This is a genomic window from Hymenobacter translucens, from assembly GCF_020685205.1.
GTDB lineage: Bacteria > Bacteroidota > Bacteroidia > Cytophagales > Hymenobacteraceae > Hymenobacter > Hymenobacter translucens.
In genome coordinates this window covers 278,623-332,789 of record NZ_JAJERB010000006.1, presented here as the reverse complement: position 1 = coordinate 332,789, position 54,167 = coordinate 278,623, and the positions used below count along the sequence as shown (strand labels likewise).

General features: G+C 64.1%; 44 protein-coding genes and 1 riboswitch (1 of these 45 running past the window's edge). Of the genes, 24 read left to right on the top strand and 20 right to left on the bottom strand.

What is annotated here, in order from left to right; genetic code table 11:
- From LJY25_RS15250 to LJY25_RS15200, 11 genes are all read right to left on the bottom strand, one after another.
- The coding region (locus tag LJY25_RS15250) for a coproporphyrinogen III oxidase (RefSeq protein WP_394799972.1) at positions 1–167 on the bottom strand (167 nt) is incomplete at its 3' end.
- A 107-nt stretch (positions 168–274) separates the two neighbouring features.
- Positions 275–1,168: a universal stress protein gene (locus LJY25_RS15245; RefSeq protein WP_227609212.1), complete on the bottom strand. Its 894-nt coding sequence runs from the start codon at positions 1,166–1,168 to the stop codon at positions 275–277.
- 47 nt (positions 1,169–1,215) lie between these two features.
- Complete coding sequence (locus LJY25_RS15240) at positions 1,216–1,974, bottom strand: sulfite exporter TauE/SafE family protein (protein WP_227609211.1); 759 nt, start codon at positions 1,972–1,974, stop codon at positions 1,216–1,218.
- 70 nt (positions 1,975–2,044) lie between these two features.
- Complete coding sequence (locus tag LJY25_RS15235) at positions 2,045–2,509, bottom strand: FixH family protein (protein ID WP_227609210.1); 465 nt, start codon at positions 2,507–2,509, stop codon at positions 2,045–2,047.
- Positions 2,510–2,559: 50 nt separating this feature from the next.
- Entirely contained in the window at positions 2,560–3,969 is a 1,410-nt protein-coding gene (gene ccoG, locus LJY25_RS15230; protein WP_227609209.1) for a cytochrome c oxidase accessory protein CcoG, read from the bottom strand.
- A gap of 76 nt (positions 3,970–4,045) precedes the next feature.
- On the bottom strand, positions 4,046–4,930 hold the full coding sequence (locus LJY25_RS15225) for a cbb3-type cytochrome c oxidase N-terminal domain-containing protein (protein ID WP_227609208.1): 885 nt from the start codon (positions 4,928–4,930) through the stop codon (positions 4,046–4,048).
- Positions 4,924–5,175 (bottom strand): hypothetical protein, encoded by a 252-nt coding sequence (locus LJY25_RS15220; RefSeq protein WP_227609207.1) that lies wholly within the window; start codon positions 5,173–5,175, stop codon positions 4,924–4,926. The genes LJY25_RS15225 and LJY25_RS15220 overlap by 7 nt, the downstream gene beginning before the upstream one ends.
- Positions 5,169–5,369 (bottom strand): hypothetical protein, encoded by a 201-nt coding sequence (locus LJY25_RS15215; protein ID WP_227609206.1) that lies wholly within the window; start codon positions 5,367–5,369, stop codon positions 5,169–5,171. Before LJY25_RS15215 ends, LJY25_RS15220 begins: the two co-directional genes overlap by 7 nt.
- A gap of 113 nt (positions 5,370–5,482) precedes the next feature.
- Positions 5,483–7,666: a cytochrome-c oxidase, cbb3-type subunit I gene (gene ccoN, locus LJY25_RS15210; RefSeq protein ID WP_227609205.1), complete on the bottom strand. Its 2,184-nt coding sequence runs from the start codon at positions 7,664–7,666 to the stop codon at positions 5,483–5,485.
- A 126-nt stretch (positions 7,667–7,792) separates the two neighbouring features.
- Positions 7,793–7,942 (bottom strand): cbb3-type cytochrome oxidase assembly protein CcoS, encoded by a 150-nt coding sequence (gene ccoS / locus LJY25_RS15205; protein WP_227609204.1) that lies wholly within the window; start codon positions 7,940–7,942, stop codon positions 7,793–7,795.
- An 11-nt stretch (positions 7,943–7,953) separates the two neighbouring features.
- The gene (locus LJY25_RS15200) at positions 7,954–10,437 is read right to left on the bottom strand and encodes a heavy metal translocating P-type ATPase (protein ID WP_227609203.1); all 2,484 of its coding nucleotides are present in this window, start codon (positions 10,435–10,437) and stop codon (positions 7,954–7,956) included.
- A 177-nt stretch (positions 10,438–10,614) separates the two neighbouring features.
- Between LJY25_RS15200 and LJY25_RS15195 the strand changes: the two genes are divergently transcribed.
- The 4 genes from LJY25_RS15195 to LJY25_RS15180 all read left to right on the top strand — a co-directional run bounded on the left by LJY25_RS15195 (position 10,615) and on the right by LJY25_RS15180 (position 12,813).
- Positions 10,615–11,088, top strand: coding sequence for a hypothetical protein (locus tag LJY25_RS15195; protein WP_227609202.1), 474 nt, complete (start codon positions 10,615–10,617; stop codon positions 11,086–11,088).
- 42 nt (positions 11,089–11,130) lie between these two features.
- Complete coding sequence (locus tag LJY25_RS15190) at positions 11,131–11,505, top strand: group III truncated hemoglobin (RefSeq protein ID WP_227609201.1); 375 nt, start codon at positions 11,131–11,133, stop codon at positions 11,503–11,505.
- Between the two features lie 11 nt (positions 11,506–11,516).
- Positions 11,517–11,816, top strand: a complete 300-nt coding sequence (locus LJY25_RS15185; protein ID WP_227609200.1) for a cupin domain-containing protein — start codon at positions 11,517–11,519, stop codon at positions 11,814–11,816.
- A 184-nt stretch (positions 11,817–12,000) separates the two neighbouring features.
- Entirely contained in the window at positions 12,001–12,813 is an 813-nt protein-coding gene (locus tag LJY25_RS15180) for a universal stress protein (protein WP_227609199.1), read from the top strand.
- A 125-nt stretch (positions 12,814–12,938) separates the two neighbouring features.
- Here the strand turns inward: LJY25_RS15180 and LJY25_RS15175 are convergent, their stop codons facing one another.
- A complete protein-coding gene (locus LJY25_RS15175) occupies positions 12,939–13,277 on the bottom strand; it encodes a YbbN family protein (protein ID WP_227609198.1) in 339 nt (112 codons plus the stop codon).
- A 200-nt stretch (positions 13,278–13,477) separates the two neighbouring features.
- Between LJY25_RS15175 and LJY25_RS15170 the strand changes: the two genes are divergently transcribed.
- The 5 genes from LJY25_RS15170 to LJY25_RS15150 all read left to right on the top strand — a co-directional run bounded on the left by LJY25_RS15170 (position 13,478) and on the right by LJY25_RS15150 (position 18,810).
- Positions 13,478–15,091, top strand: a complete 1,614-nt coding sequence (locus LJY25_RS15170; RefSeq protein ID WP_227609197.1) for a sensor histidine kinase — start codon at positions 13,478–13,480, stop codon at positions 15,089–15,091.
- A complete protein-coding gene (locus LJY25_RS15165) occupies positions 15,069–16,127 on the top strand; it encodes a response regulator (protein WP_227609196.1) in 1,059 nt (352 codons plus the stop codon). The genes LJY25_RS15170 and LJY25_RS15165 overlap by 23 nt, the downstream gene beginning before the upstream one ends.
- Positions 16,128–16,279: 152 nt before the next feature.
- Positions 16,280–17,068 carry a protease inhibitor I42 family protein gene (locus LJY25_RS15160; RefSeq protein WP_227609195.1) on the top strand — a complete coding sequence of 263 codons (789 nt, stop codon included), beginning with the start codon at positions 16,280–16,282 and terminating at the stop codon, positions 17,066–17,068.
- A 261-nt stretch (positions 17,069–17,329) separates the two neighbouring features.
- On the top strand, positions 17,330–17,764 hold the full coding sequence (locus LJY25_RS15155) for a hypothetical protein (RefSeq protein ID WP_227609194.1): 435 nt from the start codon (positions 17,330–17,332) through the stop codon (positions 17,762–17,764).
- A 167-nt stretch (positions 17,765–17,931) separates the two neighbouring features.
- Positions 17,932–18,810 (top strand): hypothetical protein, encoded by an 879-nt coding sequence (locus LJY25_RS15150; RefSeq protein WP_227609193.1) that lies wholly within the window; start codon positions 17,932–17,934, stop codon positions 18,808–18,810.
- Between the two features lie 87 nt (positions 18,811–18,897).
- On the opposite strand, the gene LJY25_RS15145 is transcribed toward LJY25_RS15150, so the two are convergent.
- On the bottom strand, positions 18,898–21,630 hold the full coding sequence (locus tag LJY25_RS15145; RefSeq protein ID WP_227609192.1) for a S8/S53 family peptidase: 2,733 nt from the start codon (positions 21,628–21,630) through the stop codon (positions 18,898–18,900).
- A 464-nt stretch (positions 21,631–22,094) separates the two neighbouring features.
- Here LJY25_RS15145 and pbpC point away from each other — a divergent pair, with 464 nt between their 5' ends.
- From pbpC to LJY25_RS21395, 7 genes are all read left to right on the top strand, one after another.
- The gene (gene pbpC, locus LJY25_RS15140; RefSeq protein WP_227609191.1) at positions 22,095–24,491 is read left to right on the top strand and encodes a penicillin-binding protein 1C; all 2,397 of its coding nucleotides are present in this window, start codon (positions 22,095–22,097) and stop codon (positions 24,489–24,491) included.
- A 222-nt stretch (positions 24,492–24,713) separates the two neighbouring features.
- The gene (locus LJY25_RS15135; protein WP_227609190.1) at positions 24,714–26,750 is read left to right on the top strand and encodes an alpha/beta fold hydrolase; all 2,037 of its coding nucleotides are present in this window, start codon (positions 24,714–24,716) and stop codon (positions 26,748–26,750) included.
- Between the two features lie 331 nt (positions 26,751–27,081).
- Positions 27,082–27,193: riboswitch (SAM riboswitch) on the top strand.
- A 285-nt stretch (positions 27,194–27,478) separates the two neighbouring features.
- Positions 27,479–28,234 (top strand): phosphoadenylyl-sulfate reductase, encoded by a 756-nt coding sequence (locus LJY25_RS15130; protein WP_227609189.1) that lies wholly within the window; start codon positions 27,479–27,481, stop codon positions 28,232–28,234.
- Between the two features lie 143 nt (positions 28,235–28,377).
- Positions 28,378–29,289 carry a sulfate adenylyltransferase subunit CysD gene (gene cysD / locus LJY25_RS15125; RefSeq protein WP_227609188.1) on the top strand — a complete coding sequence of 304 codons (912 nt, stop codon included), beginning with the start codon at positions 28,378–28,380 and terminating at the stop codon, positions 29,287–29,289.
- 87 nt (positions 29,290–29,376) lie between these two features.
- Complete coding sequence (locus LJY25_RS15120) at positions 29,377–30,654, top strand: sulfate adenylyltransferase subunit 1 (protein ID WP_227609187.1); 1,278 nt, start codon at positions 29,377–29,379, stop codon at positions 30,652–30,654.
- Positions 30,655–30,674: 20 nt separating this feature from the next.
- Positions 30,675–31,256 carry an assimilatory sulfite reductase (NADPH) hemoprotein subunit gene (locus tag LJY25_RS15115; RefSeq protein ID WP_227609186.1) on the top strand — a complete coding sequence of 194 codons (582 nt, stop codon included), beginning with the start codon at positions 30,675–30,677 and terminating at the stop codon, positions 31,254–31,256.
- Between the two features lie 9 nt (positions 31,257–31,265).
- Positions 31,266–32,786, top strand: a complete 1,521-nt coding sequence (locus LJY25_RS21395) for a TSUP family transporter (RefSeq protein ID WP_317206603.1) — start codon at positions 31,266–31,268, stop codon at positions 32,784–32,786.
- Between the two features lie 9 nt (positions 32,787–32,795).
- On the opposite strand, the gene LJY25_RS15100 is transcribed toward LJY25_RS21395, so the two are convergent.
- Complete coding sequence (locus LJY25_RS15100; protein WP_227609185.1) at positions 32,796–33,155, bottom strand: hypothetical protein; 360 nt, start codon at positions 33,153–33,155, stop codon at positions 32,796–32,798.
- A 228-nt stretch (positions 33,156–33,383) separates the two neighbouring features.
- On the bottom strand, positions 33,384–33,836 hold the full coding sequence (locus tag LJY25_RS15095) for a hypothetical protein (protein ID WP_227609184.1): 453 nt from the start codon (positions 33,834–33,836) through the stop codon (positions 33,384–33,386).
- A gap of 236 nt (positions 33,837–34,072) precedes the next feature.
- Between LJY25_RS15095 and LJY25_RS15090 the strand changes: the two genes are divergently transcribed.
- A complete protein-coding gene (locus LJY25_RS15090) occupies positions 34,073–35,278 on the top strand; it encodes an MFS transporter (protein ID WP_227609183.1) in 1,206 nt (401 codons plus the stop codon).
- Between the two features lie 31 nt (positions 35,279–35,309).
- Here LJY25_RS15090 and rfbD read toward each other — a convergent pair whose 3' ends face one another.
- The 5 genes from rfbD to LJY25_RS15065 all read right to left on the bottom strand — a co-directional run bounded on the left by rfbD (position 35,310) and on the right by LJY25_RS15065 (position 39,685).
- Positions 35,310–36,167: a dTDP-4-dehydrorhamnose reductase gene (gene rfbD, locus LJY25_RS15085; protein WP_227609182.1), complete on the bottom strand. Its 858-nt coding sequence runs from the start codon at positions 36,165–36,167 to the stop codon at positions 35,310–35,312.
- 67 nt (positions 36,168–36,234) lie between these two features.
- The gene (locus LJY25_RS15080; protein WP_227609181.1) at positions 36,235–37,170 is read right to left on the bottom strand and encodes a TIGR03915 family putative DNA repair protein; all 936 of its coding nucleotides are present in this window, start codon (positions 37,168–37,170) and stop codon (positions 36,235–36,237) included.
- Positions 37,171–37,188: 18 nt separating this feature from the next.
- Positions 37,189–38,055: an alpha/beta fold hydrolase gene (locus LJY25_RS15075; RefSeq protein ID WP_227609180.1), complete on the bottom strand. Its 867-nt coding sequence runs from the start codon at positions 38,053–38,055 to the stop codon at positions 37,189–37,191.
- 83 nt (positions 38,056–38,138) lie between these two features.
- On the bottom strand, positions 38,139–38,312 hold the full coding sequence (locus LJY25_RS15070; protein WP_227609179.1) for a hypothetical protein: 174 nt from the start codon (positions 38,310–38,312) through the stop codon (positions 38,139–38,141).
- Positions 38,313–38,419: 107 nt separating this feature from the next.
- Positions 38,420–39,685: a putative DNA modification/repair radical SAM protein gene (locus LJY25_RS15065; RefSeq protein WP_227609178.1), complete on the bottom strand. Its 1,266-nt coding sequence runs from the start codon at positions 39,683–39,685 to the stop codon at positions 38,420–38,422.
- A 532-nt stretch (positions 39,686–40,217) separates the two neighbouring features.
- Here LJY25_RS15065 and LJY25_RS15060 point away from each other — a divergent pair.
- The 7 genes from LJY25_RS15060 to LJY25_RS15030 all read left to right on the top strand — a co-directional run.
- Positions 40,218–42,137 (top strand): BamA/TamA family outer membrane protein, encoded by a 1,920-nt coding sequence (locus LJY25_RS15060; RefSeq protein WP_227609177.1) that lies wholly within the window; start codon positions 40,218–40,220, stop codon positions 42,135–42,137.
- 85 nt (positions 42,138–42,222) lie between these two features.
- Entirely contained in the window at positions 42,223–43,059 is an 837-nt protein-coding gene (locus LJY25_RS15055; RefSeq protein ID WP_227609176.1) for a CvfB family protein, read from the top strand.
- Positions 43,060–43,182: 123 nt separating this feature from the next.
- The gene (locus LJY25_RS15050; protein ID WP_227609175.1) at positions 43,183–43,893 is read left to right on the top strand and encodes an NAD-dependent epimerase/dehydratase family protein; all 711 of its coding nucleotides are present in this window, start codon (positions 43,183–43,185) and stop codon (positions 43,891–43,893) included.
- Positions 43,894–43,937: 44 nt separating this feature from the next.
- Positions 43,938–44,537, top strand: a complete 600-nt coding sequence (locus tag LJY25_RS15045; RefSeq protein ID WP_227609174.1) for a hypothetical protein — start codon at positions 43,938–43,940, stop codon at positions 44,535–44,537.
- 287 nt (positions 44,538–44,824) lie between these two features.
- Positions 44,825–45,031, top strand: coding sequence for a PID-CTERM protein-sorting domain-containing protein (locus tag LJY25_RS15040; RefSeq protein ID WP_227609173.1), 207 nt, complete (start codon positions 44,825–44,827; stop codon positions 45,029–45,031).
- Between the two features lie 67 nt (positions 45,032–45,098).
- Positions 45,099–46,112 (top strand): right-handed parallel beta-helix repeat-containing protein, encoded by a 1,014-nt coding sequence (locus LJY25_RS15035; protein ID WP_227609172.1) that lies wholly within the window; start codon positions 45,099–45,101, stop codon positions 46,110–46,112.
- A gap of 26 nt (positions 46,113–46,138) precedes the next feature.
- A protein-coding gene (locus LJY25_RS15030; protein WP_227609171.1) for a T9SS type A sorting domain-containing protein crosses the window boundary here: on the top strand, positions 46,139–54,167 show its 5' portion. Its footprint extends 3,098 nt past the window's final position; only the first 8,029 of its 11,127 coding nucleotides appear in the window; it begins with the start codon at positions 46,139–46,141; the stop codon falls past the right edge of the window.

The following is a 54,167-nucleotide window of genomic DNA, read 5'->3' as shown; positions in this document are numbered from 1 at the left end:
GCCACGGCCGAGAAGTTCACCCCGCCTTTTTCGATGATCTGCCCGCCGGTCAGCACCCGGCTCCGGCCCCCGCCGCCACTCTCGTAGGTCCAGCGGTCTTCGTGGAAAGTACCGGCCCCGTCGGCGGCTTCAAGCTGTCGGCACAGCCAGTTCTGAAACTGCCGCATCCAGGCTTCTACAGTAGCGCGGGCAGCATACGCGGGAGTTGCTTCGGTAAGCATAGGTAACTCAGATGATATGTTGAAAATCAGTTCGCGTTCCGATGATGTTTCTGCTAGTGCCGGCCCGCCGTCGATAGGCGGGCGTGGAAGCGGGCTTCGGCGGCCTGGCGCAGTCCGCACTGGGCGCAACAGGCCGTGGTCGGCAGGGTGCTGGTGGGCAGGAGCAGCACCGGAATGCGCAGGTGGTAAGCGTTGGTCTGGGTATAGTGCGGGTGGAAGAAGCGGCGGGTCAGGCAGCCGTCGGTGGTAGCCACGACCAGCAGCTGGGCCTCCTGCCCGGCGCAGAACTCGCTCAGGTCTTCGAGGATGTCTTCCTCAGCCCGCAGGTGCACGTCGGCGGAACGCAGGCTGGCGCGGGCCCGCAGCAGAGCCTTTTTCACCGCCGCCAGGCCGGTGCGGGCGGGCGCATGGAACTGCACCAGGTCGAAGTGAGCGGCGGGCGTCCGGCCCAGGTCGGTGAGGCGGGCCAGCTGCCGGGTGTCGAATGAAGTAAAATCAGCCGACACAACGACTTGGCTGGGCAGCTCGTGGTGGCCGGGCGGCACAATCAGTACCGGGCAGCTCACCTTCTCGGGCAGCAGGGTGAAGGGAGTGCCCGCGGCCGTAGCCGTTGCGCAGTCGGCCAGCGTCATGCCCATCACGACCAGCTCGGCCCGGTAGCCGGCTACCAGCACTTCCAGCCCGGCGGGCAGCGTTTCGCCGGCCAGGTGGTAGTGGTAGGCAATGCGCCGCCCGCTCTGCCGGGTCAGCTGCTGATACCGCAGGCGCTCGGCCAGGGCCCGGAGGCGGGCCAGCAGGCCGTTGCGCTCCTCCTGGGTCAGGGCCGCGCCGGCGTTGCCATGCACCAGCACGATTTCGGCGGGCAGGCGCACGGCCAGCTTATTGGCGTAGATCAGCGCATTTTCCGACGCCGCGGTGAAGTCGATGGGAACAAGAATGGTTTGCATGACGGTGGGCGCCGAAGCGCGAAGAAGTAGAAGAAAAGGAAAGAAGCTTAGCGCGACGGGGCCGGGGCCGCCGGCCCGTCGTGGCAGTAGTGCATGGTGGCCGGCTGACCGTTGGCCCCGACCATAATGGTAGCCGCCGGGCTGAGCTGGGGGCTCAGGTACGGAATGCCCAGGCCCAGCCCGCGCAGAATGAACAGCCCGGCCAGCACCGCCGCCATTACCGGCACGGCCCGGCGCATCCGCAGGCGCCACGCGGTCGGCACGAGCTGCCCGGTCAGGGAGAAGACCAGCATCAGCGGCAGCGTACCCAGGCCGAACAGGGCCATGTAGGCCGCCGCGCCCGCTACGCCCGTGGCGCTTAGCGCTCCGGCCAGGGCCAGGTACACCAGCCCGCAGGGCAGCAGACCGTTGAGCAGACCAGTAGCGTAGAGGGCACCCAGGGAAGGCTGCTGGTAGAAATACAGCAGCCGGCGCTTCACCCGGGCCAGCACCACGTCGAGGACGAAGAAGGCGGCGGCGCGGCCCAGCCAGTGCTCCGGCGTCACGACCAGCACCAGAATCAGCGCGCCCGACAGCAGGGACAAACTTTGCTGCCAGCCGGCCAGGCGCAGTCCCTGCCCCAGCACCCCGGTGGCTGCGCCGAGCAGGGAGTAGGTCGTGACGCGGCCCAGGTTGTAGAGTACCCGGCCGGCCACGTAGCGCCAACTCGCCCCTCCCGCACCGGGCAAAGCCAGGGCAATGGCCCCGCACATGCCCACGCAGTGAAAGCCGCCGACCAACCCGAAAAGGAAACCTGCCCAGAGCATTGAGGAAGTGGTGAGACTGCGTTGCGGTGAAGTCGTGAGGGGCATTTGGCTACCACGCTCACAAACTCCTTTATTTTATCGTCAGCTCTTTTTCGACGAAGTACTGCCGGGTGCCGGCGCTGAAATCAAGACGGAGGCGCCAGTAGCCGGGCCGGAGCTTGCGGGTACTCAGGTGCTGCTGCGCCGGCTGCCCGGTGGGCGCGAACGGCAGGCTGAAGTCCAGCTTCTGGTCGGAGGGGCGGAAAAAGCGCAGGGTGCCCTGCACGGTCTGGCCCGCCAGGGAAGCGGGCAGCTCCAGACTCAGCTGCTCATCGGCGGGTACGTACTGCACCTGCACCGGAGCCGGCAGGGCTGCCGTGCGAGCTACCGACTCCATTCGCTGCTGGTAAGCCAGCTCCTGCTGGTAGTAGTCGGGGCTGACCAGGTCCACGCTGATGCGCATGGCCTGCTGCACCATAAAGCCGATGTAGCCGGCAAACAGCACAAAGGCGGCAATGATGGCGTAGGGCCAGATAGTGCGTGGGGAAGTTGTCATGGGAGCAGGAAATGGAGCGGGCGTAGCGGGCACGGACGACAGCGTCCGCGCTACCGGGGTGGGCCCAGGAACTTGGTTTTGGTTTCCGTAATCAGCCGGCCGCGGCTGAACACGCCGATGCGGATCTGCTGATTGGTGGTGCGCAGCGCCGGCTTGGGCAGCTCGGCGAAGAACACGCCCTCGGCCATGCCCTGGGCGGGCAGCCTCAGCGCGTCTTTGCCAACCAGGGAGATGGTGGCGCCGGCCGGCTCCAGCACCCGCAGGGTGATGGGGTACGGGTGGTTGGTTTTGTTGATGACCGACACGTTGTAGAGGTTGGTGATGGTGCCCCGGTCGGTTTTCTGGAACAGCTGCCCGGGCGTGCGCAGCACCGTGGCCTGGACGTTGGAGCGGGAGGCCAGCAGGAACGTGAGGCCCACCAGCAACAGCAGCAGCACGCCGGACAGGGCCTTCACCCGGCCCGTGAGGCGGAAGCGGGTGCCTTCGGCAATGTTGTTTTCCGAGGCGTGGCGGATCAGGCCCCGGGGCTTGCCGATTAGGTCCATGATGTTGTTGCAGACGTCGATGCAGGCGGTGCAGTTGATGCACTCCAGCTGCTGGGGCCCGTTGCGGATGTCGATGCCGGTGGGGCACACCTGCACGCACTGGTGGCAGTCGATACAGTCGCCGGCGGTGCGCGCCTGGTTTTTGCGCAGCTTTTCCCGGGGCTCCCCGCGCGGGTAGTCGTAGGCCACCACGAGGCTGTCCTTGTCGAGCATCACGCCCTGCAGGCGGCCGTAGGGGCAGGCAATGGTGCAGACCTGCTCCCGGAACCGGGCAAACACGGCGTAGAACACGCCCGTGAATACCACCATGCTGGCCAGCCCGCCCAGGTGCTCCCGGGGCGGGGCGGTGACGAGCTCCACCAGGCCGTCGGAGCCGATGATGTAGGCCAGGAAGGTGTTGGCAATCAGAAACGAAATCAGCAGAAACAGCGCGTGCTTGGCCGTTTTCCGCCAGAGCTTGTTCCAGCTCATTTCGGCCCGGTCCAGGGCCTTCTGCTGGGCGGCGTCGCCCTCAAGCCAGTACTCGATGCGGCGGAACACCATTTCCAGAAAGATGGTCTGGGGGCATACCCAGCCGCAGAAAACCCGCCCGTACACCACCGTAAACAGAATCACGAACAGCACGAAGGCCAGGGCCGCGACCAGCAGAATAAAGAAGTCCTGGGGCCAGAAGATCTGGCCGAAGATGATAAACTTCCGGGCCGGCAGGTTCAGCATCAGCACCGGCAGCTCGTTGAGGCGCAGCCAGGGGCCGGCAAACAGCAGCGCCAGCAGGCCGTAGCTGATCCACTTCCGGGCGCGGTACAGCGGTCCGCTGGGCTTTTTCGGATACAGCCACACGCGCTTGCCCGCCGCATCCACCGTGGCGATGGAGTCGCGAAACGCGTCGTCGGGATGATAGGTGGTTACGGGCATCGGGAGAGGTAGCGCAGACGTTGTCGCCAGCGCCGGAATGGTTAGCTGATAGTGTGGGGCAGACTAGACGTCCGCGCTACTTCGCGGCCAGGGGCTTGCTGCCGGCCTCCTTTTCGCCCTGGGGCTCTTTGGCTCCGGCCGGGTTTGAGCCCCGCAGGGACTCGATGTAGGAGGCGACCTGCAGAATCTGCTTGCCGGCGAGCTTGCCCTTCCAGGCCACCATGCCCTTGCTGGTGACGCCGAACTTGATGGTTTTGTAGACGTGGTTGATTTCCCCGCCGTGCAGCCAGTAGTCGTCGGTGAGGTTGGGTCCCACTTTGCCCTCGGCGCTGGCCCCGTGGCAGGGCGCGCAGTTGGTGGCGTAGATGGACTTGCCCGCGCTCAGGTCGGCCGGGCCGGTGAGGGCCGCATAGGTGGTCAGCTTGTTGGGGTCGTCGGCGTCGGCCGAAACCAGCAGGGCCGCCTGCTGCATCTCGGTTTCGTACTCGGCCGTCTGCAGCTGTCCGTTGCCGCCCAGGTGGTAGTAGCCCATATAGGCGAAGGCAAACACGATGGTGGCGTAGAAGCCGTACTTCCACCACGGGGGCAGGTCGTTGTCAAACTCCGAGATGCCGTCGTACTCGTGGCCCAACAGCTCGTCTTTATACTCCCCGGTTACCAGGCGGGCGTCGCCGATAAGCAGCCCGATTACTTTGCCGCTCCACGTTTCCTGCACGGTGGGCATCTCGTAGAGGCGGCGCAGCAGGGGCTTGAGCTTGACCACAATCAGCACGAATACCAGCACGTACACCATCAGCACCAGGGCCAGCGTACTCAGCAGAAACCAGAACAGCAGCATCTGGGCGTCGGGGCCAGCGGGCTTGGCCGGGGCCGCTGGCGTTTGAGCCAGAACCGGACCGGCCGAGAGCAACAACGCCAGCAGGCCGGCGGCTGGGGGGGCTTTTCGAAACCAGGCTAGCATACGGCAGCTTTTTCCTCGGTTGGGGTGGTTGATTGACGGGGGGCCGGCGCTGAGACCGGTCGGCGGGGCCCGCTCAGAGCCATAGAGGCGCCGGTCAGGGCTACCATCAGCAGCACCAGACCCAACAGCGCGCCCAGTAGCCAGAAGATGAAATCCGAACCGGTGGGGCCGGGCTTGGACGTTTGTGCGAAGGCCAGGGTGCTCAGCAGCAGGGCCGGGGCAATTAGCATGAGGCGGGTTAGCATAGCGCGTCGGATTCGAGGTAGGGCTGGGTTTCGTCGTTGCTGAGCAGGGGCAGCTGGCTCATCGCGTGCAGGTGCTGGCGGTTGGCCACCACCACGTAGAGCAGCAAACCCAGGAAGAAGAGAAAGAAGATGGCCAGGGAGATGAGCGGATAGATCTCGATGCCGGCAATGGATTGCAAGACGTTCTTGTGCATGGCGTAGGGTCGCTTGGGGTCTTGGTTATTGGGGTCTTGGTTTTTGGCCAGAGGAGCGAGTCAGGTTTCGGTTGTCCTTCATCCAAGACCCCAGGCCCCTAACCCCCCAGAATCTATTTCACTTTGATGTCGGTGCCCAGGCGCTGGAGGTAGGCAATCAGGGCCACGATTTCCTTGTCGGACTTCACCTCGATTTCCTCTTTCCGCAGCTCCCGCACGATGCCGTCGGCCTGGCGGCGGGCGTCCGCCACGGCCTGCTGGTCGTAGCCTGCGGGGTAGGGCGTGCCCAACTGCTGCAGCACCCGGATCTTCTCGGGCAGCGTGGAGTAGTCGATGTCGTTCTCGAACAGCCAGGGGTAGGGCGGCATGATGGAGCCGGGCGACATGCTGGTGGGGTCAAGCATGTGGTTGTAGTGCCAGGAGTGCGGGTACTTGCTGCCCAACCGGTGCAGGTCGGGGCCGGTGCGCTTGGAGCCCCACAGGAAGGGCCGGTCATACACAAACTCCCCGGCCTTGGAGTACTCGCCGTACCGCTCGGTTTCGGAGCGAAAGGGGCGCACCATCTGGGTGTGGCAGTTCGAGCAGCCTTCCTTGATATAGAGGTCCCGGCCCTGCAGCTCCAGCGAGGTATAGGGCTTGACGGCGGCAATGGTGGGCACGTTCGACTTCACCAGAAAGGTCGGAATCATCTCCACCGCGCCCCCGATCAGGATGGCAACGGTAGCGCCCACAGCCAGCTGCAGGGGGCGGCGCTCCAGCCAGCGGTGCCAGTGTCCGCCCAGGTGCTCTTCCACCAGCTCGGCCGGTACCAGAGCCGGGGCGTGGGCCTTCTCGGCGGCCAGCAGCGTGCCGGCTTTGGCAGTTTTGATGAGGTTGAACATCATCAGAAACACCCCGCTCAGGTAGAGCACCCCGCCGATGCCGCGCAGGTAGTACATGGGCACCAGCTGGAGCACGGTTTCGAGGAAGTTGGCGTACTGCAGCATGCCTTCGCCGTTGAACTGCTTCCACATCAGGCCCTGGGTGAAGCCAGCCCAGTACATGGGCAGGGCGTAGAACAGGATGCCGATGGTGCCCAGCCAGAAGTGGGCGTTGGCCAGCTTGCGCGAGTACAGCCCGGTGCGGTACAGGCGGGGCCACAGCCAGTACAGCATGGCAAAAGTGAGGTAACCGTTCCAGCCCAGGGCGCCGACGTGCACGTGGGCCACAATCCAGTCGGTGAAGTGGGCAATGGCGTTGACGTTCTTCAGGCTCAGCATCGGCCCTTCGAAGGTGGCCATGCCGTAGGCCGTAATGGCCACCACCAGAAACTTGAGCACCGGCTCCTCGCGCACCCGGTCCCAGGCCCCGCGCAGCGTCAGCAGCCCGTTGATCATGCCGCCCCAGCTCGGGGCAATCAGCATCACGGAGAAGGCCACGCCCAGGCTCTGGGCCCAGTCGGGCAGGGCAGTGTACAGCAGGTGGTGGGGGCCGGCCCAGATGTAGATGAAGATCAGGGACCAGAAGTGAATAATGCTCAGGCGGTAGGAATACACCGGCCGGCCGGCGGCCTTGGGCAGGAAGTAGTACATCAGCCCCAGGTAGGGCGTAGTCAGGAAGAAGGCCACAGCATTGTGCCCGTACCACCACTGCACCAGCGCGTCCTGCACCCCGGCGTACAGCGAGTAGCTTTTCATAAAGCTCACCGGCACCGCCATCGAGTTCACGATGTGCAGCACGGCCACCGTGAGGAAGGTGGCAATGTAAAACCAGATGCCCACGTACAGGTGTCGCTCCCGCCGCCGGGCAATGGTGCCGAACATGTTCCAGCCAAACACCACCCACACCAGCGTGATGGCAATGTCGATGGGCCACTCCAGTTCGGCGTACTCCTTGCTGGTGGTGTAGCCCAGGGGCAGGGAAATCAGGGCGCTGAGGATGATGAGCTGCCATCCCCAGAAGTGGATCCGGCTGAGAACCTTGGAGTACATGGCCGCTTTGCACAGGCGCTGCAGCGAGTAGTACACGCCCATGAAGATGCCGTTACCGACGAAGGCGAAAATCACCGCGTTGGTGTGCAGGGGCCGGATGCGGCCGAACGTGGTGACGGCCGTGTTCATGTTGGCTTCCGGCACGGCCAGCTGGAACGCCGCCAGAATGCCGACCAGCATGCCGGCAATGCCCCAGAACACGGTGGCAATGCCGAAGTCGCGGACAATCCGGTTATCGTAGAAAAACTCGTCGACGGCCCGGGAAACACGGCTCTTGACCTGGGGCGGCTCGGGAGCGGCGAGGGGCGGAATGGGGGCGACCTGCATGAGCGAAGAAGTAAGTGTTTTACTGCTTCAAAGGTCCTCCGGCCCGGTTCCGGAACGTATGACCTGCGTCAAGCCCGGACATGATTGATGTCATCCCGCCCCGTGGCGCGGACGACTAAGTCCGCGTTACGGGGCTTCCTCCTCGTCGAACAGCATCCGTACCGAGGGCGTGTACTCGTCGTCGTACTGCCCGCTGCGCACGGCCCAGAGGAAAGCGCCCAGAAACAGCAGGGCCACGAGCAGGCTGATGCAGATCAGCAAAAAGATGATGGTCATAACGGAAGAGGTTAAAGCTGATGCCGGCGCGCCGCCCGTCGCACCAGAACCGTCGCTACCAGCATCACGCTGAGCGAGCTGATGGGCATCAGGATGGCCGACAGGATGGGCGTGAACTGGCCCTGCACGGCCAGGGCCAGCCCGAAGCCGTTGTAGCAGAACGACAGCACGAACGTCGCCAGCACGGCCCGCAGGCAGGACCGGGAAAACGCCAGGAACGTAGCCAGGCGCCCGAACTGTTCGGCGTCCAGGATGGCGTCGCAGGCGGGTGAGAAGTTGGTGAGCGTGTCGGTGAGGGCAATGCCGGCGTCGGCGGCACGCAGGGCCCCGGCATCGTTCAGCCCGTCGCCGACCATGACCACGGTGCGGCCCCGGGCCCGCTCGGCAGCAATGTAGGTCAGCTTGTCAGCCGGCGACTGGTGGAAGCGCAGTTCGGCATCCTCCCCCAACAGCAGCTGCAAACGGGTTTGCTCGGCGTCTGTATCGCCCGACAGCACGGCCAGGCGGTAGCGGCGACCCAGCGCCGCCAGCACCGCGGGCAGGGCCGGGCGGTACACGTTGGCAAAGGTGAAGTAGCCCGCCGGCTCGTCGTTGAATGCTACGTACACCCGGGTTTCGGGGGCTTCGCAGCGCGGACTTTGGAGGCCGCGCGGCTGCGAACCGTTTGACACGCGGGCTACAACCGCAGGGTCGGCAAAGCCAAAGTCCGCGCTACTGCCCGCAAACGCCGCGCCCCCGAGCCGGACGGTGCTGCCATCGGCTGCCGTGGCGCTGATGCCCTGGCCAGGCTGCTCTTCACACTGCATCAGCGTCAGCCTACCAGCCCCCAGCTCGCGGCCCAGGCGCTGGCTGAGCGGATGGGTCGACTGCGCGGCGACGGTGGCAACGAGCTGCTTTTCGGCGGCCGTCAGCGGCCGGCCCTGGTACCGCACGTCCGCCTGCCCGGCATCGGTGAGCGTACCGGTTTTGTCGAAGACGATGGTGTCGGCGCGGCCGAGCGTTTCGACTACGGCGGCGTTTTTCAGGTAGAGCTTGTGGCGGCCCAGCACCCGCAGGGCGGCGCCCAAGGCAAAGGGCGTCGCCAGGGACAGCGCGCAGGGGCAGGCAATGACGAGCACCGAGGTAAAGGCCCGCCACATCATGGCCGGGTCGCGCGGGCCCCAATACACGAGCGTGCCGGCCGCCAGCACCAGTGTCACGGCCACGAAATAGCGGCCCACGCGGTTGGCGTAAGTTTCAAGGCTGCGGTGGCTTTCCTCCTTGGCAAAGGCCGGGTTGTTCCAGAGCTGAGTGAGGTAGCCCTGGCTGACTTCGCGCACCACTTCCAGCTCTACGGCCTCGCCCAGCTGCCGCCCGCCGGCGTACACCAGCTCGCCCGAAGCGCGGGCCACCGGCGTGCTTTCCCCCGACACGAACGAGTAGTCAATCTGCCCGGCCCCGCGCAGCAGCACCGCATCGGCGGGCACCACCTCCTGGTTCCGCACCCGGATGCGGTGGCCTTTCCGCAGCTCCTTCACCGAAATCGACTGCTCGCCTTCGGCTGTGAGGCGGGTTACGGCTACCGGAAAGTAGGACGTGAAGTCGCGGTCGAAGCGCAGCGCGTCGTAGGTGTGCTGCTGCACCCACTTGCCGATCAGCATAAAGAACACCAGCCCGGTGAACGAGTCGAAGTAGCCCGCGCCGCGCCCGGTCAGCACTTCGTAGGAGCTCACGGCAAACAGAGAGGCTAGGCCGAGGCTGATGGGAAAGTCGAGGTTGATGTAGCGCTGCCGCAAACCCTGGCCGGCCGAGCGGAAAAAGCCCCGGGCGCTGAACAGCAGCACCGGCAGAGCCAGCCCGAGGCTCACGTAGCCGAAAAACCGCCCGAACTCCGCTTGCAGATCCTCCACGAACGAGAAGTAGTCGGGCAAGGCCAGCAGCATCACGTTGCCGAACGCAAACGCGGCCAGCCCGAGCTGGTAGTAGAGCGTGCGGGCGGCGCGGTGGGGCTGGGCGCCCAGCTCGGCCAGGGTAATCCGGGGCTCGTAGCCCACCGAGGCCAGCAGCTGCACCACGGCGCGCAGGCTGGTTTCAGTTTGCAGGTAGGTGATAGTGATTTCCTTGCGCAGAAACTGTACCCGGGCCTCCACGATGCCGGGGTTGAGCCGGGGTAGATTTTCCAGCAGCCAGATGCAGGACGTGCAGTGCATCTGGGGCACCATCAGCGTCAGCCGGGCCCGCTCCTCCGACTTAAATGCCAGCAGCTGGTCCTGCACGGTTTCGGAGTTGAGGTAGTCGAAGCGGCCCGGCAGCTCCACGTCCTTGATCTTCAGGCCGGGCTTCTCGTCGAGCTGGTAGTAGGTGCACAGGTTGTTGGCGTCGAGCAGCTCGTACACGGTGCGGCAGCCGGCGCAGCAGAACGGCTTGACATCCAGTAGCAATGGCTTCGGCGGACAATCGTCGCCGCAGTGGGCGCAGGCAACGCGGGTGGCGGGAGAGTCGAGAAAGGCGGGCACGGCAGGCGCGGTATGTTCAGCGGCAAAGCTCCGGCGCCGACGCGCCCGGTCCGATGACCAGAATCAAGGCCGGGGATGATTTATGTTAGCGCGTTTTCCGGCCCGGAGCCCGGACCTTTGTGCCGCACCCCGCGGTAAGCCCGCCGCAACGGCCTCGCTCCCCCGTCTTTATCCGTCATGCGTCAGCTTCTGTCTCTTCTGCTCGTGGCCTCCCTGTTCGTGTGGGCGGGCATGGTGGCGGGCATCTCTTTTCTGGAGGCCCCGCTCAAGTTCACGGCCCCCCACATCACCGTAGCGCTGGGCGTGGGCATCGGCCGCATCGTGTTTCATGCCCTGAACAAAGTGGAAATCGGGCTCTGCGCCCTGGCCATTATCAGCGCCGGCTACCTGCGCGTGCCGCGGCGCGTGGCCCTCGGGCTGGGGCTACTCGGGCTGATTCTGCTTTTGCAGACGTTCTGGCTGTTGCCCGCCCTCGACGTGCGCGCCGAGGCCCTGCTCAGTGGCAATGCCCCGCCGCCGAACTACCAGCACCTGCTTTACATCGTAGCCGATGCCCTGAAGCTGCTTTTGCTGCTTGGCACTGCCACGCTGGCTTACTTCGCCCTTACCCCGTACGCGGAGCCAACCCCGCAAATCAGGCAGGTCGCCTAACCTCTCCTGACTCCTGCGCAGCAACTCCTAGCTCCCCGAACCATGTCCGATATTCAAACCGAAGCCGATATCAAGCTATTAGTCGATACGTTTTACGACAAGGTGAATGCCGATGCCCTGCTGGCGCCGGTGTTTAATGACGTGGCCCACGTCGACTGGCCCGCCCACCTGCCGCGGATGTACGACTTCTGGAGCGGCCTGCTGCTGCACACCACGCGCTACCAGGGCCGGCCGTTTCTCAAGCACATTCCCCTGCCCATCGGCGGCACCCACTTTCAGCGCTGGCTGAGTTTGTTTCTGGCTACGGTAGACGACCTGTTTGCCGGGCCGGTGGCCGAGCTGGCCAAGCTGCGGGCCGGCAGCATCGCCCAGATTTTCGAGGCCCGCCTGCGGCCCAATCCCCTTTCCATTCTTTAACCCCGTTTCCCATGGAAATTGCCCACGGCAGCCTGCTGGCTGGCCCCCACACCCGACCCGAGCAACCCAACCACGTCTTGCTCAAGCGCGAAAACCACCGCGTGCTGCGCAAAAGCTTCGAGCCCGGCCAGGGCATGGCGCCCCACCATGCCCCCCACGACGTGCTCGTGGTGGTTTTGTCCGGCAAGCTGAAAATCACCGTGGCCGGCGACGCCCGGCTATTTCAGGCCGGCGACTACGTAGTGTTCCCGGCCGGTGCCGAGCACGCCCTCTACTGCGAGGAAGCCGCCCAGGCGCTGATTTACCTGTAAGCAGTTGCCCCGGCACCGCCTGCCGGGGGTGTAGGCCAGGTTGTGCCGGACGGGTGAAGATCATCCACCAGCATGAGCTTGCTCATGGCAGCAGCCCGGCGGGAAGGCGAATTTTGCTTCTGCAATCCGAGTCGGCTACGCTGCCGCTCACTGGTTTTTTGCTCACTCTCTTTTCAGCTACCCCGTGAAAGCCCCCACCCTGCTTGTGCTTACCGACTTCTTCCCGGCCGCCGGCCGCGCCCTCGACTACGCTGCCGGCCTGGCCGCGCCCCTGGGTGCCCAGCTGGTGCTGCTGCACGTCCGCCGCGACTCCCTGCTGGACCCCGACGCCCTCACCGGAAAGCTTGCCAATCTGAGTCCGCCCGCCGTGAAGCTGGCCCTCACCCGCCTGACGGAGGATCTGCCCGTGCCGGCAGTGGCGGAAGTAAGCCACGGCCGGGTGCTGCCCGCCGTGCTGGATGCGGTAAGCAGGCTCCAGCCCGCCCTCGTCGTGCTGGGCCGGCCCGACCGCGAAGAGCTGCCCGATGAGCTGACGTCTACCACCGCCCTGGATCTGCTGCAGAACGCGCCCTCGCCCCTGCTGGTCGTACCGCCCTCCCGGTCCGGCAGCTCTGTTCCGCGCCGCCTGCTGCTGGCCGTGGACGGGGAGCCGTTCACCCTGGGCGAGTTTGCCGGCCCGGCCCGCCAGCTGCTCAGCGGTCTGCAGGCCGAGCTGACCGTGCTGCACTGCGCTCCGGAGGCCCGGGATTCCGCGGCCGCCTTGGACGCAGCAACCCAAACAGGGCTGACGGCGGAAATGACAAAAATTCACGTGCTCCAGGTCGTCACCGACAATCCCGCCGACGGCATTCTGACCACCGCCCAAAGCAGCGACTATGATGCCGTGGTGATGCTGGCCCGGCGGCGCAGCGTGCTGGGCCGCCTGTTTCACCGCAGCGTTACGGCCCAGGTACTGCTTCACTGCTCCCTCCCGGTACTGGTGCTGCCGGTGGAATAGCAACTGGGGTGCATTTCTGCCCAAGCAAACAGCTCCCCCAAGGCCGAATCATGGGGGAGCTGTTTGTACTTGTTGGATCAGAGGTTTGGGCGGCCCCGGCGAGGACCATTCGGATAGCTGCACCATTACCCGTGGGCAGGCTGCCACGTGCGAGCGGCCTCGAGCAGCTCGCAGACGGCCGACTCATCGTCGGGCAGGCCCTGCTGCCGCCACAGCTCTACGCCCTGGCGTACCAGCACGCAGGCCGGCAGCCCGGGGGTGCCGAAGCTGCGGACCACGTCGGGGTAGTTGGCTTCGTCGATTTTCAGCACTCGGATAGCCGGTCCAAGCCGTCCCTGCAGGGCACGAATCGAAGCTTGGCTCAGCGTCCCGGGCGAGACTTCGTCCGGGGGCAGCAACGGCACCAGCACCAGCAGCACGGCCGCTTCCGGGGGCATCAGGGTGGAAGATGAAGAAGGGGGCATCAGCGGATAAGTTGAAGAACAGCGTAAAATTACCGTCCCGCCCCGGGCGCCTCCATGAGCATCCTCAAGCCTATCCTTGACATTTGTCAACCACCGCTAACGTGGCTTTTTTGCGGACCTTTGGCCGCCTCCGCACCGCCCAAAGCGGGTCAAGGCCGTAAAATCAGTCCCATCACCACCTGCTTCGCCGGAGCCGCCGCATGTCTCTTAGCCCGTTTACCACCGCCCTCACCGACGTACTCATCACCCAGGCCGCCGAGTTCGTGGGCGTGTATGACGCCACCCGGGGCTGGTTTACGCAGGTGAATCCCGCCGGCGTCCGGCTGCTGGGCTACCCCTCGGAGCAGGCCTTCCTCGACGAGCCGAGCCGCACGCTGCCCACTCCCTCCTTCTCAGCCGACGACTGGGCCGCGCTACGGGAAAGAGCCCGCCGCAGCGGCCGTCAGGAAGTGGAAACCACCATCAGCCGGCCCGAGGCCGAGCCAATTCAAGCCCGCATCGAGCTCATCTACTTTGAAGTTGAGGGCAGACCGTTTTACTTGGTGCGGCTCAGTGAGCAGACCCGCCTGCAGCAGGCCGAGCGGGAGCTGGCCCAGAGTGTGCGCAGGTTCGAGGCTGTGTTTGCCAACGCCACCATCGGCATCATCGTCTGCAACCGGACCGGCGCCATCGTCACGGCCAACCAGATGGCACACCAGCAGTTTGGCTACGCCGAGGGCGAGTTGACCGGGCAGCAGATCGAGGTGCTGGTGCCCATGGGCGGCGGGCCCCACCACGAGAAGCTGCGCGAGTCGTTCAACGAGCGGCCTTCAGTCCGGGCTATGGGCGCCCACCGCGGCGACCTGGAAGCCCGGCGCAAAGACAACTCGGTGTTTCCGGTGGAAGTCAGCCTGAGCTACTTCTACCTCGACCAGGAGTTGTTCGTGGTGTCCTACGTGCTCGACATCACCTACAAGCGCAACGCTGACCTAGCTTTGATTGCCGAGCGGCAGCGGGTAGAGCGCCTCAACGCCGAGCTGGAGCAGAAAGTGGCTGACCGCACCCATGCCCTGCTCAGCACCCTGGAGCAGCTCGAGCAGCGCAAGGATGAGCTGGCCAAGGCGCTGGCCGCCGAGCAGGAGCTGGGCGAGCTGAAGTCGCGCTTCGTGAGCATGGCTTCGCACGAATTCCGCACCCCGCTTACCGCCGTGCTCACCTCCGCCTCGCTCATTGAGAAATACCCCGCCACCGAGCAACAGGACAAGCGCCTGCGCCACCTGGACCGGATCCGGCAATCCGTAAACCACCTGAACGACATCCTGGAAGAGTTTCTGTCGGTGGGCCGCATCGAGGAAGGCAAGGTGGAAGCCCGCCCCGCCCGCCTGAGTTTGCCCGACCTCGTACAGGACACCATTGCCGACGTGCAGGGCCTGCTTAAGCCCGGGCAGACCATTGCCCCCGAAGTCAGCTGCCCCCGGGACCTGTGGCTGGATTCGTCGCTGCTGCGCAAGATTCTGGTAAACCTGCTTTCCAACGCCATCAAGTATTCGGGCGAAAACTCGGTGGTGACGGTGCAGGCCGCCTGCGCCGACGGGCAGCTTCGCCTGCGGGTGCAGGACCAGGGCGTGGGCATTTCCCAGGAAGACCAGGAGCGGCTGTTCGAGCGGTTTTTCCGGGCCCGCAACGTCACCAACGTGCCCGGTACCGGCCTGGGCCTCTACATCATTGCCAAGTACCTGGAGCTGATGCACGGCACCATCGACCTGCAGAGCACGCTGGACGTGGGCACCACCGTCACCTTAACCATTCCCTATGAAGACCATTCTGCTGATTGAGGATAACGACCTGATTCGCGAGAATACCGCCGAAATTCTTGAGCTATCGGGCTACAATGTCATCACCGCCGAAAACGGAAAGATTGGGGTGGAAAAGGCGCTGACCACCCGGCCTGACCTGGTGGTGTGCGACATTATGATGCCGGTGCTCGACGGCTACGGAGTGCTGCACATCTTCAACCAGAACCCGCAGCTGGCCGGGGTGCCGTTTATCTTTCTGACCGCCAAAACCGAGCGCACCGACCTGCGCCGGGGCATGGAGCTGGGCGCCGACGACTACCTCACCAAGCCCTTCGACAGCTCGGAGCTGCTCAGCGCCATTGCCGGTCGCCTCTCCCGCTTCCAGCACCTCAAGCCCGAGTACGACCTGCAGGCCGGGGGGCTGGAGGAATTTCTGACCGATGCCCGCGCCGTGGGCAGCCTCGACAGCCTGACAACTGACCGCAGGCCCCACTCCGTGCCGCGCAGGCAGATTGTCTACGCCGAGGGCGACGAGGCCACCCGCCTGTACTTCGTGCAGGCCGGGCGGGTGAAAACCAGCAAAGCCACCGCCGCGGGCAAGGAGCTGATTACCGGCCTTTACCAAACCGGCGACTTTTTCGGCTACAAGTCCCTGCTCGAAGGCACGCCCCACCACGACACCGCCGTGGCCGTCGAGGATGCCACCCTGCTTTACATTCCGGCCGATGACTTCACCCAGCTGTTGCTGCGCAATCCCGAGGTGAGCCGGCAGTTTGTGCGGCTGCTGGCCGGACGGGTGCGGGAGCAGGAGGAGCTGCTGCTCGATATGGCCTACAATTCCCTGCGCAAGCGCGTGGCCGACACCCTGCTGCGCCTGCACGAGCAGTACCGCCGCCTCTCCCCCGCCGACCCCGGCATCCCGCTTTCCCGTGACGACATGGCCGCCCTGATTGGCACGGCGCCGGAGTCGCTGAGCCGGACCCTGAGCGAGTTCCGGCAGGACGGCATCATCGAGCTCACCCCCAAGCTGATCCGGGTCCTGCAGCCCGAAAAGCTGCGGCGCAGCAACTGGTAGCGACTTACTCGGCGGTAGTGACCTGGGCCGGATAATGGCGGGGAAGGATACCGCCCGCCCAAGCTCGACTGAAGCCTTTTCGGCGGGGCACCGTACCCCTTCCGGTAACCTGACAGCGGCTGACCACCGCTGTCCAGCCAGCCGGAATGATTATGAAAGTCCCGAAAAGCCTATTCTGCCGACTCCGTACCGGCTTCTTCACACCCCGTTTTCTGCTCAGCTTCCTGCTGGCGGCATTTTTCGCGCTGCCGGCCCGGGCCGACATCGTGACTCTTACCGCCGCCGACAACGGCAAGCAGGTGCAGCTCAGGGTCGGCGACCAGCTCGTCGTGCGCCTGCCCACCTCGACGCGGTACGGCTGGCGGGCGGCGCAGGTCTACCCCGGGCAGCTGACGTTCGTGAGCAGCTCTGCCCTGCCCGGCGTGAGCAGCGGCGTACCGGGCGCTCCGGCTACGCACCAGATGCGCTTCCAGGCCATTGGCACCGGCGGCCTGGACCTCACGCTCATTGCCGCCGTGCCCGGGGGCGGGTACTCCCCACTGGGCAGCTACTTCCACGTCTACGTCACCATCGACCAGCCCGGAGTTGCCAAAAACGTGAACATCACCGAGTACGGCAACCACAGCCGGGTTAAGGTAAATCAGGGCGACCAGCTACAGATCAGGCTCAGCACCACCGCCGGCTCGCCCAACGCCTGGGAGGTGATGCCGCTGGAAGACGACATTGTAAAGCTCGTCAGCGGCGCTCCGGCCGCACCAAGCAAAAAGGCCCGGAAGAAAAAAGCCAAAGCTGGCTCGCCCGAGGAAGTCACATTTCAGTTTCAGGCTCTGAAGCCCGGCCAGACCACCGTCCGCTTCCTTTACCGCAGCATAACCGACAACGATGCCCCGCCCGTGCGCGACTTCGAGCTCCAGGTCGAAGTGCCCGAGCCGCCCAAGTAGGGCCGTAGGCAGAGCCCGGGCTTCTCTGCGGCCCGGGTTTCGTGCGCTTCAAATGTCGAGGGTTTCGATCTGGCCTGGAGCCCTCTCTCACGGTATATCCTTCATCCGGCTACCCGTACCAGCTTAGACCCGAGTCGCCGCTACGCCCGCTGTGTTCAGCCAGGCAGTCTGAATACTCAAACCACCATATTTAGTGTTGTATCTTCAGCAAGTGCCTTCTTAGAATACTTTTTTTCGTATCCACATCTTAACCGCCGGTTTATGTACCCCCTCCTGCTACTCGCCCTCCTGGCCTCTACGGCTGCCGTTGCCCAGTCCGCCTGCCCACCGGTGGTGAAGGCCTGGAGCAACAACCAGCCGGTGCCGGCGAAGGGCGCGCCCTTCGCGGGGAAGCTTCGCCTGCGCGTCAGTTCGGCCCCCGGTTGCCCGGCCAACGTGCGCTACTATTTCAAGGAAGCCCAGGTAACGCCGATGCGGGGCCCGCTCCCTCTGACGCCCACCCGTATCATGACCGACTCCACAGGCGACGTGACCTGGATGGGCCAGCATACCAAGCCTGGCGACCGGCTGTATGTTTTTATTCCGTACGATCAGCTGATGATGGTTGCCGCCGATGGCAAGCGGACGCCTTACCCGGTACCGGCGGGCGAAGCCGGCAAGGGCATCAGCTTCGACTGGGTGCTGCTGAAACCGTAGCCAGAGTCAGCAGCTTACGAATCAGGCCAGGGGCAGAAGCCGGCTGCCCTGGCGCGCACAAACCAGTCAGGGGAACGGTGCTTTCCGCGTCCCACCGGCGCGGCGGTTATCATCCCGCCAGTACCTTTACCGGGCCGGGCGGCAGCTAAAGCCCCTGGCCGCCGCGCATGCACCTGATCTACCTCGTTTTCGGCACCAACGTCCGCAACCACTTCCAGGCCAACTTCTCGATGCTCACGTTTCTGCGGGAGCCGGCAGCGCTGGACGGTATCACGGTGGTGACGGACGCGCCCGATTTCTACCGCCACCTGAGCGGGCAGGTCACGATTCTGCCGGTCGCCGAAGCCACGCTGCGGGACTGGAAGGGCGAGTTCGACTTTTTCTGGCGGGTCAAGATCAAAGCCCTGGAAACCGTAGCCCGGCAGCACCCCGGCGTACCCCTGCTCTATCTCGACTCCGACACCTTTCTGCACGGCTCGGCCGCCGAGCTAAAGGCTCGTCTGACCAACGGCGAGGCGTTTATGCACGAGCGGGAAGGAGCTTTGTCGGAGCTGGGCAGCAAGACCGAGCAGCGCATGTGGACCCAGGTCCGGCAGCAGACGTTTGGTGGGGTGCAGCTGCACGAGCGGCACGCCATGTGGAACGCGGGCGTGGTGGGTATTCCGGCCGCCAAAGCCTCCGAGGCCATTGCCCTGGCCCTGGCCGTCTGCGACGACTTCAGCCGCTGCCAGGTCACGCCCCGCCTGATCGAGCAGTTTGCTTTGTCGGTAGCCCTGGACAAAACGTATCCGCTGCACCCGGCCCGTCCCTTCATCGGGCACTACTGGAGCACCAAGGACGAGTGGAATGAGCACATTGCCGCCTTTCTGCTCGAGTCTCATCTGCAGCAGCGCACCGTGGCCGAAGAGCTGGCCGCCCTCGCGCAGTTCGACTTCCGGCTGGCCCCGGTCAAGCAGCGGCAGAAAAGCACCCGCTGGCGCCTCGTGCGCCTGGTTGACCGGCTGTTTCCACCCCGCGAAACGCTGTACGCTGGTTCCGAAGAGTAACCAGACGACAGTTTGCCCGGCCAGGCACCGGCAAATAAAGAGGCCTGCTCCGGGGAGCAGGCCGCTTTCTGAATGGCTTCGTTTGGCTTATTGCAGCACCAGGCGCTGCGTGGAAACCGACTGCCCGGTTTTCACCGTGAACAGGTACGTGCCGCGGGCCAGCTTGCTGCCATCGAACTGCACTTGGTGCAGACCGGCGGCTTCGGCCCCGGCGACCAGGGTCTGCACCTTGCGGCCCATCGTATTATACACCTCCACGCTCACCGGCCCGTCCACATCCAGGAAATAGCTGATGGTGGTGGCACCCGTAAAGGGGTTGGGATAGGCTACGGCCTCGGTCGTCACGAAGGCCGGCGTGGTAGCCGTGGTGCTGGCCGTGGAGCGGGCCGCGGGCTGCGTCAGAGCATTGTACTGCGGGAACGTGCGGGTCACGATCACGGCGAAGTCGGCACGGGTCACGTTCTGCGTGGGCTTGAAGCTGGCGTGCAGCGTGGGCTGCAGATCGTAGGGGCCCTGCGTAACCGAGTAGAAGGCATTGATGAGGTTCAGTTCCAGCGCAACGCTGACGTAGCCGCGCAGGCCGGCCGGGATGCTGCCGGCATCGTCAACGGGAATCGTCTGGCCGTTTACCGTAACCGTAAGCGGGCGGCTGTTGCGGTCGAGGGCCTGCTGCTGGAAGCCCAGGCTCTGCACCAGCGAGTATGCCAGGCTGGCCCGGCTTACGGCCCCGGCGGGCGAGAAGGTACCGGCCGCCGTGGGCAGCATCACCCCGTTGAACTGGTGGAACCGGTCGCGCTGGGCCGCCCCACGGGCCGTAACTGATTCCGTCAGCAGAATGTCATTCACGTTCGAGATGTCGGTAAAGGAGCGGGCGCCCGTGGTGGGCAGCAGCTGGCGCACACCCTGACCCATCAGCAGGTAGTCGGCCAGCTGCAGACGGGTGAGCAGGGCGTTGGGCTGGAAGCCGGTGGCCAGGCCATCGACCAGCCGGTTGGTCACAGCCATTTTGATGGCTGCTTCGGCGGGGTGGCCCACGATGTCGGCCAGGTTGGTCGTGCCCCGGGGTGACTGCAGTACGATGTTGCCGTTCACGGTTTCGGGCAGGGCCACGCCCCGCACGCCTTCCACTTGTACCCTCCAGGTGCCCGCGACGGGCGAGGCTACCGCCACGCTGCGGTCGGTGGTCAGGGTGAAGGTGACGGGCGTACCCGAGCTGTAGCGCACGCCGTTGGGGTCAAGCAGCACGAGGTTGGTCAGGTTGCCGGTTTCCCCTTCCAGGCCCGTCGATACAATCTTCACTTCCAGGCTGTTGGTACCCGGTGCTACCTCGAAAGGCAGACTGTTGCCGGTTGTCAGGACCGGGTTGAAGTTAATGGTAAAGGGAATGCTGTTGCTCAGCGTGTTTACACTGCTGTTGAAGCGGCGGCTGGCATTCACCGTCGAGCCGAAGGCGGGCGAGCGGAACGCATAGTCTACGGCGGCATATGCGTTTACGTAGCCGGCCCCTACTTCCCAGGACTCGCGGCCGGGCATATTGGTGGCGGTTTTTTCCAGCAACTCTTTCACCTGGTCCGGGGTAAGCGAGGGGCGGGCTTCAAGCAGCAGGGCCACTACGCCGGCGACGTGGGGCGTCGCCATGGAAGTGCCGCTCATGTGGGTGTAGAACGGGATTTCACCCGGCGTCAGTACCGCCGCATCCAGCTCGGCACCGAGCGACGATACTGGGGCCACCGCGCGCGTCGATACGACATCGACGCCTGGCGCCACAATCACGGGCTCGTTTTTAAAGGTCCAGGTCTGACCATCAACCACGAACGTGCCCTGCTCGCCTTTTACGCCCCGCGAGGAGAAGTCAGCCAGCAGGCCGTGCCGGTCGCCGGCACCGACGGAAATGGTCCAGGGGGCAATAGCGTAGGGATTATGCGTATCGGCCCCGGGGCCGGAGTTGCCGGCTGCGAATACGATGACCATGTTGCGGTCGTAGCACTTCTTGGTCGCCACATTCAGCGGGTCATTCGGGTCGAAGTCGCCGCTGCTGCCAAACGAGTTGCTGATTACGCGGATGTTGTATTGAAACTGGTGGGTAAGAGCGTAGTCGAAGCCCCCGATGGCGTCGAGTACGAGCAGGGCACCGCCCGAGCCGTAGCCCAGCAGCGAGGCGCCGGGCGCCACGCCTTCATACTTGCCGCCCGACTTGGCACCGTTGCCGCCCACCGTGCCCGCGCAGTGCGTGCCGTGGCCGGAGTTGGTATCGGTATTGGCGACGCCTTCCACCGGCGTGAAGGGCAGCAGCGTGCTCACGGCGTTCAGGTTGGTCGAGCCGAGCACGTTCTGCACCAGGTGGGGGCCAAACTTGATGTCATCGTGGGTACCGTCCACGCCGCTGTCGTTGATCAGCACGCCGACGCCCCGGCCGGAAACGGGGGTGCCGCCGTTACGGGCGGTCATCTGCGGGTCGACGCGGAGGCGCTTGACGCCGGTCAGGTTGGTGTCGTCGTAGTTGTTGTAGTCGAGCTTCTTGTTGAAGTAGAGCGACCGTACCGCTGGATTCTGGGCCAGGGCATTTACCTGCGCGGCGGTGGCCACTACCCCGGCAATAGGCACCGCCTGAAAGGTAATGCCGCGCGTGATGCCAAGCTGCCGGAGCAGGTTCAGCTCCGCGGTCTGCGGCCCCCCGCTGCCGTTAAAGGTTACAATCACCTGGGCCGTCGGGCTGGTGGTCAGAGCCGCGCGCAGGGCCGGGTCGACGGTGGCCTGACCAAAGGAGGAGCCGGCCGAGAGGCCTACTACCAGCAGGGTTGCGAAGAGGTTATTTCTCATGTAATGGTGTGAAATAGGGTTGGAATTAGGGAGTAAAAAGGAAAGCAGGATCATGACTCTTCACACAGGACAAAAACAAGATTCGTGTTTCTACCTGCATTGGCTTATAGCGCTCAACTAGGCAGACCGGCCTGGGAGTCGAGCACTATTTACGAGTGCCTTTTACAGCCGGATGGCGGTTTCAGGCTATTTATTTTATAAAACCGAGCTTTTATTTGAATTAAATGCAGCTCTGGGCGAAACCGCTGAAAAAAGTATAGCGTACCGGATTTTTAGTGATATTCCCTGTTTCCAGTCTTACCAAATTCACTTCCAACCCGTTAGACTATTCCGGGAACCGCTGTCCGCCGGCCGACCAGCGGAACCGGCTTGCGTAGCCGCTACGCCAGGCCAGTTATCCCGTGGCCGGCGAAATGCAGTGGCTGCACGGTAGATTCCAGGCCGGCGTCAGGCTATCTTTCGGCATGAAACGGCGAATCGGACTGCGGCTACTCGGCGGGCTGCTGGCGGGCGTGCTCGTGCTGCTGGCCCTCGACCGGCTGTTTCCGGTGCCGCCCGCCCCGCTTTACTCGCCCGTCGTGACGGCCGCCGACGGCACCGTGCTCCACGCTTTTCTGAACCCCACCCAGAAGTGGCGGCTGAAAACCGAGCTGCGCGAAATCACCCCGGCTTTGCGCTCCACCATCATTGCCAAGGAAGACCGTTTTTTTCGCTTTCACTTCGGCATCAACCCCTTCTCGATCATCCAGGCCGCCGGGCGCAACCTGTTCGGGGGCGGCCGCACCACCGGGGCCAGCACCATCACGATGCAGGTGGCCCGCCTGCTCGAGCCCAAGGAGCGCACCGTGGGTAATAAGCTGGTGGAAATGGCCCGGGCCGTGCAGCTCGAAGCCCACTACAGCAAGGCCGAGATTCTGCAGCTTTACCTCAACCTGGTGCCCTACGGCGGCAACGTGGAGGGCGTGAAGTCGGCGGCGCTGCTGTACTTCCAGCAGCCGCCCGACTACCTTTCCCTGGCCCAGACCGTGACGCTGGCTATCATTCCGAACCGTCCGCGGGGCCTGGTGCTGGGCCGCGACAACGCCGCCGTGCTGGCCGAGCGAAACCGCTGGCTCCGCCGGTTCGGGCAGCAGGGGCTGTTTCCGGCCCGGGACGTGGCCGATGCCCTGCTCGAGCCCCTCGACGTGGAGCGGCACGCGGCCCCGGCCCTGGCCCCCCACCTGGCCCGGCGGCTGGTGCGAACCCAGCCTGGGCGGGCCATCATCCGCACCACGCTGCAGCGGGCCAAGCAAAGCCAGGCCGAAGACCTGACCCGCAACTACGTGCGCCGGCTCTACGCGCTGGGCATCAGCAACGCGGCAGTACTCGTGGTAAACAACCGCACCCGGGAAGTGGAAGCCTACGTGGGCTCGGCCGACTTCCGCGACGCCCTGCACCAGGGCCAGAACGACGGCGTGCAGGCGGTCCGCTCACCCGGCAGCACGCTCAAGCCCTTCCTCTACGCCCTGGCCATGGACCAGGGCCTGCTCACGCCCAAGCAGCTGCTGCCCGACGTGCCCACCAACTTTCAGGGCTACCGGCCCGAGAACTTCGACAAGCACTGCAGCGGGGAAGTAACGGTAGAGCGGGCCCTGGCTTTTTCGCTTAACATTCCCGCCGTCCGTACCCTGGCCCAGCTGGGCGTGCCCACCTTTACCGGCAAGCTGCGGGGGGCTGGCTTTAAAACCGTGGGCCGCAACGCGCCGCGCCTGGGCCTGAGCACCATTCTGGGCGGCTGCGGCGCCACCCTCGAAGAACTGACCAACCTCTACGTGACCCTGGCCAACTCGGGAAGCTCCGCTCCGCTCCGCTTCCAAATTAGTAATGAGGAATTAGTAATGAAGAACGCAGCAGCCAGCTCGAAAATCAGGAAACAAAAGCAGTTCCGAGAATCAATTACTAATTCTCAATTACTAATTACTAATTCAAACAAAACCCAGCTAGTATCCCCCGCCGCCGCCTTCCTGACCACCGACATCCTGGCTCAGCTTACCCGGCCGGATTTACCGGTGGGCTATGAGAACAGCATGCGCCTGCCCAAGATTGCCTGGAAAACCGGCACCAGCTACGGCCGCCGCGACGCCTGGAGCATCGGCTACAACCGCGACTACACCATCGGGGTGTGGGTGGGTAACTTCAGCGGGCAGGGCGCCCCGGCCCTCACCGGCTCCGACGTGGCCACGCCCCTGCTGTTTGATCTGTTCAATGCCCTGGCTTATAACTCGCCCAACAACTGGTTTCAGCCCCCGGCCTCGCTTGATTTCCGGCTGGTGTGCGCCGAGTCGGGCTTGCCCCCGGGTGAGAACTGCCCCAACCAGCTGATGGATTACTTTCTGCCTGGTACCTCGGCCAGCCGGCGCTGCCAGCACCAGAAGGAAGTGCTGGTATCGGCCGACGGGCGCTACGCGTATTGCCGGGCCTGCGCGCCGGCTACCGGCTACCGGCGGGAGCTGTACCCGAACCTGCTGCCCGAGGTGCTGGCCTACAAGGAAACCCAGCACCTGCCTTACCGCGCCCTGCCGCCCCACAACCCCGCCTGCCAGCTCGTTCGCGGCGGCGCGGACCGGGCTCCCACCATTACCTCACCCCTGGCCGGCACCGAGTACGTCCTCAGCCGCGGCGAAAAACAGCTGCTGCTGCTTAGCTGCACCACCAACAACGAGGTGCGGCAGGTGTACTGGTACGTGAACGACGAGTTTCTGCAGGCTGCCGCCGCTACCGAGCGGGTGTTCTTCCGGCCCGGCCCCGGCCACCTTAAAATATCCTGCGCCGACGACCACGGCCGCAACACCGACGTGCGCGTGACGGTGAGTGAGCTGTAAGGGCCGCCAGCAACGCCGAAACCCGGCCTGGGCCGTGGCAAACCCCTTTTTTCGGCCTACAAGGCGGCCATTCCGCAACGAGGCGTAAAGCTGTCGGCCCGGCATTCTGCCACTCCTCAGGAGCAGGCATCAGGTTAAGCTACTATTTCGACTGGCCCAACTTCCGAAGGCCGGGCTTTTTTAGTACCTAGCGGCACCATTCTCACTTACTTTCTGCGTTTTATGCGTCGTTTATTCACCTCTCTGGGGCTGCTGCTGGTACTGGCCGCGCCCCTCGCCCTGGCTCAGGCTCCAAAGGCCGCTCAGCCTCCCCTCATCGACCGGGAGCTGCTGTTTGGCGACCCGGAAATCTCCGGTGCCCAGCTCTCACCCGACGGCAAGTTTCTGTCCTTTATCAAGCCCTTCAACGGCACCCGCAACATCTGGGTAAAGGGCCTTAACGAGCCGTTTGACAAGGCCCGGCCCGTAACCAACGACCAGGCCCGGCCCGTGCGCGGCTACTTCTGGAGCCGCGACGGCAAATACCTGCTCTACAGCCAGGACAAGGGCGGCGACGAGAACTTCAACATCTACGCCGTGAACCCCACCGAGGCCCCGGCCACCGGGCAGCCCGTACCCGCCGCCCGCGACCTGACCGGCCTGAAAGGCGTGCGCGTACAACTTATCAACGCCCCGCTGAAGGACCCGAACACGCTCTACATCGGCCTCAACGACCGCGACAAGGCCTGGCACGACCTGTACAAGCTCAACCTGACTACTGGCGAGAAAACGATGGTGCGCCAGAACAACGACCGGCTCGGCGCCTGGGTGTTCGACTGGAACGATCAGCTCCGCCTGGCGTCGCGCTCCAACGCCGACGGCAGCACCGAGTGGCTGCGGGTCGAAGGCGACAAGATGACGCCCTTCTACAGAACCTCGATTGACGAGCAGAGCGGCGTGGTGGGCTTCGCCAAGGACAACCGCCGCGTGTACATGGTCACGAACCAGGGCAAAGGCCGCGACCTGGCCGAAATTGTGCTGATGGACCCCGCTTCCGGCAAAGAGGAAGCCTACCAGGCCGACCCGCAGAAACGCGTGGACGTGGGCAGCCTGCGCATCTCCGAAGTCACCCACGAGCCGATTTTCGTGTCGTTTGAAGACGACCGGATGCGCCGGGTGTGGAAGGACAAAGCCTACGAGCAGGACTTCAAAACCGCCAGCGCCAAGCTCACCGGCCTCGACGTGTACCCCGTGTCCAGCACCACCGACGAGCAGAAGTGGCTGCTCTCGGCCAGCTCCGCCACCCAGCCCAGCGTGGTGTACCTGTTCGACCGCAAAACCAAGCAGCTCACCAAGCAGTACGAAACCCGCCCCAAGCTCAACACCGCCGAGCTGGCCGACATGAAAGTAGTGCGCTACAAGTCGTCGGACGGGCTGGAAATTCCGGCGTACCTGACCTTGCCCAAGGGCGTAGCGGCCAAGAACCTGCCCGTCATCATCATGCCCCACGGCGGCCCCTGGGCCCGCGACGCGTATGGCTTTAACGCCCTGCACCAGTTCCTGGCTAACCGCGGCTACGCCGTGCTGTCGCCCAACTTCCGGTCCAGCACTGGCTACGGCAAGAAATTCCTCGAGGCCGGCAACGGCGAGTGGGGCCAGAAGATGCAGGACGACCTGACCTGGGGCGTGAAGTACCTCGTAGCCCAGGGCATTGCCGACCCCAAGCGGGTGGGCATCATGGGCGGCTCCTACGGCGGCTACGCCACCCTGGCCGGCGTGGCCTTCACCCCGGACCTGTACGCGGCCGGCGTGGCTATCGTGGCTCCGTCGAACCTGATTACGCTGCTCAACGCCATTCCGCCGTACTGGGAAGCCGGCCGCAAGCAGATGTATGCCCGCATGGCCGACCCCAACACCGAAGTCGGCAAGGCCCAGCTGGTGCGCCAGTCCCCGCTGACGTCGGCCGGCAAGATCAAGACCCCGCTGATGGTGGTGCAGGGCGCCAACGACCCGCGTGTGAACAAGGCCGAGGCCGACCAGATTGTCATTGCCCTGCGCGACCGGAACTACCCCGTGCAGTACATCCTGGCTCCCGACGAAGGGCACGGCTTTGCCCGCCCGGTAAACAACCTTGCCATGCTGGCCGGGGCCGAGAAATTCCTGGCCCAGCACCTGAAAGGCCGCTACCAGGAGTCGATGAGCCCGGCCGTGGCCAAGCGCCTGCAGGAAATTACGGTGGACCCCAAAACGGTCGTTCTGACCGACAAGACGGTTAAGTAGCCCGTTGATTTTCCTGCTTTCCTAAAGCCCCCGCCGGTCGTCCGGCGGGGGCTTTTTTGTGGGCAATTGCACCAGCGAGAAGTAGCCCGCTGGCCGGTCCCAGCCCAGGCTTCCTACCGCAGAAACACTTGCTATCCCAACTGCAAACGTTTGGGGAACAGCGCCTTAACTTGGGCAGCAGAATATTTTTTATGATCATCAAGTGGTTGGTTATAAATACGTTACATGCTTGCCGACTCACTCCGGCATCCAGCCGGAACCTACCCTGCTTGATAATTTAAAAACTGCCCGTCTACATTTACCCACCAATTCTTTACCCCCCAAAGGATTGTTTTTATAAAGAGGCGTGGAGAGACAGGCTCGACGAAACGCCGGCAACCCCCGCATTCTGTGGAACGGTGCCAACCGAAGGTCAGCGCAGCTAAGCCCTGACCATATAAAAACAACACGCCGTGCAAACTTTGTCTAACCTCCGCGCCTTCGCTCTCACCTCCGCTGCTGTACAGCATGGATGTTGTGACACGCTGTGCTGTCGGTGTTGTTAGTCGGCTCGCTCCTCCACCCCTCCTTCCTGCCCGTGCCTGACCTTCGTTAGCGGAGGCGTTTTTGCGCACGTTCGCTTCTTGGCTAGCGCAGGATAGCCAGCCCGGTACTGCGCCCCATTCGGCCGACGGGCTCTTCGCTCACCCGGCGTATCCTGGCTGGTTACGCCACCTTCACCTTCTCTTATGCAAGTCTCTTCTGAGGCGCTGGTTCATAACCTGCGCCAGCAGCTGGCGGGCCGTAGCGCCGTCGACGTGCTGAACTCCGTAGCCGCGCAATTTCCCGGCAAAGCGGTTTTTTCGACCTCGTTCGGCCTCGAAGATCAGATCATCACCCACCTGATCTTCGAAAACAACCTGCCCATCAAGGTCTTCACGCTCGACACGGCCCGCAACTTTCAGGAAACCTACAGCACCTGGAACAAGACCCTGCGGCGCTACGGCAAGGCTATTGAGCCTTACTTTCCGTGGCGGCCTGCTGTGGAAGAGCTGCTGCTTGAGAAAGGCCCGAACAGCTTTTATGACAGCGTGGAAAACCGCAAGGAATGCTGCGGCATCCGCAAGGTGGAGCCGCTGAAAAGAGCCCTGAACGGTCAGCATGCCTGGTTTACCGGCATCCGCGCGGAGCAGTCGGCGAACCGCCAGGACATGCACGCGGTGGAGTGGGACGCGGCGCACCAGCTCCTCAAGTTTCACCCGCTGTTCGACTGGACCTTCGAGCAGTGCTGGGAGTTTGTGCACGCGCACAGCGTTCCGTTCAACCCTCTGCACCAGCAGGGCTTCGTGAGCATCGGCTGCGCGCCCTGCACCCGGGCCATCCAGCCCGGTGAGGACTTCCGGGCCGGGCGCTGGTGGTGGGAAGACCAGTCGGCCAGGGAGTGCGGCCTGCACAACACCCCCCACGGCCCGGACCCGGTGGCAGAGCCGGTAGCGGCAAGCTAAAGCACCCGACATGCAGAACGAAGTGAAGCATCTCGCTCGCTTCGTTGGATCACTAACTCATACGTCAGCACGCGAGATGCTTAGCTCCGCTTTCCTTCGGTTCGGCTTCGCCTCTGCATGACCCTCACCTAAGCATCAGCCGAATGAGCACCCTTCACTTCGATTACCTCGACCGGCTGGAAGCCGAAGCCATTCACATCCTGCGGGAAGTGGCCGGGCAGTTTGAGCGGCCCGCGTTGCTGTTCTCCGGCGGCAAAGACTCCATCGTGCTGACCCGCCTGGCCGAAAAAGCCTTCCGGCCAGGCCGCTTCCCGTTTCCGCTGGTGCACGTGGACACCGGCCATAACTTCCCCGAGGTGCTGGCTTACCGCGACGAGCTGGCCGCTTACCTGGGCGAAAAGCTGATTGTGCGCCGCGTGGAAGACACCATCCGGCGCCAGCACCTGCGCGAGCCGGGCGGCAAGTTTCCCAGCCGCAACCCGCTGCAGACCTACACCCTGCTCGAAACCATCGAGGAGTTTGGGTTTGACGCCTGCATCGGCGGGGCCCGCCGCGACGAGGAAAAGGCCCGGGCCAAGGAGCGCATCTTCTCGGTACGCGACGAGTTCGGACAGTGGGACCCCAGGCGCCAGCGGCCCGAACTGTGGAACATCTACAACGGCCGGATTCAGAAAGGCGAAAACGTACGCGTGTTCCCGATTTCCAACTGGACCGAGCTGGACGTGTGGCGCTACATCCAGCGCGAAAACATTGCCCTGCCCAGCATCTACTTCGGCCATCCCCGCACCTGCGTGGTCTTGCCCAGCGGCCAGCTGCTGGGCCTGAACGAGCACCTGCGCCTCGACGCAACCGACCTGATCGTGGAGCGGCAGGTGCGCTTCCGCACCGTGGGCGACTCTACCTGCACTGCCGCCGTGGAAAGCGATGCGGCCACCATCGACGACATCATCGAAGACCTGCTCCAGGCCAAGGTAAGCGAGCGGGGCGCCACCCGCCTCGACGACAACATCTCCGAAGCCGGTATGGAAGACCGCAAGCGCAACGGGTATTTCTAACCATTTGGTTGTCAGTTGTCAGTTGTCAGTGCGTTTCCCTCTGACCGACAACTAACAACTGACAACCGACAACTAGCAACGAACGACATGGACCTCCTCCGATTTATCACCTGCGGCAGCGTCGACGACGGCAAGAGCACGCTGATCGGGCGGCTGCTGTATGACTCCGACTCCGTGTCGCTGGACGTGCTGGCGGCGCTGGAAAACCGTCCCAGCGTGCACGGCACCGTGGATCTGGCGTTGCTGACCGACGGGCTGCGCGCCGAGCGGGAACAGGGCATCACCATCGACGTGGCCTACAAGTACTTCACCACGCCCCGCCGCAAGTTCATCATCACCGACGCGCCCGGCCACGTTCAGTACACCCGCAACATGGTGACGGGCGCCTCCACCGCCGACCTGGCCATTGTTCTGGTCGATGCCCGGCAGGGCGTGGTGGAGCAGACCCGCCGCCACTCCCTGATTGCCTCGCTCGTGGGCATCCGCCACTTCGTGCTGGCCGTGAACAAGATGGATCTGGTGGGCAACGACCAGGCCGTGTTCGACCAGATTGTGGCCGACTACGCCGCCCTGGCCGACCAGCTCCGGCTGCCCCACATCACGGCTATTCCGCTCAGTGCCCTGCTCGGCGACAACGTTGTGACGCGCTCGAAAAACCTGAGCTGGTACTCCGGCCCCAGCCTGCTCGAGCACCTGGAGACGGTGCCGGCGTTTGCCGAAGCTGCCATTGCCGACCCGCGCTTTCAGGTGCAGTATGTTATCCGCCCCCAGACCAACGACTACCCCGACTACCGCGGCTACGCCGGGCGCATCCAAAGCGGACAGTACCGCCGCGGCGACCGGGTGCACATCTTGCCCGGCGGCCGGGAGTCGGTGATTGAGGCCATCGAGGTAAACCAGCGGGAAGTGGAAACCGCGGCGGCGCCCCAGGCCGTGGTGATTCGCCTGCGCGACGACATCGACATCAGCCGGGGCGACTCCCTGGTGCCGGCAGGCAGCCCGGCGAGCGTAACCAGGGAGCTGGAAGCCACCGTGTGCTGGATGGATGAGCGGCCCCTGTGGCCCGGCCGCAAGCTATTGGTGCAGCACCACTCGGCGTTGGTGAAGGCGGTAGTTTCGGCAATTGTCTACAAGGTGAACGTGCGCACCTACGGCCGCACCACCGCCGACTCGGCCCAGCTCAACGACATCGTGGGCGTGCGCCTGAAAACCGCCGTTCCCCTCGTGGTTGACTCTTACCAGCAGAACCGCGCCACCGGGGCCTTTATCCTGGTGGACGAGCTGAGCGGCGACACCCTGGCCGCCGGCCTGGTCGGCGCCGTGCAGAACAGCTTCGCCCCCGAAGCACTGGTCTACACAAGTTAGCACCTGGCTTTAGAGGGCGGGTGCACGCCCAGTGGGCTACCGGCTTTCACACGGGAGAGTTCCGGCTGCCCGGCAACCAGAGCCTGACGCTGACCAACCTCGAGTCCCGCCACCGGACCCGGGTTCAGCAGGTGCTGGAACAGCAGGGTGCGGGGAGCCAAACCGAGCGTACGACAACGGTCCTGCGGCTCAACTTCCTCGCCTGCGTCACGTTAAATCCCTGCTCCCTGGCTTTTGCGGAGGCCGAGCGTTACCTTCCCCAATTACTTGACCGACCGGACGCTGTAATCCGAACTCTGGGTCTGACCGACGAAGAAATTCTGATCCGGATGACCGGCTGCGCCGGCCCCTACCTGAGCGAAATCGGGCAGGTAGCCCGGGCAGTGCGCCGTTATAATCTATACCTGGGCGCCCACCACGCGGGGAAGCGGCTCAACAAACTTTACCGCCAAATGCTAGACGAAGACGGAATCCCGCGCGAACTCACGCCCCTGCTCGAAGCCTACGCTGCCGACCGCCAACCCACCGAGCGGTTCGGCGACTTTGTGGTCCGCCGGGGCGACGTGGCCGCTACCATCCCCGGCCAGAACTTTCACGCCTAGCCCGCCGACATGACGCCGCCCATCCCGTCTGCCAGCCTGCCTCCCTTGGCTCCGCTAACCGCCACCCTGCCGGCGTCGAATGCACTGTTTCCGGTGTTTCTGAAGCTGGAGCAGCTGCGGGTTTTGCTTGTGGGTGGCGGCAACGTGGGCCTGGAAAAGCTGACCGCCATTCTGCGCAACAGCCCGGCCGCCCGCGTTACGGTGGTGAGTGAGACGTTCCGGCCCGAAATCCTGGCGTTTACGGCCGAGTTCCCGCACGTGCAGCTCCGCCAGAAAGCCTACGACCACGCCGACCTCAACGACCATGACCTTGTGTTCGTGGCTACCAACGACCCGGCCCTGAACCTGCGCATCAAAGCCCAGGCGGCGGCGCGCAGTCTGCTCACCAACGTGGCCGATACCCCCGACGCCTGCGACTTCTACCTGGGCTCCATCGTGCAGAAAGGCGACCTGAAGATTGCCATTTCCACCAACGGCAAGTCGCCCACCGTGGCCAAGCGCCTGCGCACCGTGCTGCACGACGCCCTGCCCAACGAGCTGCATTCCGTGCTTCAGCACATGACCATCATCCGCAGCAAGCTGGCCGGCGACTTTTCCAGTAAAGTAAAGTCGCTGAATGCCATGACGGCCGAGCTGGCGGGCGGGCCGGCCTACGAAACGCCGGCTGCGGCGCGGTGGCGGAAGCTGGCAACCGGGGCCCTGATCGGCTTTGGCCTGCTGCTGACGCTGAACGTGCTGTCGTTTTACTTTTCCTGGCAGCAGGTGTGGGAAGCGGCCAGCAACGCCGACACCTTCTACCTGTTCGTGGCCGTTGGCTTTGCCGCCCAGCTCGTCGACGGCCTGCTGGGCATGGGCTACGGGGTGGTGGCAGCCATCAGCCTGATGAGCATGAACGTGAACCTGGCGGCGGTCAGTGCCAGCATCCATACCGCCGAAATGTTTGCCAGCGGGGCCTCCGGCTACCACCACTACCGATTCGGCAACGTGAACAAGAAGCTGTTCAAGACCCTGTTGATTCCGGGCGTGCTCGGGGCCGTGGCGGGAGCCTACCTGCTGTCCCGCTTCGGCGAAACGTACGGGGCCTGGGTGAAGCCCCTGCTGGCCATCTACCTGCTGCTGCTCGGGGCCCGAATTTTAAGCAAAGCCTTCAGCAAGCCCGGCCCGCGGCGCAAGCACAAGAAGCTGGGCTGGCTGGCCGCTGCCGGGGGCTTCCTCGACTCCTTTGGCGGGGGTGGCTGGGGGCCATTGGTTACCAGCACCCTTATTGCGGGCGGCCGCACGCCCCAGTACGTCATCGGCTCGGTGAGCGTAACCGAGTTCTTCATCACGTTTGCCAGCGCCCTGACCTTTTTTGCCACCATCGGCATTTCGCACTGGCAGGTGGTGCTGGGCCTGGTAGTGGGCGGCGTAGCGGCGGCTCCGTTTGCCGCCCGCCTGGCGGGCCGGATTCCTACCCGCTGGATGTTCGTGGGTGTGGGGCTGATGGTGATTATATGGAGCCTGTGGGCCTTGCGGAAGCTGTTTATGTAACGAGGAAAATCAGCCGGCCACTAGCGCTTCCGGCGCGGGTGCTTCCTCAACCTCAGCCGGGGCTGCCGGCGGCAACGTCGTAGTCTGCTGAATCCGCCACAGCAGCTCTTCCAGCACCAGTGCGCCCAGGCACATGAACAGAAAGCCTCCCGCCGGCGCCGGCATCAGTTCCTTGAACGACTTTTCACCCCAGTTGGGCAGATGCAGGTAGTCGAGGGGAGAAAGCACCAGAACCGTGGCGACGGCCAGGATGGGCAGGGCCGCGTAGAGCCAGCCCTGCTCCCGCCTCAGCAGCTGCACCGGCAGCCACCGCCGGCCCACTTTCCGGCGCAGAAAGTACAGCAGGGCCACGTTCGTCAGGATCGACACCACGCAGTAACCATCGGCACCGGCAGCTTCAGCAGCAGGACCGCGACCAGGTACAGGGGTACGCCCACCACCGCCCAGCTTTCCCCCGCTATCGGATATACGGCAGTAGGCCGAAGGGTCGGCTTCAGGGAGAGTCCGGGCAGGCCAGCGTCCATTCTTACAGGCGCCGGGGAGATTAACCGGTGCTAAAGCTACACCGGCGGGCCCGAACCTGGGTACGGCCGCTGCTTACTTCGTCGTGGGCACCGCGCGCCCCGCCTCCGACTGCCGGGACTGAAGCAGCCAGTCCGTAGCTTCGCCTTCCTCACTGGCGTAGTGGAGGCGGTAAGGCAATGAAGGCCCGGCGGGCAGCACCTGGGTGCGCAGAAACTCCTGGGCATCGGCCAGGTGAACCGGAGCTACCAGGTAGCTGAAGAACAGCGGGCCACCGAAGCGCTGGGCCACGCGGGGCGAAAATTCCTCAAACAGCCACTGGGTAATAACCGGGCTGAAGCTAGGGCGGCGGCGGGCATCCACAAGCCAGAACCGGCACTGGTCCTGGGCTGCTTCCTCCACGCTTCGGTACACCTGGCGGATCTCCTCGTCGGTAGCCACGGACAGCCAGCGAATCACCAGGATTTTCAGATCGGGTCGGTAGGAAAGGTCAATAAAGCGGGTACTTGAAGCGGAGCTGTTTTCCATGCGCTAAGGAAGGTCGAACTATGCCATACGCAGCAAGGGCGACGTTGGTAGGCTCCACGCCGTAAAATCTTGCCGGGCGCATATTCATCCGGCACGCGACGGGCTGCACCGCCCGGGCCGGGCCAGACGTTACTTAACCCCCGGCTGGCTTCCCCGGCAGCCAAGGCCTGCTTTTCACAACTATTAACCCGGGTTTCCGGTTAGCCAATTCTGCGCTAACCGCAGCTCTCTGACGAATGAAAAACGCTTTCCCCGCGCCGGCCCGGCCGGTACCCGGATCCGCCCATCCGGTCCTGGGCCCCGGCCTGGTGTGGCTGATGGCCATCACCTGCGGGCTGGTGGTAGCCAATATCTACTATAACCAGCCCCTGCTGGCCGCCATTGGGCGCACGTTTCACCTCTCCGACAGCAGCGCCAGCCTCGTGGCCACGGCTACCCAGCTGGGCTACACCCTGGGCATGCTGTTCGTGGTGCCACTGGGCGACAAGCTGGAGCGCAAGCGCCTGATGGTGCTGATGCTGCTGGGCGCGGCCGCCTGCATGGCTCTGGCGGCGGTGGCCCCTTCGTTCGCCATCCTGGCCGCCGCCAGCGTGCTGATCGGCATTCTGTCCGCCGTGCCCCAGCTGCTGGTACCCATGGCGGCACACCTGGCGCCGGACGCCGACCGGGGCCGCATTGTGGGCCGGGTGATGAGCGGCCTGCTGATCGGCATTCTGCTGTCGCGCACCCTGAGCGGCTACGTGGGTGCCCACTTTGGCTGGCGCACCATGTTCGGCATCGGGGCGGCCATGATGGTGGTGCTCGGCGGGGTGCTGGCCCTGCGCCTGCCCACCGACCAGCCCACCTTTGCCGGCACCTACGGCTCCCTGATGAAGTCATTACTGACGCTTACCCGGGAGCAGAAGGCCCTGCGCCGGGCCGCCCTGGTCGGGGCCGCGCTGTTTGCCTCTTTCAGCGTGTTCTGGACTACGCTGGCGTTTTACCTGGAGGGCCCACCTTTTCGCTACGGTAGCGACGTAGCCGGCTTTTTCGGGCTGATTGGGGCCGTTGGAGCCCTGGCCGCGCCGTGGGCCGGAAAAGCCGCCGACACCCGGGGCCCGGACTACACCATCACCGCCGGCATCCTACTGGCCCTGGTGGCCTACGGCATTCTCGGATTCGGCGGCACCTGGGTGGCGGGCCTGGTAGTGGGCGTGATTCTGCTCGACGTAGGTGTGCAGGCTACCCACATTTCCAACCAGTCCCTGATTTTCACCCTGGTGCCCGAGGCCCGTAGCCGGCTGAACACTGTGTACATGACGGCTTACTTTATCGGGGGCTCGGTGGGCTCCATCACGGGCGGGCTGGCCTGGACGCACGGCGCCTGGCCCGGCGTGTGCGCAGCCGGACTGGGCTTTGTCGTGCTGGCTTTTCTGGCCAACCGGTTCTATGCCCGGAACTGAATCGTTTGGCCGGCTCAACGGCAGCCTCCAGCTACCCGGCCAGGCAGCTGATACAAACCTGCAGGCTGCTGCGCCAGTGCGGAATAGCTACGCCCAGCTGGGTTTTGGCTTTGGTCTTATCCATTACCGAATACGGCGGCCGGGTAGCTTTGGTCGGATACTCCGCCGTGCGGATCGGGATGGTTCGGACGGGCGTTTGGCTCAGCTCAAAGATGGCGGTGGCAAAGTCGTACCACGAGGTGACGCCCTCGTTGCTGTAATGGTACGTGCCGAACTGCTGGCTGCCGGTTTCGATAATCGTCAGGATGCAGCCGGCCAGGTCGATGGCGTAAGTGGGCGTGCCCAGCTGGTCCCAGATCACGCGCAGCTCGTCCCGGTCCCGGCCCAGCTTGAGCATCGTTTTCACGAAGTTGCCGGCGTACTCGGAATACAGCCAGCTGGTGCGCAGGATGAAGAACCGCTCGGTGTGCGCGGGAATGACCTGCTCGCCTTCCAGCTTGGTCAGGCCGTAGACGCTGATGGGCGCGGCTTCGTCGGTTTCGAGCAGGGGCTGGTTGCCGGTACCGGCAAACACGAAATCGGTGGAAATCTGAATCAGAATGGTGTTGTGCCCGGCGCACAGCCGGCTCAGGTTCTCCACCCCGTCGCGGTTGACCTTGCGGGCCAGTTCCACCTCGTCCTCCGCCTTGTCAACGGCGGTGTAGGCGGCGCAGTTGATGCAGTAGGCGGGCTGATGCTTCGCGAAAATAGCGGCCAGCCCGGCCGTATCGAGGATGTTGCCTTCCTCTTCGGGCAGGAACACGATGCCGGCGGTATTTCTTTCCCGCGCTACGTGCGCCAGACACTGCCCCAACTGACCGGATGCGCCAAAAACCAGAATGCTACCCATGTACTACGCCGCTTAAATGAATCAAGTATTAGCAGCCGGTTGGGCCGCCCGGCAAAGGTAGGCCGCTTTAGGACTGCTGCAAGCCGGACGGTCCCGGCGGGCGCTTGTTGCGGATGGGCTCGAACCGCATTTCCCGGGGCTGCTTTTCGCTCAGGTACTTCCAGTAGCGCAGCGGCAGCTGCCGGCGGTGCAGCTTCAGGTTGCGGCGCTCCGGAATGTTGACGTGGTCGAAATAGGTTTGCCAGAGAACCCTATAGAGCGGCTCCCGCTCGTCGAGCACGGTGGCCGAAACCCCGCTGCCCCTGCGGGGAGCAGCCGCTGCGGCCTCAAACTGCACGATGTCGGTGCCGTGCAGGTCGTAGTACAGGCCGTAGCCGCGGCGCCGGTCGAAAATCAGCCAGCGCTGGTCGGCGTAGCGCTTGGTGAAGTGGGGCGCAATCAGGGGCAGCACGTCGAAGTCGGGCTCGATGGTGGCGTGGTACAGGTCGTCGGCGGTACGCTCGAAGCGGACGAAGGCCTCCATCCGGTGCTTTTCCCGGCCCATCTGCTGGCTCAGGTGGGCCACCCGGCGCACGTTGTCGTCGGCGTAGTTGTCGGCAATGTCCCGGCCGGCACGCATGGCCAGGTCGGCGTACCGAAAGATGAGCCGCTCCCGGTCGGGCTGCTCGCTCAGAAAGGCGTGAAACAGCCGGGTCCGGGCTTCCTGGTCCATGTGGCGCAGCAGTCCGTCCCACACCCGGGCCGCGGTGGCCTCGTGCGTTTCCACCAGCAGGGGCTGGGCAAACAATCCGCCCTGCACCGCGCCCACGGGCTGAATGCTGTTGGGTGCGGCTTTCCGGTCGTAAATGGTGAACAAGACCGTCAGCAGCCCCTCAAACGAGCCGTCGTAGGTGTAGTCCAGCGCGGGAGCAGTGAGTTCCGGCGCGCCCGGCCGCGGCACTGCGTCTGCCCGCGTAGCGGGAGTTTGGGAAGGGCGGTTGAGCGGAGTCAGGGAGCGGCTCATAGGCGGATGGTCAACCGTTTAGGCAGGCTTGAGAAACCGTAAAAGCAGCTCATTCACCGCTTCGGCCTCTTCGTGCTGCACCCAGTGTGTGGCTTTGTCGAAGTAGGTAAGCTGCCCGTCGTTGCAGTACGCCAGGCTTTGCCGGGCCATGCCGGCCGTTAAGAAAGCGTCGCGCCGGCCCCAGATAATATGCACCGGCACCGTCACCCGCCCGGGCCGGGCCAGCCGACGGGCGTAGCGCGCGGCGGCCCGGTACCAGTTGATCATACCAGTCATGGCCCCGGGCTGGGACCAGGCCTGTTCGTACTGCTGCAGGTCCACCGCGGAAAAGGTGCCCCGGCGGCTGGTTTCCTGCAACGTGCGGCGGGCCAGAAGCCAGTTTTTCCGGCGCAGCAGCTTTTCCGGCAGCCAGGGCAGCTGAAAAAAGAATATATACCAGCTTTTGAGCAGCTGCTTGGGGCTCCGGCGCAACGTGCGGCTTAGCACCGCCGGGTGGGGCACGTTCAGCACAGCCGCCCGCTCGATTTTATCGGGATGGTGCATTGCCAGCCACCAGACGACAGCCGCGCCCCAGTCGTGACCCACGATTCGGGCGCTGGGGCGGCCCGCCGCAGTAAGGAGGCCAAGCACATCGGCCCCAAGCTGGTCGATGGTGTAAGAGGCTACCGGACGGGGCTTGTCGCTAAGGTTATAGCCCCGCTGGTCGGGAACCCAGACGCGGTAGCCGGCGGCGGCCAGGGCCTGAATCTGCCCTCGCCAGCCAAACCAGAACTCCGGGAAGCCGTGCAGCAGAATCACCAGAGGGCCGATAGGCGGGCCGCACTGCACCACGTGCACGTGCAGCCCGTTGGTTGCCACCTGATGATGTTCGAGCTCATACGCCATAAGCGGCTATACCGGAATGAAGCCGGGAGGTTGCCGGCAAGCCCGCAGGGGGCCTGCGCATGCCGGTTTTTCCGCCCGGATGGCTACGCGGCCTGGCCTTTGCGGGCCGTGCTTTTGGCCCGCTCGGCTTCGTGGAGCTGCCGCACAATGGGGAGCAGGTCGCTGAGCTTGCAGCAGCAGGCGAGGCGGGCAACTTTCATCGTTTCAGTGGTTGGGGTAGCGGCCGACGCGTCGGCACCGCGGTGGGAAACAGTCATGGAAGTAAGTGAATTGGGGGTTGTGAACTGGTGAATGGATGATCTATGATTGGAAAAGAAGGTTGCAGCGGCAGGAGGCAGGCGTCAGCGGTTCATGGCTTCACCTTCTAAGATGCCTGCGCGAACAGGTCGAGCTGCTGGGTGACAAGGGCCGAGCGGACCGAGCCGGCGCCGAACAGGATCTGGCGGCGGATGGTCTGCTCGTCGTACTCCCGGGCATCGAGGGCCTGGCCACGGCAGGTAATGAAGAACTTGGCCCGCTTCAGCACCACGCCAAACTTGGCCAGGTGGTCGAGCGACAGGGGAGCAAAGCGGCGGGCGGCCACGATGCGCTTGGCCGAGCGGGCGCCCACGCCGGGAATGCGCAGAATCATCTCGTAGTCGGCCGAGTTGATATCGACCGGAAACACGTGGCGGTTACGCAGGGCCCAGGCGAGCTTGGGGTCAATTTCCAGGTCGAGATAGGGATGCGCGGGGTCCAGAATTTCATCGGCTTCGAACCCGTAGAAGCGCATCAGCCAGTCGGTCTGGTAGAGGCGGTGCTCCCGGATAACCGGGGGCTGCGTTACCTGGGGCAGGCGGGCATCGTCGGTGACCGGGATGTAGCCCGAGTAGTAGACGCGCTTCAGGCCGTAGCCTTTGTAGAGCGAGTCGGTGAGCTTGATGATCTGGTGGTCGGTTTCGGCCGAGGCGCCCACGATCAGCTGGGTGCTTTGCCCGGCGGCGGCAAAAGCCGGCACTTTCTTGAACAGCGCCTTTTCCTCCTTGTTCTGCACGATGCCGTCCCGAATCTGGCCCATGGGCGTCAGAATCTCCTGGTAGTTCTTCTCCGGCGCCAGCGTGGTCAGACTCAGCTCGGAGGGCAGCTCGATGTTCACGCTCAGGCGGTCGGCGTAAAGGCCGGCTTCCTGGATCAGCTCGGGCGAGGCGCCGGGAATCGTCTTGACGTGGATGTAGCCGTTGAACTTATGCTCGGTGCGCAGCTTTTTGATGATGCGCACCAGCCGCTCCATCGTGTAGTCGGAGCTTTTGAAGATGCCCGAGCTCAGGAACAGCCCCTCGATGTAGTTGCGGCGGTAGAAGTTCATGGTCAGGTCCACGACTTCGTCGACGGTAAAGGCGGCGCGCTTCACGTCGTTCGAGCGGCGCGACACGCAGTAGGCGCAGTCGAAGATGCAGTAGTTGGTCAGCAGGATCTTGAGCAGGGATACGCAGCGGCCGTCCTCGGTAAAGGAGTGACAGATGCCCATTCCTTCGGCGTTGCCAAGGCCGCGGTTCTCGTTTTTGCGCTTGCCGCCGCTGCTGGAGCACGACACGTCATACTTGGCGGCATCTGCCAATATGCTTAGCTTTTCCTGAATCCGCTCGTTCATTTAGTTCCTTTTACGGCTTAAAAATAACTGTTTGTCCGCAGATAGACAACAGTGTTTTAAGCTAATTTTTTTAGGAAAGGTTTCGGGCGGGGCGGGAAAAGTTGTCCTTTTCCCTTTCCTGTGCCCCAGTTTGGCACACCGCTTTGGTATCGTCATGCAGAGCGAAGGCGAAGCATCTCGCGTACTGGCGCCAGGAGGTCCGCCGCTAAAAAGAGAACGTCCTGCTTGAACTGGCATCCGCCCTGCGAAGCATTTCTACTGCTTGGTGAATTATTCCCCCAACGAAGCGGTAAGGAGGCTTCCCTGGCTTGATGCGCCTTCTGCTTGGCATGCCGTTCTTTCCCCAACAACAGCAGCACGCGAGATGCTTCGCTGCGCTCTGCATGACCGCCTTTCTACCGGCGTGCCGGCTCTGCCTCCGCAGCGGCGGCCTTCAGACAAGCGGACCTCTTGCCCAAGCTGAACTTCTTGTCGTAATTTTAATGTGCCGAACCGCCGCCCTGCCGGGTTTTCAGGTTGGACGGCCACCCCAATGCCCCTGTCCTTTCCGCTTACCGCTGTCTGCCTGTTTCGCCACTGCTGCCTGCTTTTGCTGGCCGGGCTGCTGGCCATTCCGGCAGTGGCGCAGGAGCCGACCGCAAAGCCGGCGCCCGACTCGGCCCGCGCCCGCGCGGCCACGGCCCTGAAGCGCGACTCGCTGCGGCGGCGCTTCGACGAGGAAAAGATTCTGACCGGCCTGAAAGCCTACACTAAGCGCAAAACCATTGCCGGCAAGGTGGCCTCCGCCATCTTCGATTTCCGGGAGCGGCGCGAGGAGCAGGCCGGCCTCGACGCGGGCCTGCTCGACCGGCAGTACGACCAGCACAACTTCAAGATTGTGCGCAGCATCGACATCAAGCCCCTCGACGCGTTCGGCTACAGCATTACCGACACCACCCGGGTGCCGCGCAACATCGTGGAAAAGGGCGGCAACCTGATTCACATGACCACCAGCCGGGCCCGCATCCGCCAGATTCTGCTGTTTCGGGTCGGCCAGGAGCTCGACCCCCAGGATCTGGCCGAGTCGGAGCGCCTGCTGCGCTCCACGGCCTACCTGGTGGATGCCCGGGTGCTGGTAAACGAGAAAACCAGCACCGACGACAGCGTTGACATTCAGATCGTGACCAAGGATTTGTTTAGCCTGGGCGTGTCGTACCAGCTGCGCGACGTGGGCGCGGGCATCTTCAACATCCACGACGAAAACTTCCTGGGCCAGGGCCACCAGATGCGCGGCATCTACGAATACGGCCGCCGCGACCCCCAGCCCTGGGCCTTCAACGGCTTTTACGTGATGCCCTTCCGCAAATTCGTAAACGCGCAGATCCGCTACCGTGACGAGTACCAGTACCAGACCGGCGGCGTATCGGTAGGGCGGGATTTCGTGTCCGTAAACACTCACTACGCCGGGGCCGTGTCGTTTGACGTGTTCAACCGCGAGGTACCCATCAACTCGCCTCCGCCGGGGGAGCCCTACAAGTTCGGGGCTTTGCGCTACAGCACCGCCGACGCCTGGGTGGGCCGGGCCTTTCAGCTGAAAAGCTACGACCTGGGCTACGAGAACCCGGGGCGCATTATCGTATCGGGCCGATTTATTCATACGGCGTACACTGCCCGCGCCACCCCGGCCTACACCAACTACTCGGTGGCCCTGGCTACGGTGGGCTACACCGTGCGGCGCTACTATAAGGATAAGTACCTGTATGGCTTTGGCCGCACCGAGGACATCCCGACCGGCACGTTGTTTAGCCTGACTTCGGGCATCGACTTCAACGAAACCGGTCTGCGCCGCTACGTGGGTGTGCAGGCCGCCGCGGCCTCCTTCAGCCGGCAGCGCGGATTCCTGTACCTGGGCGCCGAGTTCAGCTCGTTTATCCGGGGCTCCGACTGGCAGCAGGGCGTGCTCAAGGCCCAGGTGCTGTACTTCACCCGCCTGTTTCATACCGGCAACTACCAGTGGCGGCACTTTCTGTGGAACCGGGCCACCCTGGGCTACCGCCGCCAGCCCGGGGAGCAGCAGCTGTTTATCGAGGGCGACCGGGGCCTGCGCGGCTTCCGGCCCACCGAGCTGTTGCAGGGCACCAGCCGCTACGTGGTCAACTACGAAACCAACGTGTTTACGCCGGTGTCGCTGCTGGGCTTCCGCCTGGCCGGCATTGCCTTCGTGGACGCGGCCTGGATTACGGACTCGCCCCGGCAGTCGCAGCTGATGCGCGAGACGCCCTACACCGGGTTCGGGCTGGGGCTGCGCTTCCGCAACGAGTACATTGCCATTCCCACCATTCAGCTTTTGCTGGGCTACTACCCGCGCGGGCAGCTTACCAACAACGGCCTGCGCATCTTCCAGAGCAACAGCCTCTACTACGGCTTCAGCGACTTCAGCTTCGGCCAGCCGGGGGTAAGCCAGTTTCAGTAGACTTGCATGTGGGTCCGCCCACGATAAAACAACCCAACCAGCTCCCGCGTCGTACCTTCGCCGCTCCACCACTTCTGCTCTGCTCATGCTGGCTTTAGGCGACTTTAACGAACTGGAAGTAGCCCGCGCGGTTGACTTCGGCCTCTACCTGACTTCCGACGACGGCGACCTGCTGATTCCCCGCAAGTACGTGCCCGAGGGCACCGAAATCGGCGACGTGCTGCGCGTGTTCGTGTACCGCGACTCGGAGGACCGCCTGATTGCCACCACGCTCGAGCCCCTGGCCCGGGTAAACCAGTTTGCCGCTCTCACCGTCCGCGACGTGTCGGACAACGGGGCTTTCCTCGACTGGGGCCTGGAAAAGGACCTGTTTCTGCCCTACCGCAACCAGCGCGAAAACCTGCGCCCCGGGCAGCGGGTGACGGTGTACGTGTACCTCGACGAAACCTCGGACCGCCTCGTGGCCACCGCCCGCTGGGACCGGTACTTGAGCCAGGAGCCGTTTCCCGGTCAGGCCGGCGACGCAGTGCAGCTGTTTGTGGCCCAGGAAACCGACCTGGGCTTTACGGTCATCGTGAACGGCACCCACCCCGGGCTGCTGTATCACAACGAGATCTTCAAGCCCCTGCGCCTCGGCGACACGCCCACCGGCTACATCCGGCAGGTGCGTCCCGACGGCAAGCTCGACGTGAGTTTGCAGAAAACCGGCTACGACGAAGCCGTGGACGCGGCCGAAACGCTGCTCACGGCGTTGCGCGCGGCCGGCGGCACCCTGCCCTTATCCGACAAAAGTGAGCCCGACGACATCTACCGCCGCCTGGGAATGAGCAAGAAGGTGTTCAAGAAAGCCCTGGGCAGCCTGTATAAGCGCGGGCTGGTGCAACTGTTGCCCGACGCGACCCATCTGGTAGGGCAGGAATAGCCCCGTCGGCCCAGCGGCAGCAGCTGCGAATCGGCAACCGGGTTTATTCCCTTGCCGCATTCCTACGTATGGAAGAGGCGGCCCCGGTGCCTTTCTATACCTGCTGACCTGCTCTGCTGCCCCATGAAACTACAGAAAACTGCCCTCATTGCCGGCGCCAGCGGGCTGGTCGGCTCCCAGCTTTTGCCGTTGCTACTGGCCTCGGACCGCTACGCCAAAGTTATTGCCGTGGGGCGGCGGCCCCTGCCGGTGGTCCACCCCAAGCTTGAGCAGCGGGTGCTGGACCTGGACCGGCTCGAAGACCACCGCCTGTCACTGATTGCCGACGACGTGTACTGCTGCCTGGGCACCACCATCCGGCAGGCCGGCTCGAAGGAGGCGTTTTACAAGGTTGACTTCCTGTACGTGGTGAAGCTGGCGGCCCTGACGGCGGCCAACTTCGCGGCCCAGCTGCTGGTGGTGTCGGCCATGGGGGCCGATGCCCACTCCATGTTCTACTACAACCGGGTGAAGGGCGAGATGGAGGACGCGGTGCGCAAGACCCCGTTCCGGGCCATTCACATCTTCCGGCCCTCCCTGCTGCTGGGCGAGCGGACCGAGAAGCGCCTGGGCGAGCGGCTGGGGGCGGTGGTACTGGGCGTGGTAGCCCCGCTGCTGGTTGGCCCCCTGCGCCGCTACCGGGCCGTGCCCGCGCTGGCGGTGGCCAAAGCCATGCTCCGGGCCGCCGAGGACGACGGGGGCGGCATCCTGGTGCACCTGTCCGACGAAATAGCGGCCGAAGCGGAGGCCCCACCCCTGCTGCTGGCTAACAACCCGGTGGTGCCCGGCGTATAGTGGCGTATCTTTGCGGCCAGAATCACCTTTTCTTTCTTTTGTCAATGACTTCTTCTTTCCGAATCCTGCTCGTGCTGCTCTTCCTGACCGGCACTTCAGCCGTAGCACAGCGCTCCAGCAAATCCAGCTCTAAATCCAGCGGAGGCGGGGGCAGCGCCTCGGGCTACAACACCGGCATCGGCCTGCGCGGCGGAGGGTACTCGTCGGGGCTTACCATCAAGCACTTTCTCAGCGGCAAGAACGGCGTGGCCTTCGAAGCCCTGGTGACCACGGAATACAAGGCCCGCGGCGCCCGGGTTACGCTGCTGGGCGAAAAGCACAAGTCTCTGGCGGGCATCAAAGGCCTGCAGTTCTACTACGGCGCGGGCTTCCACGCCGGCTCGTACCAGGGCCGGTATTACTTCGAGGATGAGCGGTTTTACTATAACGGGCGCAAAGGCGACGTCTACATCATCCGGCGGGACTACCGCTACGATGAGAACCGGTACATCGCCTTTGGGGCCGACCTGATTGGCGGCATCGAGTACAAGCTCGAAGACCTGCCCTTCGCGGTCAGCCTCGATTACAAACCCTTCTTCGAGGTATTCAACGGCTACACCGGCTTCTACAACGACGCGGCCGTGAGTTTGCGCTTCGTGTTCTAAGGCGTCGGCCGGGTTCTTTACCCCAGCGTTACCTACCGCTTACTTCCCTTTACCTGGCCCGGCCGGAGCGATGCTCCGGCCGGGCTTTTTTGTATCCGTACTGGCACGGATGCCGCTATCCCGGCCAGTACGCAGACCGGCCCGACGATAAATACGGGGTGGTGCGGATTGCCCCCGCTCCTTCTATAGTTCAATTTTACAATTCCTTATTCCAGTTAATCTACCCGCGTCCTATTGCCTGGATTGCTGGATTTGGCCGGCTGTTCCACCCTTTTCCAGGTCTGCTTATGCGCTTCACCCCTCTCCTGCCCACCTTCCTGCTACGCCCGGGAATCCTGGCTTTCCTGCTGCTCGTCCCGCTGGGCCTGCGCGCCCAGGACCCCGACTCAGGAGGACCAACTCCAACTCCCACCGCCGTGCCCATCGACGGGGGCGCCGGCCTGCTGCTGGCCGCCGGAGCCGCCTACGGCCTGCGCCGACTGCGTCGCCGCTAGTTCGCCGACCAGCCTTGTTTTCCCAACTGCCTTTAAAACTCTTCCTAAAACCTTTTCACCAACCCGTATGAAAAACGTTTCCTCTTTGTTCGCCGGTCTGCTCCTGGCCATCCTTTGCGTCGTATCGGCTCAGGCCCAGACTATCCGCCGCGTCAACAACAACGGCATCACCGGCGTCGACGTGGCCGGCACCAATATCTACAGCACCCTGCAGCTGGCCCACAACGCCGCTTCCAACGGCGACATCATCCAGGTGGAGCCGTCCACTACTTCATATGGAAATCTCAGCTGCAGCAAGTCGCTTACTATCGTGGGGCCGGGCTACTTCCTGAGCCAGAACCAGCCTCCCGCCCTGCAGGCCAGCGTAGTACCAGCCTCCGCCAGCCAGATCTTCTTCAATACCGGTAGCACGGGCAGCACGATTACGGGCATGACCGTTACCTACATCTACCTGAGCACGAGCAACATCAATGTTCTGCGCAACGACGTCAACTACATCTACTTCGGGTATCAGAACGCCTCCAACAACATCGTGGTGCGGCAGAATTACGTGTACCAGCTGGCGTACAACAACTACGTCAACAACAACGTCCTCATCACCAACAACATCATTACCTACAACGCCAGCCTGAACACGGGCAATATAACCGGGGAGTTCAGCAACAACTCCCTGGTCGGCAACGGCGGTGCCTCGTTCGACAACTTCACCGTCCGCAACAACTATTTCGCCAGCGCCCTGACCACGACGGCCAACACCACCTGGAACTACAACCTGCTGGCCCAGGCTTCGCTGCCCACCCTGGGCAGCCAGAGCAACAACACCGCCAACGTAACGGCCGCCAGCGTGTTCGTGCAGACGTCCGGCTCCAACCAGTACGACGGCTGGTACCAGCTGAAGGCCGGCACCAACCCGGCCCGCAGCACCGGCCAGGGCGGCGTCGACATCGGCGCGACAGGCTCGGCCACGGGCTACGCCTACCGCCTGGCTGGCATTCCGGCCGTGCCCACCATCTACCAGCTCAACCAAAGCGTGTCGGGCAACTCCCTGAACGTGACCATCGGCACCCGCTCCAATAACTAGGGCGTCCTCGTTCTACCGACTCCTTTATGAAAAGGCTTCAATTTTTCGGACCCGGCCGTCAGGCGCGCGGACCGGCCGGCTGGTGGTGGCTGATGGCCCTGCTGCTGACCGCAACCGGCCTGACGCACGGGCAAACCCTGCCCGTCACGAGCGGGCTGCAACTGCACCTGAAGGCGGATGCCGGCGTAACCAGCAGCGGCGACGTTGTCAGCACCTGGGCTGATCAGAGCGGCAACGGTTACAACGTTTCGCAGGCCACGGCCAGCCGCCGGCCCCAGCTGGTGGCGAACAGCACCATCAACGGCCGCCCGGCCCTGCGCTTCAACACCGTGGCCGACGGCGGCACCGATTACCTCAACAACGTAGCCGCCAGCCTGATGGTCAGCGGCAGCCCGAACACCGTGTTTGTGGTAGCCCGGGCCACGGCCACCTCGAATGGGGGCGTGCCCTTCACGAACCGGCGCACGACCCGGCTGATGTCGTACCAGCTCGGTTTCGGCAGCGGCGCGTTCTACGTGTATTCGGATGGGGTAAACGCTAACAACAACGCCTCTACCGCCGACCTGCGCACCACGATCCGCAACCCGTTCATCGGCACCTTCCGCTCCGGAGGTCCGGCCAGCATTCTGAACGTGACGGTAAACGGGGCCGCCCAGGCAGTAAACCAGCCGTCGGGCATGAGCACGGAAAGCGGGGCGGCGGGCTTCACCGTCGGCACCCGCGAAGACCTGATTACGACCTCTCCCTGGACGGGCGACTACGCCGAGCTGATCGTCTACAACCGGGCCCTGAACAGCTCCGAGCAGACGCAGGTGGAAACCTACCTGAGCAACAAGTACGGCGTGGCGACAGTGGCAAATCCGAGCCCCGTCTCGGACCCGCCCGCCATCACCGGCTTCACCCCCGCCAGCGGTACGGCCGGCACCTCGGTTATCATCAGCGGCACGAATCTGCATAGCCCTTCGGGCGTCACGTTTAACGGAACGGCTGCCACCTTCACCAGTGGCGGCAGCACCCAGCTGACGGCCGTAGTTCCCGCCGGAGCCACCACCGGCCCCATCGTCGTGACTACGGCGGCGGGCTCGGCATCGACGAGCAGCCTGGCTACTTCCAGCTTTACGGTGACGGCCGCCCCGGCCATCAGCGGCTTTACGCCGACCAGCGCCGGCGCGGGAACCCCGGTTTCCATCACCGGCACCGACCTGACGGGCGTCACGGGAGTTGCTTTCGGGGGCATTGACGCGGCCTCGTTTACCATCACCTCCGGCACCGGCATCACGGCCACTCCGGCCGCGCAGGGGGGCTCGGGCCCGATTACGCTGAAATATGGCACGACTCAGTCGGTGAGCAGCGCCGGCAGCTTCCAGTTTCTGCTGCCCACCATCACCCGGGTGGAATACTTCCTTGATGCCGACCCGGGCTTCGGCTCGGCTACGGCCCTGCCGGTAGCTACGCCCGCCGCCGATTTGAGCCTTGCGGCCAGCATCGACCTGAGCAGCCTGAGTCCGGGCTTTCACCAGCTGGGCATCCGCAGCCGGGATGCCGGCAACCAGTGGAGCCAGACTGCTACGCGCACGTTTTACTACGAGCCCAGCGCGACGCTGCCGGCCGGCAACGTAACCCGCATTGAGTATTTCCTCGACGCTGACCCCGGCTTTGGCAACGCCATTAACGTGCCCTTCACTGCCGCCACCGATGTAAGCGGCCTGGCCGTGACCATCGACCTGACGGGCGTAACGCCCGGCTTCCACCAACTGGGCGTCCGCAGCCGCGACGCGGCCGGCAAGTGGAGCTTGACCTCGGCGCGTACCTTTTACTACGAGCCCAGCGCCACGCTAGCCGCGGGCAACATCAGCAAGGTTGAGTACTTCCTTGACGCAGACCCGGGCTTCGGCAACGCTACCGACGTACCGGCCGCCGCCGCTACCGATGTCAGCGGGCTGGCTTTTGCCGTAAACCTGAGCAGCCTGAGTCCAGGCTTTCACCAGCTGGGCGTCCGCAGCCGGGACGCCGCCGGAAAGTGGAGTCTGACCTCCACGCGCACGTTCTACTACGAACCCAGCGCGACGCTGGCCGCCGGCAACGTAACCCGGGTAGAATATTTCCTGGATAATGACCCGGGCTTTGGCAACGCCATTAACGTGCCCTTCACGGCGGCTACCGATGTGAGCGGGCTGGCCGTGACCGTTGACCTTACCAGCATAGCCACCGGGTTTCATAACCTGCAGGTCCGTAGCCGCGATGCGGCCGGCAAGTGGAGCCTGACCTCAGTGCGCAGCTTCTACTACGAACCGGTGCTGGCCTCCGCCCCCAACATTACCCGCATTGAATACTTCTTCGACAACGACCCCGGCTTCGGCAGCGGCACCAGCGTAGCACTGACGGCAGCTCCGGATATCACCGGGTTCACGTTCGTGGCCGATGCCACTGCCCTGCCCGATGGCGCCCACAGCCTGTTCGTCCGCTCCCGCGACGCCAACAACAAGTGGAGCCTGGTGTCGAAGCGTGACTTCGTGAAAAACGGCTGCGCCTCGTCCAACAACCTGGCGGCTGACCTTCCGGCCGCCAGCTACGCCCAGTCGGGCGCGTACGCAGGCTCGGCGCAGAACGCCTTCAACGGCAGCGGATGGAACGCGGGTGGTTACTCGGGCACCATTCAGGCCGACCTGGGCACTGCCCAGCAGCTGACGGAACTCCGGTTTACGCCCACGCCTTCCCCGGCAACGGGCGGTTCGGTCCAGATTCAGACCTCGGCCAACCTATCGACCTGGACTACGGTGGAAACCTACAATGGCCCGTTCACCAGCGGGGTACCGGTGGTTCGCTCGTACAGTAGCGCTCCGCTCACCAACGTGCGTAGCATCCGCCTGGTCTTCAGCTGGGGCAGTTCCTGGGTTTCGGTCAGCAACGTGGGTGCCTACAACTTCAACTGCGCGGGTCCGAGCATCATCAGCTTTACGCCGACCAGTGGCCCCGGCGGCACGTCGGTCGACATCACCGGCACCAACCTGACCGGCGCCACGGCCCTGACCTTTAATGGGGTAGCGGCCCAGAGCTTCGTGGTGAATTCGGCTACCAGCATCACGGCCGTGGCCCCGAACGGAGGCAGCACCGGCCAGATCTGCGTGACCACACCCAGCGGTACGGCCTGCTCGAGCACCAACTACACCTACCCGCCCACCATTGCCACGGGTACGGTATCCCCCACGACGTTCTGCAGCACCACCACTATTTCGGTGCCGTTCACGACGAATACCGGGGCCTACAATGCCGGCAACCAGTTCAAGTTCCAGCTCTCGGATGCCAGCGGCAACTTCACGGCCGGCTCCCGCCTGTACGGCGCTTCGGTAAGCATCAATGCCACGGGCGGCACCGTGTCCGACTCCCTGGCTTTCCGCACGCCGGCCGGCTCCGGCTACCGGGTGCGGGTGGTGAGCACCAATCCTGTGATTGTGGGTACGCCCAACGCGGTGGACCTGACGGTGCGGGCACTGCCGGTGGCTACGGCCAGCAGCAACTCCCCGGTGGTGTACAACGGCACGATTCAGCTCTCGGCCGGTCCGGCCGGGCAAAGCGCCTATCAGTGGTACGCGCGCTATACCGGCGGGGGCTCGGCCTTTGTCGGCTCGGGCGCTTCGCTGAACCTGACCAACGCCCAGCCTTCGCAGAGCGGCAAGTACTTCGTGTACGTGACCAACAGCGGCGGCTGCCAGGACTCGGCTTCGGTGAACGTGCTGGTGCAGCCCAACGCGGTGCCGGTCCTGACCATGAGTCAGTTCGGCTACAACGGCTGCGCAGGCGCTTCGCTTAACGTAGGTTTCTCGGTAAGCGGCAACAACTTCCTGGCCGGCAACACTATCACGGCCCAGCTCTCGGATGCCAGCGGCTCGTTTACCGCCCCGGCGACCATCGGCTCGGTTGCCTTTACCGGCCAGGGCAGCGGCGCCGTGCCGATTACGATTCCGACCGGCACGCCTACGGGCACGGGCTACCGCATCCGGCTGGTAGGCTCCAACCCCGGCGTGACCAGCCAGACCGACAACGGCTCGAACCTGAGTCTGACAACCCAGCCCACTGCTGCGCCGAGCTCCAACTCGCCGGTGGCCTACGGCAGCTCGATTCAACTGTTGGCCCAGGCCGTGGCCGGGGCTTCCTACTTCTGGATTGGCCCGAACTTCAGCTCCACGCAGCAGAACCCGGTTATTCCTAACGCCACGCAGGCCAATGCCGGCACCTACACGCTGTTCGTGACGGTAAACGGCTGCCAGAGCCCGGGCATGACAACCCAGGTAACGGTAAATCCCTCGGCCCAGCCTATCCTGACGATGGCGCAGTTCAACGGCACGCTCTGCCCCGGTACGTCGCTGAACGTGGGCTTCTCGGTAGCCGGCAACACCTTCGGCGCGGGCAACATCATCACGGCCCAGCTCTCGGATGCCGCCGGCTCTTTTGCTGCGCCCACCACCATCGGCTCGGTCGCCTTTACCGGCCAGGGCAACGGCTCGGTAACGGTGACCCTGCCCCAGAACCAGACGGCCGGCACGGGCTACCGCATCCGCCTGACCGGCTCGAACCCGGCGGTGGTCAGCCAGACCGACAACGGCTCGAACCTGACGATTCCGGTGACGCTGGTGGCCACGGCCACGGGCAACTCCCCGGTTCCTTTCGGCGGCACGATTCAGCTGAGTGCCGGTCCGGCCGGGGCCTCGTCGTACCAGTGGTATGTAAACTACACCGCCGGCGGCTCGGCCTTTGTAGGCAACGGCGCTTCGCTGAACCTGACCAACGCCCAGCCTTCGCAGAGCGGCCGGTACTTCGTGATGGTAAACAACGGGGGCTGTCAGGACTCGGCTTCGGTGCGCATCCTGGTACAGCCCGCACCCACCACGACGGTAGCCCTGACCACTTTCGGCGGGGACTTCTGCGCGGGTTCGTCGCGGAGCATCAGCTACGCCATCCAGGGCGCTGACCTGAACGCAGGCAACCTGCTGTCGGCCCAGCTGTCGGATGCCAGCGGCTCATTTGCCGCTCCCACCACCATCGGCTCCATCAGCCGGTCAACGGCCGGCTCCGGCTCGTTCACCATTACCTGGCCTACCTCCCTGCCCGCCCAGGGCCTGGGGTACCGGGTGCGACTGGTGAGCAGCTCGCCGGTGTACCTGAGCAACGACAACGGCAGCAACCTCACGCTTACCAACGTCGCCAACGCCCAGGTGAGCAGCAACTCCCCGGTGACGGCGGGCAGCTCCATTCAGCTGTCGGCCACGGCTATCAGCGGAGCGGCGTACAGTTGGACGGGCCCGAACGGCTTCAATAGCAGCCAGGCCAGCCCCACGCTGGCCAACGCCAGTGCCGCCAACCAGGGCACCTACTTCCTGACCATTTCGCGGGACGGCTGCTCGACAAACTACTCGACTTTCGTGACCATGAACACCCCGGTGGTGGCCTCGATTTCGACGGGCTCCATTGCCGGTGGCTACTGCCCCGGCGCCCCGGTGAACGTGGGCTTCACGGCCTCCGGCATGAGTGCCGGCAACGTGTTCACGGCCCAGCTGTCGGATGCCAGCGGCTCGTTTGCTTCTCCGGCGGTGCTGGGTACGCTGACCGGGACCGGCTCGAACGTTATTGCCGGTACGATTCCGGCCAACACGCCTTCCGGCACCGGCTACCGGATCCGGGTGGTGGGCTCCGCTCCTGCCACCCTCGGCTCCGACAACGGCTCGAACCTGGCCATTACGGCGGCGGGCTCCTTTACCTGGACCGGCGGCTTCAGCACCGACTGGTTTGACGGGCGCAACTGGAGCTGCGGCACGGTGCCCACCGCTACCAGCAACGTCACCATCGGGGCGGGTGCGAGCTTCTACCCGGTTGTAGTGGGCAACGGGGCCGTGGTGAACAACATCACCGTGGTCAGCGGCGCCCAGTTCGTGGTGAACTCCTCGTTCACGATTTACGGCAACGTCACCAACTTCGGTACCTGGAACCCCGGCGGCAGCTACGTCTTCGCCGGCTCGGGCACCCAGGTTATCGGGGGCAGCACGGCGGTGTACTTCGGCAGCGTGACGGTGAACTCCACGCTCAGCCTGAGCAACAACATCTTCGTGAGCGGCAACTGGCTGAACAACGGCTCCTTCCTGGGTAGCACCTACGCCGTCACCTGGAACGGCACCGGGGTGCAGACCATCGGCGGCACGCAGAGCACCTCATTCTACCACTTCATCAACCAGAACCTGACGGGCCTGACGCTGAACCGCCTGATCTACGTGGGCGGCAACTGGACCAACAACGGCGTGTTCCTGGCCGGTGGCTACGGCACGATCTTCAACGGCGCCGGCGTGCAGGTGATTGGCGGCTCCGTGGTCACGAACTTCTATGACCTGACCATCACCAACACGGTGGGCGTGACGCTGAACACCGGCATCGGGCTGGGTGGCACCTTTACCAACAACGGGGTGCTGACGACCGGCGTGCACTCGGTGACCTTCAACGGCAGCGTGGCCCAGACCATCGGGGGCTCGACCCAGACCATTTTCCACGACGTGATTATCAACAACACCGTCGGCGTTTCGCTGGTGTCGGATATCTACGTGCGGGGCAACTGGATCAACAACGGGCAGTTCGTGGCCTCATCCAACCGCGTGATTTTCGACGGCACCGTCGCCCAGATTATCGGCGGCACGCAGGTCACCTACTTCCACGCCCTGACCCTGAACAACCCGGTGTCGGTGACGCTGAACTACAACATCTACGTGCTGGGCAACTTCGTCAACAGCGGGGTGTTCTACGGCTACACGCAGGTGGGCGGGGTGTACACGGGCTACTACGTGCGCTTCGGCGGCTCGGCAGCCCAGGTTATCAGCGCCAACCAGACCACGTACTTCTGGCACTTCTACGCCGACAACGCCGCGGGCATCAGCCTGGCGACGAACATCCACGTGGCCGGCAACTACTACCTGTACCAGGGCTCGTTCAACCCCGGCACCTTTACGGTGTACTTCAACGGCACGAGCGGCGTGGTGCAGACGGTAGGCGGCTACACCGACCTGAGCTTCTACGGCTGGAACATCGGGAGCGGGGCCCAGGTGCGGCTGCTGCGCAGCATGACGATGCTGGGCTCGTTCTTCAACGACGGCACCTTCTACGGCTACAACCTGGTGGGCGGCGTGTACACGGGCTACACCGTCCTGTTCGGCGGCTCGTCGGCCCAGGTGCTCAACGGTGGGGGCACGTACCACTTCTGGAACGTGACCTGGAATAACCTGGCGAGCATCACGCTGAGCCAGTCTATCAATGTACTGGGCAACTGGCTCAACAACGGCGGCTTCGCGGCGGGCACCCACACGGTATTCTTCACCGGCAACGTGGCCCAGTTCATTGGCGGCGCTATCGTGACGAGCTTCTACCACCTGACCATCAACAACTCGGTGAGCGTGACGCTGAACCAGCAGATCAACCTGCTCGGCAACCTGGCCGGCACGGGCATCTTCCTGGCGAATGGGCAGCTGGTGTACTTCAACGGCACCGGTTTGCAGACCATCCTGGTTCATGCTGATTCGCGGTTCCACCACGTGCACTTCAACAACGCCACGTCGGTCACGCTGCTGTCGGACATCTACCTGCTCGGCAACTGGCTCAACGACGGGGGCTTTGTGGCCGGCGGCTACCGGGTGTTCTTCGGGGGCTCGGTGGTGCAGACCATCGGCGGTGGGGTGCTCACAGCCTTCCACCACCTGACCATCGTGAACAACGCCTCGGTGCAGCTTAGCCGGGCCATTACGGTGCTGGGCGACTGGACCACCAACGGCACCTTCGCGGCCAACTCCTTTGTGGTCACGTTTGCCGGCACGGTCAACCAGCTCATCAGCGGCTCGGTTATCGTACCGTTCTACAGCCTTGTTATCAACAACACGGTGGGCGTTACGCTCGGGCAGGATATCCGCCTGATCGGGGGCAACTGGGTGAACAACGGCCGCTTCATCCCGGCCACGTACCGCGTCATCTTCGACGGCACAGTGGCGCAGGTAATCGGCGGCTCGGCTACGACTACCTTCCACG

Coding starts and splice junctions, on each gene's coding strand:
- ccoS (WP_227609204.1), bottom strand. CDS start 7,942: ATGACCATCATCTTTTTGCTGATCTGCATCAGCCTGCTCGTGGCCCTG.
- LJY25_RS15145 (WP_227609192.1), bottom strand. CDS start 21,630: ATGAGAAATAACCTCTTCGCAACCCTGCTGGTAGTAGGCCTCTCGGCC.
- LJY25_RS15075 (WP_227609180.1), bottom strand. CDS start 38,055: ATGGCGTATGAGCTCGAACATCATCAGGTGGCAACCAACGGGCTGCAC.
- LJY25_RS15170 (WP_227609197.1), top strand. CDS start 13,478: ATGTCTCTTAGCCCGTTTACCACCGCCCTCACCGACGTACTCATCACC.
- LJY25_RS15235 (WP_227609210.1), bottom strand. CDS start 2,509: ATGACAACTTCCCCACGCACTATCTGGCCCTACGCCATCATTGCCGCC.
- LJY25_RS15035 (WP_227609172.1), top strand. CDS start 45,099: ATGAAAAACGTTTCCTCTTTGTTCGCCGGTCTGCTCCTGGCCATCCTT.
- LJY25_RS15165 (WP_227609196.1), top strand. CDS start 15,069: ATGAAGACCATTCTGCTGATTGAGGATAACGACCTGATTCGCGAGAAT.
- LJY25_RS15135 (WP_227609190.1), top strand. CDS start 24,714: ATGCGTCGTTTATTCACCTCTCTGGGGCTGCTGCTGGTACTGGCCGCG.
- LJY25_RS21395 (WP_317206603.1), top strand. CDS start 31,266: ATGACGCCGCCCATCCCGTCTGCCAGCCTGCCTCCCTTGGCTCCGCTA.
- LJY25_RS15040 (WP_227609173.1), top strand. CDS start 44,825: ATGCGCTTCACCCCTCTCCTGCCCACCTTCCTGCTACGCCCGGGAATC.
- LJY25_RS15095 (WP_227609184.1), bottom strand. CDS start 33,836: ATGGAAAACAGCTCCGCTTCAAGTACCCGCTTTATTGACCTTTCCTAC.
- cysD (WP_227609188.1), top strand. CDS start 28,378: ATGAGCACCCTTCACTTCGATTACCTCGACCGGCTGGAAGCCGAAGCC.
- LJY25_RS15130 (WP_227609189.1), top strand. CDS start 27,479: ATGCAAGTCTCTTCTGAGGCGCTGGTTCATAACCTGCGCCAGCAGCTG.
- LJY25_RS15195 (WP_227609202.1), top strand. CDS start 10,615: ATGCGTCAGCTTCTGTCTCTTCTGCTCGTGGCCTCCCTGTTCGTGTGG.
- rfbD (WP_227609182.1), bottom strand. CDS start 36,167: ATGGGTAGCATTCTGGTTTTTGGCGCATCCGGTCAGTTGGGGCAGTGT.
- LJY25_RS15160 (WP_227609195.1), top strand. CDS start 16,280: ATGAAAGTCCCGAAAAGCCTATTCTGCCGACTCCGTACCGGCTTCTTC.
- ccoG (WP_227609209.1), bottom strand. CDS start 3,969: ATGCCCGTAACCACCTATCATCCCGACGACGCGTTTCGCGACTCCATC.
- LJY25_RS15045 (WP_227609174.1), top strand. CDS start 43,938: ATGACTTCTTCTTTCCGAATCCTGCTCGTGCTGCTCTTCCTGACCGGC.
- LJY25_RS15215 (WP_227609206.1), bottom strand. CDS start 5,369: ATGCACAAGAACGTCTTGCAATCCATTGCCGGCATCGAGATCTATCCG.
- LJY25_RS15070 (WP_227609179.1), bottom strand. CDS start 38,312: ATGACTGTTTCCCACCGCGGTGCCGACGCGTCGGCCGCTACCCCAACC.
- LJY25_RS15155 (WP_227609194.1), top strand. CDS start 17,330: ATGTACCCCCTCCTGCTACTCGCCCTCCTGGCCTCTACGGCTGCCGTT.
- LJY25_RS15240 (WP_227609211.1), bottom strand. CDS start 1,974: ATGCTCTGGGCAGGTTTCCTTTTCGGGTTGGTCGGCGGCTTTCACTGC.
- LJY25_RS15080 (WP_227609181.1), bottom strand. CDS start 37,170: ATGAGCCGCTCCCTGACTCCGCTCAACCGCCCTTCCCAAACTCCCGCT.
- LJY25_RS15245 (WP_227609212.1), bottom strand. CDS start 1,168: ATGCAAACCATTCTTGTTCCCATCGACTTCACCGCGGCGTCGGAAAAT.
- LJY25_RS15055 (WP_227609176.1), top strand. CDS start 42,223: ATGCTGGCTTTAGGCGACTTTAACGAACTGGAAGTAGCCCGCGCGGTT.
- LJY25_RS15120 (WP_227609187.1), top strand. CDS start 29,377: ATGGACCTCCTCCGATTTATCACCTGCGGCAGCGTCGACGACGGCAAG.
- LJY25_RS15150 (WP_227609193.1), top strand. CDS start 17,932: ATGCACCTGATCTACCTCGTTTTCGGCACCAACGTCCGCAACCACTTC.
- LJY25_RS15050 (WP_227609175.1), top strand. CDS start 43,183: ATGAAACTACAGAAAACTGCCCTCATTGCCGGCGCCAGCGGGCTGGTC.
- LJY25_RS15090 (WP_227609183.1), top strand. CDS start 34,073: ATGAAAAACGCTTTCCCCGCGCCGGCCCGGCCGGTACCCGGATCCGCC.
- LJY25_RS15060 (WP_227609177.1), top strand. CDS start 40,218: ATGCCCCTGTCCTTTCCGCTTACCGCTGTCTGCCTGTTTCGCCACTGC.
- ccoN (WP_227609205.1), bottom strand. CDS start 7,666: ATGCAGGTCGCCCCCATTCCGCCCCTCGCCGCTCCCGAGCCGCCCCAG.
- LJY25_RS15175 (WP_227609198.1), bottom strand. CDS start 13,277: ATGCCCCCTTCTTCATCTTCCACCCTGATGCCCCCGGAAGCGGCCGTG.
- pbpC (WP_227609191.1), top strand. CDS start 22,095: ATGAAACGGCGAATCGGACTGCGGCTACTCGGCGGGCTGCTGGCGGGC.
- LJY25_RS15220 (WP_227609207.1), bottom strand. CDS start 5,175: ATGCTAACCCGCCTCATGCTAATTGCCCCGGCCCTGCTGCTGAGCACC.
- LJY25_RS15065 (WP_227609178.1), bottom strand. CDS start 39,685: ATGAACGAGCGGATTCAGGAAAAGCTAAGCATATTGGCAGATGCCGCC.
- LJY25_RS15225 (WP_227609208.1), bottom strand. CDS start 4,930: ATGCTAGCCTGGTTTCGAAAAGCCCCCCCAGCCGCCGGCCTGCTGGCG.
- LJY25_RS15185 (WP_227609200.1), top strand. CDS start 11,517: ATGGAAATTGCCCACGGCAGCCTGCTGGCTGGCCCCCACACCCGACCC.
- LJY25_RS15190 (WP_227609201.1), top strand. CDS start 11,131: ATGTCCGATATTCAAACCGAAGCCGATATCAAGCTATTAGTCGATACG.